Below are 54,467 nucleotides of genomic sequence, written 5' to 3'. Positions count from 1 at the left end.
GCAGCGGCAAGGAACTGGAAAACCGTGGCGACAACGGCGGCACCGGCTTTACCCGCACCCAGCCCAACCCGCAAAAAGACAAGGCCAATTCGTTGCTGGCCAAGGTCGTGCTGAACCCGACCGCTTCGCAAAAACACGTCATCACTTTCGAGCACGTCGACAAGAAGAGTGATTACAACCTGCTGACCGCGCGTTCGGCCACGGTGCTGGACTCCTACTCGACCGGAAAGATGGACCGCGACCGGCTGACCTGGGATGCCAAATACAAGGTAGACACCGCGGTCACCGACAACATCCAGACGGTGCTCAGCTACCAGGATGCGAAGTCCAACGATTACACCTATGAGCGGCGTACGGCGTTGCCGCAGGAGCGCGTGCGTGACACGACCTACAGCGAGCGCACGCTGCAGGCCAGCATCCAGGCCGACAAGACCCTCCGCATGGGCGCGAACTCGGCGCAAAAGATCACTTACGGCCTGGACCACACCAGCGCGAAAATCGAAAACCTGCAGACCGGCCTGGTGCCGCCCGCCGGCGAAACCTTCCCGCTCAAACGCTTCCCCGACACCACCGAAACCGCCACGGCTTTTTACGTGCAGGACGAGTTCATCCTGGGCGACTGGAGTGTGACGCCGGGCGTGCGCGCGGACAGCTTCAAGATCGACGCGGCGCAAGCCGGCTTCCCGGTGCCCGCTGTGTCGCTGTCAGGCTCGGCCGTGTCGCCCAAGGTCGGTGTCATCTACCGCGCCACGCCGCAGTGGAGTTTCTTCGGCAATTACGCCAGCGGTTTCCGCGCGCCCAATGCCGGCCAGGTCAATGGTTTTTTCCAGAACCTTGCCGGCGGCTACCGCACCGTGCCCAATCCCAACCTCAAGCCGGAGAAAAGCAGGAACGTCGAATTCGGCGTGCGCGGTCGCCTGGAGCAGCTGAGTTTCGACACCGCCGTGTTTTACGGCCGCTTCAAAGACCTGATCCAGGACGGCGCCATCGTGAGCGGCGCCTTCGGCAACCCGGGCAACCCCGCCGTCATCCAGTCGGTCAACATCGACAACGCGACCATCAGCGGTTTTGAGATCAAGGGCGACATGAACTGGGGCAAGGTCGGCGAGGGCAAGCTCAGCACGCCGTTCTCCTACGGCTACACCCGCGGCACCGTGAAGAACACCGGCAAACCGCTGGACACCATAGACCCGGCCAAGCTCAGCGTCGGCCTGAAGTATGAAACCGCGACCTGGGATGTGCGCCTGGACGCGAGCCACCATTCCGCCAAGAAGTTCGATGACATCAGCGCGCAGGCCATTGCCGCCTCGCCGCCGGCGGTGCCTGTGGCGACCACGCAATTCGCCGTGCCGTCCGCGACCACGCTAGACCTGACCGGCCAGTGGCGTTTCAGCAAAACCTTGCGCCTGAACGCCGGCCTCATCAACCTGACGAACAAAAAATACTGGAACTGGTCGGATGTCCGCGGTGTGGCGGCCAACTCCTCCTTCCGCGACGCCTACAGCCAGCCGGGCCGCTATTTCAATGTCTCGCTGGTGGCCGATTTCTGATTTTTCCGATTTCGTCCTGAACCTTTTTTGACAAACAGAGGAAAGCGGAAAGCATATGAGCCAGTTCTCCGACCACGGCGTCAACGACAGCGACACCGCTGCGGCCGACGCGCAGGGCCTGCCCTCGGCGGAAGCCCTGCTGGCCGGAACGCTGGCCCTGATGACCGGCCACGCACAGGCCTGCTGCGATGGGCAGCGCGCCTTGCTGGCCCAAAAAATCATCGCAAACCTTTTCATGCTGTCGCGCCACCCGGCAGCGCCACCGAACTTCAGGGCCATTGCCGCCAACCTGCACCCCTTGTGGGTGCGGGTGTTGCAACCGGGTCCTGAGCAGCCACAGCAGGGGCTTTTGCCTGCGGACCATTCTGATACCCATCGCGTGCTTTGGCACACAACCCCGGAGACCCTTCAATGAGCGCAGTCCTTCAAACCCAGACGCGGCCCGACGCCGCAAGCCAGGCAGATGCCGGCACTGCACCCCTGAACCCAGCCGCGCTGCGCGAGCGCTTCGCCGCCGCGCGCAGCAGCGGCAAGCGCGCCAAGGACGCCGCCGAGAGCATAAGCATCACCGAAGGCCAGGCCGTCGCCGCCCACGCGGGCGCGCACGAGCTTGCCCTCAAGGCCACGCCGCTCAAAGGCCCGTGGGTCGAGATACTTCAGGCGATGGAGCTGTGCGGGCCGGTCATGGCGCTTACGCGCAATGAATCCACCGTGCATGAAAAGACCGGCGTCTACCGCAATATCAGCGCTCAGGGCCATATGGGCCTGGCGCTGGGCGAAGAAATCGACCTGCGCATCTTCTTCAGCCGCTGGCATGCCGGCTTTTACGTTTTTGAGCCGGCCAACGACCCCAAGAACGCGGCTTCGGAAAGCCTGCAGTTTTTTGACGCGCACGGTGTGGCCGTGCACAAGGTGTTTGCGCGGCCCGAGACCGACCGCGAAGCCTTCAGGGACGTGGCCAACCAGTTCACCGACGCCGACAAGGCTTACGCCTTCACGCTCGCCAGCCCCAAGCCTGCGCCCAAGCCCGACGCGGACATCGACGCCGCCGCACTGGCCCAGGGCTGGAGCGAGATGAAGGACACGCATGAATTTTTCGGCCTGATCGGCAAGGCCGGCGCCGAGCGCCAGCAGGCCTTTCGCCTGGTCGAAGGCCGCTTCACGCAGAAGGCCGACCTGACGATAGTCCGCAAGCTGCTCGACGAAGCCTCCATGGACGGCACACCCATCATGGTGTTCGTCGGCAGCCTGGGCTGCATCCAGATCCACACCGGACCTGTCAAGCGCATCGAACCCATGGTCACCCCGACCGCGCAATGGATCAACGTGCTGGATGCGGGCTTCAATCTGCACCTGCGCGAAGACATGGTCAAGAGCGCCTGGATTGTCGAGAAGCCCACGACCGAAGGCTTGGTCACCTCGGTCGAGGTCTTCGACGGCGCGGGCGAACTGATGGCGATGTTTTTCGGCGCCCGCAAGCCCGGCCTTCCCGAACTGCAAGCCTGGCGCGACATCGTGGCGCGGCTGCCCAGGCTCAAGGAAGCCGCATGAGCGGTGGCGCAAGCGGTTTCGGCGCGGTGGAGATCAAGGCCTTTGTGCCTGCGAAAGACTTCGCGCTGTCCAAACGCTTTTATGAAGATCTGGGGTTTGAGATCCCATGGTCGGACGACACCCTGGCTTATATGCGCCTGGGTGACACGGCCTTCTTCCTGCAGAATTTTTACCTGGCCGAGCACGCCAGCAATTTCATGATGCACCTGATCGTGCAGGACGTCGAAAGCTGGTGGGCGCGGTTGCAGCAAGCGGGCATCGCAGCCCGCTACGGCGTGCGCACCGTCGCTCCGCAAGACCAGCCCTGGCGTCAGCGCGACTTCGTGCTCGGCGACCCGTCCGGCGTGCTCTGGCGCATCGCGCAGAACATCGCATGAAGACTTCCTTGAGCAAAACACACCCCCACAAGGCTTCCCATGACAGCAGCCCCTTCTCGACTCCGCCGGCGCGACGCCTTGCGGTATTTTTCACTGCCGGCGGTTTCCGCCGTCTCCAGCGTCTGCGGCCTGTCTGCGACTGCTGCGCAGGCGCAGGCCACGGCAGCGGTAGCGGCGAGGATGCCGCGCATCGTCTCGGTGAGCGGCGCGACCACGGAAATCGTCTACGCGCTGGGCGCTGAAAAGCAGCTGGTCGGCACCGACACCACCAGCCTCTTTCCGGCCGCAGCGTTGCAAACGCCCAAGGTCGGCTACATGCGCCAGCTTTCGGCGGAAGGCCTGCTGTCGCTCAAGCCCGATGCCATCATCGGCACGACGGAAGCCGGGCCCGGTGTGGTGATGGACCAGATCCGCAGCGCCGGCGTCAAGGTCGAACTGGTCGAGGCCGACCACAGCTGGGCCGAGGTTCAGCGCAAGGTCGCCGCTGTCGGTCGCGCGACATCGCGGGTCGCGCAGGCCGCCGCGCTGCAGGCCAAGCTTGACGCCCAATGGGCGGAAGTGCTGGCCGTGGTGGCCCGCAAAACCGGCCGCAAGCCCCGCGCCGTGTTCATCCTCACGCATTCGGGTTCGCCGCAGGTGGCCGGCGAGAAAACCGCCGCGCATGCGATGTTCACCTTCGCGGGCCTGGACAACGCCCTCATCACGCCCGGCGGCAGTTCAAATTTCAGCGGCTACCGCGCCATGACGCCCGAAGCCCTGGTGACATCCGCGCCCGACGTGATCGTCACCACCACGCAGGGCATTGAGGCCAGCGGCGGGCTGGAAAAATTCTGGCAGCGCCCCGGCCTGGAGCTCACGCCGGCCTACAAGCGCCGGGCGCTGGTGGCGCTGGACGCGCTTTACCTGATCGGCTTTGGCCCGCGCCTGCCGCAGGCCGTGGCCGAGCTGCACCAGGCCGGCCTGAAAGCCGCCGCATGAACGACCAGCCCATGAAAGCCGCCATGACCGAAGTCCTCTGCGCCCGCACGCCGGCCGTGTTGCATTGCGCAGACTTGCGCCGGGCACTGGCGTTTTACCGCGACTGCTGGGGTTTTGCCGCCCGGCACAGCGTGCCCGGCGTCATCGCCGTGCTCACACGTGAATCGGTGACGGTGCAGCTCTGGCAGCGCCGCGCCGACATGGCGCCGCAACACTTTGCCTGCCGCCTGCTGGTGGACAACATCGAACAGTGGCACATGGCCCTGCAATCGGCGCCCGGCCAGGCCCCGCATGCGCTGGTGGAGCAGGAGTGGGGCGCCGAATGGGGTATCAGCGACTGCGAAGGCAACCGGCTGCTGCTGGTGCAGTCGGCCCCGCATGCCGCCAGGCGCAGGGCTCGCGCATGAAAGCCGCCTTGCACGGTGACCACCGGCGCTGGCCGGCGGCGCTGGTGCTGGGCGCGGGCGTGCTGCTGCTGGCCCTGAGCTTTGTCATCGGCAGCGCGCGCGGCGCTTACGCCATCAGCCCGCTACAGCTCTGGAATGTGCTGCTCGACATGCTGGCGAGCAGCGGCCAGCCTTCACCCGAACATCTGGTCTTCATGAACATACGCCTGCCGCGCCTGCTGCTGGGCGTAGCCGCCGGTGCGGCGCTGGGCATGTCGGGCGCCTTGATGCAGGGCCTGTTCCGCAACCCGCTGGCCGACCCCGGCTTGATAGGCGTCAGCAGCGGCGCGGCGCTGGCCGCAGGCATGGCCATCGTGCTCGGCAGCATGTGGTTTCCCGAGATGCCGCGCACGCTGGGCAGCTGGACGCTGGTGCTCATGGCCTTCCTGGGCAGCCTGCTGGTGACGGTGCTGGTGTATGCGCTGTCGCAGCAGGACGGCGCGACACTGGTCGGCATCATGCTGCTGGCCGGCATTGCCGTCAATGCGCTGGCCGGCGCGGGCCTGGGCTACCTGACCTTTCTGGCCACCGACGAGCAGCTGCGCAACATCCAGTTCTGGCTGCTCGGCAGCCTGGGCGGCGCGCGCTGGAGCGCGGTGGCGCTGGTGTTTTCCATTGTGCTGGCCGCGCTGGGCGCGGGCCTGACGCTTGCCCGGCCGCTCAATGCCATCGCGCTGGGCGAGGCGCAGGCCGCGCTGCTGGGCGTGCCGGTCGAGCGCGTCAAGCGTTTTGCCGTGCTGGTGACGGCGCTGGCCGTGGGCGCGGTCACGGCCACCACCGGCATCATCGGTTTCATCGGCCTGGTGGCGCCGCACTGCGTGCGCCTGGTGGCCGGGCCCGACCACCGCATCGTGTTGCCCGGATCGGCCCTGCTAGGCGCGGCCCTGGTGCTGGCTGCCGACAGCGTGGCCCGCACGGTGGTCAAGCCCGCCGAGCTGCCGCTGGGCGTGCTGACGGCTTTTGTCGGCGTGCCCTTCTTTTTGCTGCTGCTGCGCCACTTCAAGAACCGGCTATGAACGCACGAAACATGCATGATTTTTCGCTCGTCGCCGGCCTGCTCGAAGTGGTGGGCGTGGGGGTGGAGGTCCCCGGCCGGTCGCTGCTGCGGGCTGCCTCGGCGCAATTCGCGGCCGGGCAGGTCACCGCCGTGCTGGGCCCCAACGGCGCGGGCAAGTCCACGTTGATGTCGGTGCTGACCGGCCAGCGCCAGCCCACGGACGGTGCTGTCTACCTGGCCGGCAAGGCGCTGGCCGCGTATGCGCCGCTTGAACTCGCCCGCGTGCGCGCCTCGGTGGCGCAGGAAACCCAGGTCGCTTTTGAATTCACCGTGCGCGAAGTGGTGGAGCTGGGCCGCTACCCGCACCGCAGCCAGCTGGGCAGGTCCGAAGCAGATATTCCCATGCAGGCCATGCAGGCCACCGCGGTCGAACACCTGCAGCACCGCGCGCTCAACACGCTCTCGGGCGGCGAGAAGGCACGTGTGCACCTGGCGCGCGCGCTGGCGCAGGTGTGGGAGCCCGCCGCCGGTCCGGCAAGCGCTCCGGCCGCACGCTGGCTGCTGCTGGACGAACCCACGGCCGCGCTCGATCTGCAGCACCAGCACCGCATGCTGCAACTGGTGCGCGCCTGGGCGACTGCCCAGGGCGTGGGCGTGGTGGCCGTGCTGCACGACCTGAACCTCGCATTGCGCTACAGCGACCGCTGCGTGGTGCTGCAGGGCGGCGAGGTGGTGGGCAGCGGCGTCACCGCCGAAGTGCTCACGCCTGCCTGCATTGAAAAAGTCTGGGGCGTAGTCGCGCACCCGGTCGCGCCGCAGGGCGGGGCGGCTGGGCCTTCTCAGTACCTGTTTGAGGCGCCGGTTTAAAACCTAGGTTGCCAGGGCGATCACGACAGCCGATTCGTCGACCAGAGCCTGCACCAGGGCCTTGGTCTTCAGGCCGCTGCTCGCAGACGCAAAACCCACGAGCTGCAAGCCGCCGTCAAGCTGCAGCGACACTTCATCGCCGCTGGCGCCTCGGCTGATGCGCACGGCCTGGCCCTTGAGGTTTTGAACGCCCGGCGGTGTGGCGCTTGGTGCACTCACAGTCACCGCCGTAGCCTTGCACAGTGCCAGCACCGCCTGTCCCTTTTGCAAGCCCAGCAGCTCGGCGCTGGCCTTGGTGATGCGTGAAACCAGCGCGGCACCGCCGGCCAGTTGCAGGTGCACGCGCGCCACCTGGCCTCGCACTTCGAGCTTGTCGACCCGGCAGGGCAACTGGTTGCGCATGCTGGTACGCACGCTCATGTTGGAGAGTGCGGGCAGGGCACGCGGCAGCAGCAGTTCGTTTGATTTGAAGGCGGCCAGCACCTGGCTGCGGGTGTCGCTCAAGAGTCCCGCCACCGCCAGCAGCTTCTGGCCTGCCGACGTGAGGGTGGCGCCGCCGCCGCCCGAGCCGCCCACGGCGCGCTCCACCAGCGCCACACCGGCCAGATTGGTCAATGTGTCTATGGCCTGCCAGGCCGCCTTGTAGCTGACCTTGGCCTGGCGCGCCGCCTGCGAGATCGAGCCGCTTTCGCCGACCAGGCGCAGGATGTCGATGCGCTTGTCGGCCGATTCGTGGCCGAAGGCGCTGGCGAAGGAGGGGGCGGGGGAGGATGAGTGCGCGGCTTTTTTCATGGAAGGCCTCGGGACAGGAAGCGCTATTCTAAAATAGAATAGCGAATGGGCCGGGATACCTTGGCCTCTTCATCCTTCATCACTGGAGCCTCCCCCATGTTCCCAACCATGTTGCGTTGGCTGCCCGCACTGTTCGCCTTGCTGGCCTCGGCCGCCGCGCTGGCCGACGAAGTCCAGGTCGCGGTGGCCGCCAACTTCATCGCGCCCATGAAGCTGATCGCCGCGGACTTTGAAAAAGACACGGGCCATAAGGCGGTGCTGACCTCCGGCGCCACCGGCAAGTTCTATGCGCAGATCAGCAACGGCGCGCCGTTTGAGGTGTTCCTCGCAGCGGACGACGAGACGCCCGCCAGGCTCGAAAAAGAAGGCGCGGCCGTTAATGGCAGCCGCTTCACCTATGCCACCGGCAAGCTGGTGCTCTGGTCGGCGCAACCCGGTGTGGTCGATGCTCAGGGCGAAGTCCTGAAGAAAGGCGGCTTCAAAAAGATCGCTATTGCCGCGCCCAAGCTCGCGCCTTATGGGGCGGCCGCCGTTGAGGCCATAAGCAAGCTGGGCCTGCAGGCCGCATTGGAGTCCAAGCTGGTGCAGGGCGAAAGCATTGGGCAAGCCTTCAGCTTTGTCTCGACCGGCAATGCCGAACTCGGTTTCATCGCGCTCTCGCAGGTCTATGAAGGCGGCAAGATCAAATCCGGTTCGGCCTGGATCGTTCCAGAGAGCCTGCACAGCCCGATCCGGCAGGACGCGGTGCTGCTGGCCAAGGCCAAAGACAGCAAGGCCGCCGCGCAACTGATGGCTTTCCTCAAAACGGACAAGGCCAGGGCGGTGATCCGCTTCTTCGGCTACGAGCCCTGAACTGCGCTGAATCATGTTGAGTGATGCGGATATTCAGGCGATAGCGCTGACGTTCAAGTTGGCGGGCATCACCACGGTGCTGCTGCTGGTGGTGAGTACACCGCTGGCCTGGTGGCTTGCACGCACGCGATCATGGTTGAAGGGCCCGATTGACGCTTTGATCGGGCTTCCGCTGGTGCTTCCTCCAGTGGTACTGGGCTTTTATCTGCTGGTGTTGATGGGACCTAACGGACCCGTTGGCCAACTCACCCAGTGGCTGGGCTGGGGAATTCTGCCCTTTAGTTTTTCCGGCCTCGTGGTTGGTTCTGTTTTTTACTCACTGCCTTTTGTCGTGAAACCGCTCGAAGGGGCATTCGAAGCCATGGGAAAACGGCCGCTTGAAGTCGCCGCCACTTTGCGGGCTTCACCGCTAGATACTTTTTTCAGCGTGGTCTTGCCTATGGCGCGGCCAGCTTACATGACGGCTACTGTCATGGGATTTGCGCATACGGTAGGCGAGTTCGGCATTGTGCTCATGTTGGGCGGCAATATTCCCGGCAAGACACGCGTAATGTCGGTGCAGATTTACGACCATGTCGAGGCGCTCGAATACACCCAGGCACATTGGCTGGCGGGCGGCTTGATGGTATTTTCATTTTTGGTGCTAGTGGCGCTGTACACATTGCAACCGAGCGGACAACGGCGCAAAGGGCAGGGCGCATGACGGCCGCCGACACAGGCATTGCCGCTTCGTTCCGCCGCGCCTTCACCGGTTTTTCGCTCGACGTGTCGCTGGCCATGCCGGGGCGCGGCGTGACGGCCATCTTCGGACCTTCGGGCTCCGGCAAGACCAGCCTGCTGCGTTGCATCGCCGGGCTGGAACGCGCCGGCAGCGGCTACCTCGCGGTCAATGGAGAGGTCTGGCAGGACGATGCCGCCGGCGTCTTTGTGCCGGTGCACCGGCGCTCGCTGGGCTATGTGTTCCAGGAGGCCAGCCTGTTTTCCCACCTGGACGTGCGCCGTAACCTCGACTTCGGCCTGCGCCGCGTGCCGGCCGTGCAGCGCCGCGTCTCGCTGGAGCAAGCCATTGAGCTGCTGGGCCTGCAAGCGCTGATGCGGCGTATGCCGGGCACGCTTTCGGGCGGCGAGCGCCAGCGCGTGGCGATCGCGCGGGCGCTGGCCACCAGCCCGCGCCTGCTGCTGATGGACGAACCCCTGGCCTCGCTGGATATTGCGCGCAAGGCCGAAATCCTGCCTTACCTGGAGCGCCTGCATGATGAGCTCGACATGCCCGTGCTCTACGTGAGCCATGCGCCCGACGAGGTCGCCCGGCTGGCTGACCACCTGGTGCTGCTGGATGCCGGCCGGGTCACGGCTTCGGGCCCCACGCGCGAACTGATGACGCGGCTGGACCTGCCGCTGGCGCATGGCGACGCCGCCGCCGCTGTGCTGGAGGCCGTGGTCAGCGCCGTCGAACCCGGCTGGCACATGAGCCATGCCGAGTTTTCCGGCGGCAGCATCAGCCTGCTCAACCTCAGCCTGCAGGTCGGCCAGCGCGTGCGCGTGCGCATCCAGGCGCGCGACGTGAGCCTCACGCTGGAGCGCCAGGCCGGCACCAGCGTGCAGAACATCTTTGCCGCCATCGTCACGGCGCTGTCCGCCGACAGCCCGGGCCAGGTGATGGTGGGTCTGGATGCCGGCGGCAGCGCGCTGCTGGCCCGCATCACCCAAAAGTCGGCCGACGCGCTGCAGTTGCAGCCCGGCAGCCGTGTATTCGCGCAGGTCAAGGGCGTGGCGGTGCTGGGCTGAGACGTTCCGCAAAGAAGGCCAGGATTTCATCGCGCGCAGCCACCGTGGGCTGTCCCGCCTCGTCGATCAGGTGGGCCGTCACCACGCTGTGAGGCGTGGGCACATGCGTGGAAAAGAAGGGCGGCACATCCGGGTTGGCGGCGCTGTCCGGCAGGACCCGGCCCACAAAGCGGTCGCCCAGGGCCTCCGCATAAGCCGCAAAGCGCTGGGCCCGGCAAAACTTGTCGCCCTCGAAGCGGTAGGCCAGCACCTTGAGCTTTTCCTTGTCGAGCCGCCGGCGCACCGCCTGGATGTCGGCGGGCGAAATTTCCAGCCCGGCCGGGTCGTTGAGCGGCAGCGAGGGCTGCGACAGCACCGGCGCCAGCACGGCAGGCTCCAGCATCATCGAGAGCGCGAAGTTGCCGGTCCAGCACATGCCGATGGCGCCCACACCGGGCCCGCCGCATTCCTGGTGTGCCAGCCTCGCCAGCGCCATCAGCCATTGCGTCACCGGGCTGGTCTGATTCGCGCGCAGCGCGCGGAACTCGGCGCTGACACAGGCGCGCTGGAAGACGGCCGCGCCTTCATCGGCCCCGGGCACCGCGCCGTCGCGACCGAACAGCGAGGGCATGTAGACGGTAAAGCCCGCGTCGCGCACCCAGCGGCTGAAACGCGCGACATGCGGGCTGATGCCGGGCATCTCGGTCATGACGATCACGGCCGGCCCCGAGCCGGCCACGTAGACTTTTTTGGCTACGCCTTCCAGCGTTATCTCGCGCCTCGTGAAGTCTTCGAGGGGATCGTCTTCTTTCATGCTGCGCTGTGCGGTGGCAGTGGTCATGACCGTGCTTTCAGAAGTGGGAAAGCCTGCATTGGACGCGGCCGGTGGTTAAACTGCGAGTGTCTGTTTAGACATCTTTAAGGCTTTTTCAGTCAATGACCGATTTCACCATCCTGGTGCTGCCCGGGGCTTTCGCGACCAGCGTGGCCGCCACGCTCGACGTACTGCAAGCGGCGGCCTCGTTGGCGCCGCGCCTGAAGCTGGCGCGCCCCGGCTGGCGCGTGCTGTCGCCGTCCGGCGGCGCCGTGGCCTTGAGCAGCGGCATGCGCGTGGACACCGCGGCCCTGCCGAAACGCTATCGCACCGATGCGGCGACCTGGATCATTCCAGGGCTGGGCCTGGACAACGCCGAAGCGGTCGCGACCGGGCTGGCGAGTGCGGATGCGCAGCGGGCCATCCAGGCTGTCGCGGCGCATGCGGCCCGGGGCGGGCATGTTGCGGCCTCTTGCTCGGCGGTGTTCCTGCTGCAAGCCGCCGGCCTGCTGGCCGGGCGGCGCGCCACCACTTCCTGGTGGATGGCGGCGGAGCTGCGCCGGCTGGAGCCGCGCTGCACCGTCGACGCCGACCGCATGGTGTGCGCCGACGGCCCGGTGAGCACGGCGGGCGCCGCCTTCGCGCAGACCGATTTGATGCTTCACCTGCTGCGCACGCAGTTCGGCGTAGGGCTGGCCGACGCGGTGGGGCGCGTCCTGCTGATAGACGGGCGGCAGGCGCAGGCGCCGTTTGTGGTGCCGGCCATGCTCTCCAACGGCAACGAACTCGTGGCCCGGCTGACGGCTCGCATCGAAGCGGCCTTGCCGTATCCGCCCAGCGTGGAGGCGCTGGCGGGCGAATTCGCCATGTCGCAGCGAACGCTGTCGCGACGGGTGCGTGAGGCCACGGGTCAAAGCACCATGGCGCTGCTGCAAAGCGTGCGGCTGCATCGCGCCCGGATGCTGATCGAATCCAGCCGTATGAGCATAGAGCGAGTGGCCGAACAGGTCGGCTACGAAGACGCCACCGCCCTGCGGCGCCTGATGCGCAAGTCGGCGGGCGCCAACCCCAGCCGCTACAGGCCGGCGGGTGTGCGGTCCTGAGGATGCGGGACAGCCGGGCTCTTCAAGCTGTCTGCTTGGGGAACGGGGCTTTAGCCGATGTGCTGCGGGAACTGCGTATCGACGCTGGTCTTTGCTCGATGTATGGTCACTCTTCACGTCCCTGCGACAGGCACGGGATGTGCATCACAAATTCCCCTATTCATTCAAGCAGGAGAACATCGACATGCGGTTTAATTTCAAAAGCACCATGCTGGCATCTGGCTTGTCCATCGGACTTGCGCTCGGCATCGCCGCTCCCCTTGCGCACGCGCAGGTGGACAAGGCAGTCTTCGAAAAAGCCGAAAGCTACAAAGGCGAGGCGCTGGCCTTGCTGGAGAAGCTGGTCAATATCGATTCTGGTTCGGGCTATGAAAAAGGCCTGGCCCAGGTGCGCGCGATTTCCGTCGATGAACTGAAAAAACTCGGCGCGCGCATCGAGACCTTCCAGGCAACGCCGGAGGGCGGCTTGAATGTAGTGGCCACACTGACGGGTACCGGCAAGGCCAGAATCCTCCTGATGGCGCACATGGACACGGTCTTCAAGGAAGGCACGGCGGCGGCCAAGCCTTTTTACATCAAGGGCAACCGTGCCTACGGCCCCGGTGTCATGGACAACAAGGGCGGCATCATCGCGGGCCTGTATGCGCTGAAGATCCTTCAGCAGCTCAATTTCAAGGACTACGCACAGATCACTTTTTTGCTCGACAACAACGAGGAAACCGGCTCAGCCATGACCACTGCGCTGATCGAAAAAGTGGCCAGGCAACACGACGTCACGCTCAACCTTGAGCCCGGCCGGCCTGCGGACGGGCTGGTGATCTGGCGCAAGGGCGGCGGCACCGCCACGGTGGAGGTCAAGGGCAAGTCGGCGCACGCCGGTGTCGCGCCCGACAGCGGCCGCAACGCGGCCATGGAGGTGGCGCACCAGGTCCTGCAACTGGGCAAGCTAGGCAACAAGGAAAAGCAGACCACCATCAATTTCACGGTGCTCAAGGCCGGGGACCGCACCAATGTGATTCCGGACGCCGCCAGCGCCAAGGCCGACGTGCGGGTGACCGTTCCCGAGGAGTTCGACCGGATCGAAAAGGATTTGGCGAGGGTGTCGGCCAACAAGCTGATCCCCGACACCGAGGTCAAGACAAGCCTGAGCCGCGGCCTGCCGCCCATGCCGCAAACCCCCAAACAGGACGTGCTGGCTGCCAAGGCCCAGGCGATCTACGGTGAAATCGGCCGCAAGCTGACGCTGGAAGGCAGTGGCGGCGCGGCCGACGCCAGCCTGTCGGCCGGGGTGGGCACACCCACGCTGGACGGGTTCGGCATTGTGGGCGGTGAAATCCATACGGAAAACGAGTACGCCGAGATCGACAGCATCGTCCCGCGCTTTTACCTGCTGGCGCGCATGCTGGTGGAGCTGACCAAGTAAGGCCGGCGGCCCGTCCGCTTCAGTATTCGAGCCTCTCGGGCCGGATTTCCTGCAGGATGGTGGTCGAAATCTCTTCGATCGACTTGGTGGTGGTGGAGAGCCAGCGTATGCCTTCGCGGCGCATCATGGCCTCGGCTTCGTGGATTTCGTCGCGGCAGTTTTCCAGGCTCGCGTATTTCGAGTTGGGCCGGCGTTCGTTGCGGATCTGCGCCAGGCGTTCGGGTGCGATGGTCAGGCCGAATATCTTCTTGCGGTGCGGCACCAGCGCCGGCGGCAGCTGGCGGCGCTCAAAATCTTCCGGGATCAGCGGGTAATTCGAGGCCTTGAGGCCGTACTGCATGGCCAGGTACAGCGAGGTCGGCGTCTTGCCGCTGCGGCTCACGCCCACGAGGATCACGTCCGAGTTTTCCAGGTCGCGGTTGCTCTGGCCGTCGTCGTGCGCCAGCGAGAAATTGATGGCCTCGATGCGGTCGTCGTATTCCTTGCTCTTGGAAGCGTCCGAAAACCGGCCCACGCGGTGGTTGGACTTGATGCCCAGCTCGCCCTCCAGCGGCGCCACGAACATGCCGAACATGTCCAGCAGCATGCCGTTGCAGTGGGTTTTGATGACGGCCAGGATTTCCATGTTGACCAGCGTGGTGAAGACGATGGGGCGTTTGCCCTCGACTTCAGCCGTGTGGTTGATCTGCCGTATCGCCTGGTGGGCCTTGTCCACGCTGTCGATAAAGGGCAGGCGGACGTGGCGCGGCTTGAATTCGAACTGCGCCAGGATGGCGTTACCAAAGGTTTCCGCAGTGATGCCGGTGCCGTCGGAGATAAAAAACACGGTGCGTTGGGACATGGTGGGCGTTTGGCTGATTGAAAGCTGGGTGAAAGGCTGACGCGGCACATCCGGCGGCTCGCCCCTACAATTGGGCCAATTATCCAGTTTGTCACGCCATGCCCCGCCACAACCCCCTCGAACAACAACAAGGTTGCCTGCCGCGCATGGTGAATTCCCCGGTTTTTAAACCTCCCGGAGTATTTTCATGTCCAATCTGTTTGAGGCGACCGCCCTGGTCGTACCGTTTGAAAACCTGAGGATGACAGACGTCGAGGCCGTTGGCGGCAAGAACGCCAGCCTCGGCGAGATGATCTCGCAACTGCCCACCGGACCCCAGGGCGTGCGGGTGCCCACCGGCTTCGCCACTACGGCGCATGCCTTCCGCGTGTTCCTGGCCCATGACGGGCTGGACAAAAAAATCAACGGGGTGCTGGACGCGCTCAACACCGACGACGTGCGCGCCCTGGCCGAGGCGGGCGCCAAAATCCGCGCGCTGGTCGAAGCCCAGCCTTTCCCGGCCGACCTCGAAAAAGCCGTGCGCGACAGCTTCGCCGCCCTGAGCGCCGGCAATGCGCAAGCAAGTTTCGCGGTGCGCTCCTCCGCCACGGCCGAGGATTTGCCCGACGCGTCCTTCGCGGGCCAACAGGAAACCTTCCTGAACGTGGTCGGCATCGAGGACGTGCTGCACAAGATGAAAGAGGTGTTCGCCTCGCTCTACAACGACCGCGCCATCAGCTACCGCGTGCACCAGGGCTTCGCCCATTCCGACGTAGCGCTGTCCGCCGGCATCCAGCGCATGGTGCGCAGCGACAAGGGCGCGGCCGGTGTGATGTTCACCATAGACACGGAAAGCGGCTTTGAGGACGTGGTCTTCATCACCTCCAGCTACGGCCTGGGCGAAACCGTGGTGCAGGGCGCCGTCAATCCCGACGAGTTCTACGTGCACAAGCCCATGCTCAAGGCCGGCAAGCGCGCCGTGATCCGCCGCAACCTGGGCAGCAAGCTGCTGCAGATGGAATTCACCACACCGGAAGAGAAAAAATCCGGCGGCAAGCTGGTCAAGACCACCGACGTGCCGACCGAGCTGCGCAACCGCTATTCGCTGAGCGACGAGGACGTCGAGCAACTGGCCCGCTACGCGCTCATCATCGAGGCGCATTACGGCCGCCCCATGGACATCGAATGGGGCAAGGACGGCACCGACGGCCAACTCTACATCCTGCAGGCGCGCCCCGAGACGGTGAAGAGCCAGGCCAAGGGCAAGGCCGAGCAACGCTACACGCTCAAGGGCACCGGCACGGTATTGGCCGAGGGCAGGGCGATCGGCCAGAAAATCGGCACCGGCCCGGTCCGCATCGTGCACGACATCAAGGACATGGACCAGGTGCAGGCCGGTGACATCCTGGTCACCGACATGACCGACCCGAACTGGGAGCCGGTGATGAAGCGCGCCAGCGCCATCGTCACCAACCGCGGCGGCCGCACCTGCCACGCGGCCATCATCGCGCGCGAGCTCGGCATCCCGGCCGTGGTCGGCTGCGGCGACGCGACCGAAACGCTCAAGGACGGCATGCTGGTGACGGTGAGCTGCGCCGAGGGCGACACCGGCAACATCTATGACGGCCTGCTCGAAACCGAGGTGACCGAGGTGCAGCGCGGCGCGATGCCGCCCATAGACCTCAAGATCATGATGAACGTCGGCAACCCGCAACTGGCCTTCGACTTTTGCCAGGTTCCCAACCACGGCGTGGGCCTGGCGCGGCTGGAATTCATCATCAACAACAACATCGGCGTGCACCCCAAGGCGATCCTGGAGTACCCCAACATCGACGCCGACCTCAAAAAAGCCGTGGAGAGCGTGGCCCGCGGCCATGCCTCGCCGCGCGCCTTTTACGTCGACAAGGTGGCTGAAGGCATTGCCACGATTGGCGCGGCCTTCTGGCCCAAGCCGGTGATCGTGCGCCTGTCGGACTTCAAGTCCAACGAGTACCGCAAGCTGATAGGCGGCTCGCGCTACGAGCCCGAGGAAGAAAACCCGATGCTGGGTTTCCGCGGCGCGGCGCGCTACCTGAGCCCGGATTTCGCCGAGGCTTTCGCGATGGAATGCGAAGCGCTCAAGCGCGTGCGCAACGACATGGGCCTGACCAACGTCGAGGTGATGGTGCCCTTTGTGCGCACCCTTGGCCAAGCCAAGGCCGTGACGGAACTGCTGGCCAAACACGGCCTCAAGCGCGGCGAACAGGGCCTGAAAATCATCATGATGTGCGAGGTGCCGAGCAACGCGGTGCTGGCCGACCAGTTCCTCGAATTTTTCGACGGCTTCTCCATAGGCTCCAACGACCTGACCCAGCTCACGCTGGGCCTGGATCGTGACTCGGGCCTGGACATCCTGGCCAAGGACTTTGACGAGCGCGACCCAGCCGTCAAGGCGCTGCTGGGCCAGGCCATTGCCGCTTGCAAGCGCGCCAACAAATACGTCGGCATCTGCGGCCAGGGGCCCAGCGACCATCCCGACTTTGCCTTGTGGCTCAAGGAACAGGGCATAGGCTCGATTTCGCTGAACCCCGACACGGTGATAAGCACCTGGAAGCAACTGGCCAGCTAGGCAGGCCCCTCGCGGGCTGACCGAGGGAAAACCCCCGGAGGCCGGCGCCGCTCGCGGCAAGTAATTGGCGGTGCCTCCGATCACAATCGGAAGCACCGCTTTTCCTTGTCTGCCATCAGCCATGTTCGCCGCCGCCACCACCGCCAAACTGCTTGCTGAAATTGCGCTGCTCGCGCTGGCCGGCCAATGGGTGGTGGGATTGCTGGCCGGCGCGGGACGCGACAGCAATCCTTTTTACCGCCTGCTGCAACTGCTGGGCCGGCCCTGGGTGAGGGCGGCGCGCTGGATATCGCCGCCCGTGGTGCTGGAGCGCCACCTGCCGCTGGTGGCCTTCCTGGTGCTGGCGATGCTCTGGCTTGCAGCCGCCGTCGCGAAAATCCGCATCTGCCTGGAAATCGGGGTGGCGCTGTGCAAATAGCTTTGCCGCTCGCGTTGTCCCTGCACTATCACCTCCTGAAAGCGCAGGCCCTGCTAATGCTTGCGGCCGGCAAGCGCGCGGCCGCCATACCGAAGTTCGCCCAGATGCTGCGCCTGCGGCCAGCCGATCCCTACGCCTTGGCCAGCCGTGGCCATGTGGAGGCGCAACTGGATCTCACGCAGGAGGCGATTGCCAGCCTGCGGCAGCTCACCAGCGCCTGGCCGCTACAGGCCTCGGGCTGGTTCAACCTCGGCTATGTGTTGCAACAGGCCGGCCGCCATGAAGAAGCCGGCCCGGCCTTCGAACGCGCGCTGGCGCTGGACCCGCGCTTGGACCAAGCCTGGTACGGCCTGGCGCTGGTCCATATCCATCAGCGGCGTTGGCAGCAGGCCGCCGAGGCGCTGCAGAACAACACAGCGCTGCAGCCGCTGGGCCCCTACGGCTGGTACCGGCTCGCGCAGGTCTGGCTTGCGCTGGGCGAGGCAGGCAAGGCGCGCAAGGTCATAGCCCATCTGCGGCGCTTTGAACCTCGCGTTGCCGCGCAACTGGAGCGCGAGAACGCCGCGGCGCTGCGGGCGGGCAGGGAGCCCTCGACCGAGGCCGATCATGCAGCCGGCTGACAGCCACCGCCGCTACTGGCGCAAAAACCTGGTGGTGACGGCCGTGCTGCTGCTGGTCTGGTTCAGCGTGACTTTCGGGGTGAGCTATTTCGCGCGCGCGCTGAATTTCCGGTTTTTCGGCTGGCCTTTCAGCTTCTGGATGGGCGCGCAGGGCGCACTGCTGGTGTACTGCCTGATCATCGGCTTTTACGCCTGGTACATGAACCGGCTCGACATCGAGCACGACGTGGCGGACGGGGACTAGATGGCCGGCTTCTTCGGTTCGCGCGACGGGGTTTTGCTCTCCAGCCAGCAGTTCAAGGCGCAGCTCAACCGCGTCTACCGCTGGTACACCGTGGGTCTGGTGGCGTTCGTGCTCATCCTCGCGGGCCTGGAGCGCATGGGCCTGCCGCGCCTGTGGATAGGCACGGCCTTCCTGCTGGCCACGATTGGCTTGTACGCGGGCATAGGCATCATGAGCCGCACCACCGATGCGGGCGAATACTATGTGGCGGGCAGGCGCGTGCCGGCGGTCTACAACGGCATGGCCACGGGCGCCGACTGGATGTCGGCCGCGTCCTTCATCGGCCTGGCGGGAACGCTCTACCTCACGGGCTACAACGGCCTGGCCTTCATCATGGGCTGGACCGGCGGCTACTGCCTGGTTGCGCTGGTGCTGGCACCTTATCTGCGCAAGTTCGGCCAGTTCACCATTCCGGACTTCCTGGGGGAGCGTTATGGCGGCAAGCTGCCGCGCCTCATTGGCGTGGCCGCTGCCATCCTGTGCTCCTTCACCTATCTGGTCGCGCAGATTTATGGCGTGGGCCTGATCACCTCCTACCTGACCGGCATCGCCTTCGAGTTGGGCATCTTTCTGGGCCTGGGCGGCATCCTGGTGTGTTCCTTCCTGGGCGGCATGCGCGCCGTCACCTGGACACAGGTGGCCCAGTACATCATCCTGGTGGTGGCCTACCTGATCCCGGTGGTGTGGCTGTCGGTCAAGCAGACCGGCGTTCCGGTGCCGCAACTGATCTACGGTTTTCAGCTCGAAAAGGTCAGCGCCAAGGAAAAAGAGCTGGCCGCGGACCCCAAGGAGCTGCAGGTGCGCGAGCTGTTCAGGCAGCGCGCGGAGGCGCTGTCCGGCAAGCTGGACCATCCGGCCGAATCGCTGGCCGCCGACAAACTGGCCGCCGCCAAACGCATGGAGCAGCTCAAAGGCGGTAACGCCTCGGTGGCCGAAATCAGCTCGGCGGCCAAGGCCCTGGCCACCATGCCGAGGGACGAGGCAGCGGCCGTCAAGGCCTGGACGGTCGCCAGGGCGGCAGCCGAGGCCAAGACCCAGCCGCTTAACGGCATGCCCGCCCATGCGGCTCAGTTCTCGGGCGACCCCGATGGCACGCCCAAGGAGCAGGAAAGCTACGACACGTCCCGCCGCAACTTCCTGGCGCTRGTGTTCTGCCTCATGGTGGGTACGGCCGCCTTGCCGCACATCCTGATGCGTTATTACACGGTGCCCAGCGTGCGCGAGGCGCGGCAGTCGGTCACCTGGTCGCTGTTTTTCATCTTCTTGCTGTACTTCACCGCGCCGGCCCTGGCCGTGCTGGTGAAGTATGAAATCTTCACGGTGCTGGTCGGCACGCGGTTTGACCAGCTTCCGTCCTGGGTCAGCGCCTGGAGCCGGGTCGACCCGGGCCTGCTGTCGGTGGCCGACATCAACCGCGACAACATCCTGCAGCTCAATGAAATGACCATAGGCGGCGACATCATCGTGCTGCTCACGCCCGAGCTGGCGGGGCTGCCTTATGTGATCTCCGGCCTGGTGGCGGCCGGCGGGCTGGCCGCGGCGCTGTCGACCGCCGACGGCCTGCTGCTGACGATCGCCAATGCGCTGGGCCATGACCTCTATTACAAGATGATCGATCCCAACGCCTCCACCGTGAGCCGGGTCACGGTGTCCAAGATCCTGCTGCTCATCGTGGCCTTGCTGGCGGCCTATGTGGCGGCGCAAAAGCCGGCGGACATCCTGTTCCTGGTGTCGGCGGCGTTTTCCTTCGCCGCCGCCTCCTTCTTTCCGGCGCTCAGCCTGGGAATCTTCTGGAAGCGCGCCAACGGCATAGGGGCGGTCCTGGGCATGGTTTCCGGCTTGGGCGTGACCTCCTATTACATGTTCACCAACCAGCCCTGGCTACGCGCCACCTTCGGCATCACCTCGCCGGTGCAGCTGTGGTGGGGCATAGACCCGATTTCAGCCGGGCTTTTCGGCGTCCCGGTGGGTTTTGCGGTGATCGTGCTGGTCAGCCTGGCCACCCGGCCCCCCAGCCAGAAAATCCAGGAATTGGTCGAATACATCCGCTACCCGGACCTAAAACGCCTCTAGAAATAGAGCCCCCACGCTCCCCACTGCGTGTGGTTCGCTGCCCCCCGAGGGGGCGCTGCGCCTGCGGCCCGGCAAAGCCGGTTCCGCGGCCCCTGCTGGTAGGGGGTCAAAACACGCTATAATGATGGGCTTCGCCTTGCTGCACCCTTAACGACGCTGGGGCAGCTTCAATCAACCACAAGGAGAGTTTATGCGTCACTATGAGATCGTCTTGCTGATCCATCCGGATCAAAGCGAGCAAGTCCCAGCCATGCTGGAACGTTACAAGGGCATGATCACCGCCGGCGGTGGAAAAGTGCACCGTGTTGAAGATTGGGGCCGCCGCCAGCTGGTGTACCTGATCCAGAAACTCGCAAAAGCCCACTACCTCTGCATCAACATCGAAGCCAGCCAGGCTGTGATGGAAGAAATTGAACACGCGTTCAAGTTCAACGATGCCGTGCTGCGCCACCTGACCGTGGTCAAGAAAAAGGCCGAAACCGGCCCATCCCTCATGATGCGCAACGTCGAGAGGGAAGAAGCCCGTAAAGCCCAACAGCAGGAGTATGCGGCGTAATTGCCACCATGCTGTTGAACGCCTCGCTGCCGCGCAGCTGCCATTGAGCAAAAGCCCGCAGTGAACCACGTTGAACTGACCGCTTGTATCGCCGAGGCAAGTCCTCTTCGCTACACGCCCGCTGGAATCCCCGCCGCCAATTTCGTTCTCGAACACGAGTCCGAAGTCGTCGAAGCCGGAGTCACCAGGCAGGTCAAGTTGACGGTCAGGGCGGTTGCCTTCGGAACGCTGGCTGAGCAATCAGCCAAATCTCCGCTAGGCCAGCCCTTCAGGTTCACCGGTTTCCTCATCAATGCGCGCACCAGCAAAGGCGTTGTTTTCCACATTCAAGCTCTGCACAAGGTAGAGCAAGTACCGAACCCCATTTAAGGAGTCCATCATGGCCGGACCAAAACGTTTCAACAAAGACAAGCGCCCCAAGCGCAATACCCAATCCCTGCTGTTCAAGCGCAAGCGCTTTTGCCGCTTTACCGCCGCCGGCGTTGAAGAAATCGACTACAAGGACATCGACACCTTGCGCGATTTCGTCGCCGAAAACGGAAAAATCATCCCCGCACGCCTGACCGGCACGCGCGCGATTTTCCAGCGCCAGATCAACACCGCCGTCAAGCGCGCTCGCTTCCTCGCGATGCTGCCTTACAGCGACCAGCACCGTACCCTGTAAGGAGCGCGACCATGCAAATCATTCTGCTCGACAAAGTCGTGAACCTCGGTAACCTCGGCGAAATCGTCAAGGTCAAAGACGGCTACGCACGCAACTTCCTGATCCCTTCGGGCCGCGCACGCCGCGCCACCGAAGCCAACAAGGCCGAATTCGAAGCCAAGCGCGTCGAACTCGAAAAGGCTGCGGCCGCCAAGCTGGCCGAGATGCAAGCCCAGGGCGAAAAGCTCGGCGGCACCACCGTCAAGCTCACGCAAAAAGCCGGTGTTGACGGTCGCCTGTTCGGTTCCGTCACCAACCACGACATTTCGGCTGAGCTGACCAAGCAGGGCTTCCCTGTCCTGAAGTCGCAGATCCGTATGCCTAACGGCCCGCTGAAGATCGTTGGCGACCACGCCGTGACCGTGGCCCTGCACACTGACGTGGCTGTGGACATCACCGTCACTGTGTACGGCGAAACCGCTTAAGCGTTTTCTCCCTCACTTAAAAAGCCGCTCGCCGAGCGGCTTTTTTCATGGCCGGTCGCCGGCGCCGGCTGTGCACATCTTCCCGCCGTATTTCCACCCGATTTCCCCTGGTTATCCACAGCCTTATCCCGCGGTGTTTTGCGCTCCCGGCGTACCATTCACCCTCTCCCAAGGAAACCCATGTCCGCCGTACTTTCCACCTATGACGATCCCGGCTACAGCCCCGATCGCCAGATCGCCCAGCTGCGCATCCCGCCGCATTCCATCGAGGGCGAATCCAGTGTCCTGGGCGGCTTGCTGCTCGACAACGGTGCCTGGGACCGGGTGGGAGACCTGCTGGTTGACGAGGATTTCTACCGTTCGGAACACAAGCTGATTTATGGCGCCATAGGCGCGCTGATCAACGCCACCAAGCCGGCCGACATCATCACCGTCTACGAATACCTGCAGAACCAGGGCAAGGCCGACGAGGTAGGGGGCCTGAGCTATTTGAATTCACTCGCGCAGTACGTGCCCAGCGCCAGCAACATCCGCCGTTATGCGGAAATCGTGCGCGAGCGCTCCATCCTGCGCAAGCTGGTCTCGGCTTCCGACGAAATTGCCACCAACGCCTTCAACCCGCAGGGCAAGGACGTCGCCACCATCCTCGACGAAGCCGAGCAAAAGATCTTCAAGATCGGCGAGCAGGGTTCGCGCATGAAGGAAGGCTTCCAGAGCATGGACACGCTGGTCGTGAGCCTGCTGGACCGCGTGACCGAGATGGCCGAAAACCCGCAGGACGTCACCGGCGTGCCCACGGGTTTTCGGGACCTCGACCAGATGACCTCCGGTTTCCAGGCCGGCGACCTGGTCATCCTGGCGGCGCGTCCTTCCATGGGCAAGACCGCGCTGGCCATCAACATCGCCGAGCACGTCGCGCTCAACGAGGGCTTGCCGGTGGCCGTGTTTTCCATGGAAATGGGTGCCTCCCAGCTTGCCGTGCGTATCGTCGGTTCCATAGGCCGCATCGACCAGACCCATTTGCGTACCGGCGGCCTGACCGACGAAGAATGGCCGCGCCTGACCGAAGCGATTGAAAAGCTGCGCACCGTCTCACTGCACATCGATGAAACACCGGGCCTCACCGTAAGCGAGCTGCGCGCCAACGCCCGGCGGCTGGCACGGCAGTGCGGCAAGCTCGGCCTTATCGTGGTCGACTATTTGCAGCTCATGAGCGTCTCCGGCGGCATGGCCGACGAGAACCGCGCCACCGCCGTCGGTGAAATCTCGCGAGGCCTGAAAATGCTGGCCAAGGAATTGCAATGCCCGGTGATTGCCCTCTCGCAGCTTAGCCGCGGCGTCGAGTCGCGCACCGACAAGCGCCCCATGATGAGCGACCTGCGCGAATCCGGCGCCATCGAGCAGGACGCCGACATCATCATGTTCATCTACCGCGACGAGTACTACACCAAAGAGGCTTGCAAGGAGCCCGGCGTCGCCGAGGTCATCATCAGCAAGCAGCGTAACGGCCCCACGGGCACGGTGAAGTTGGCCTTCATCAACCGCATCACCAAATTCGAAAGCCTGGCGCATGGAGCGTCGGGAGATTTCTAACGTCTGCTGACGGCCGTCAAGGCGCAACACCCGCTTCAGCGGGCGTGCGCTTTTTTTTGCGTATGACCGTTACCGGCCCGGCGGAATGCATCGGTGCCGGTGTCGGTGCCGGGGCTTGCATGGGTCTGGCCGCAGACAAGTGCTCGGCGCTGCCAATGGCGGCATCCACGTCGGCATGGTTCAAGCGCTGGACCACGGAACCGTTGACCTGCAGATAACAGCCGTCGCGCGTGATGGCCAGAAAGCCGAACTCCATTCCGCGGTGGACCGTCCCGATCACGCGGTAGTAGTCAACCGGTGGAATCGCCCAGGGTGCCCTCAGGATTTTGTGCAGGCGAACCGTGAGGCGTTCATTCATGCCGCTTCCTCTCTGGACGGCATGCTGGATGGCACCAGGCCCATCGGTCGCGGCGGCTGACGCCCGCGATACCTTTCTCGGTCGCTATTTTCTGCATCGTTCTCCCCTTCAGATTTTGATCTCGCTCGGTGCGCCTGTGCGGCCTGTGCGGTCTATGTGCCGCTGCTCTTGCTGCGCTCATCGCGTTGCTTGCTGAACGCTTGTGAAGACGTTGAAAGGTATTCGAGTTCATCAAGCAAGTTCGCGCGAATTGTCTGCTCGCGGTAAATGTTTGTCGGATTTCCTGAAGCTCCCCCCTTTCGACCTGTTCTTTGCCGCCAAGACTGGCTAGCATCCGCCGGGACGGCAAAGCGTGATCAACGTTCGTCTGGATGCAAAGCTTGTTTCGTCCTGTCGTTTCACCGGCACCCGAACCGTCACTTGAAGTGTGAAGTTGTTAACCAACCTATAAGGAAAATTCTTATGACTACCACCTCGAACAACGCGGAAGCCCATGCCTTGCCGCGTAGCCTGACATCCAATTTCAAAGGGGACGTGCACTCACTCAACCAGAAGGTCGTGGAAGGCCGCATTCTTGAGACCGCCATTGCCCAGCTCGCTGGCCGCCCGGGGTTCAACCCGGCAGCTATCAGCATCGTGTTCGGCCTGAAGTGGTAACTGCCGGCTAGCCGTAGCGGGGTGCGCGAGCCCGTCTCGCGTGCCCCGTCCAGGCCCCGGCTCCATCCTTGCTTCCACCATGTTTCGCTCGGCCATCGTCAAGCTGACCGCGGTATGTGACATCGATTGCACCTACTGCTACATGTTCAACCAGGCGGACCAGACCTTCAAGCGCATGCCGGCCCGCATGCCGCTGCACACCGCCTTGCGCCTGCTGGACCGCATCTGCGACTACTATCCACCGGGCGAGCCCGAACCCTTCTCTATCGTCTTGCATGGCGGTGAGCCCATGCTCTGGCCAGATGCCAGCTTTGCCGCGCTGCTTTCAGCGGTCGAGCGGCGCCGCGACCAGGGGTGGCATCTCGATGTCGCTGTGCAGACCAACCTGGTGCAGCCGGTCAACCCGGAATTGCTCGCGCTGTTTCGCGAGCACCGGGTGTCGCTCGGCGTCAGCCTCGACGGTCCGCGCGAGGTGAACGATGCCGCGCGCGTTGACAAGCTCGGCCGTGGCACTTATGAGCGCGTCATGGCCAACGTCAATCGCATGCTGGATGACGGTGACGGCGCCCTGATCGGTGGTTTCCTTTCGGTGGCCAACCCTTCGTTGTCGCCGCCCGAATTCCTCGCTTGGGTGCGCAGCCTGCCGGTTCCAAAGGTCGATGTGTTGTGGCCCATCGAATTCAATTGGCGGAACCCGCCCTGGCCGCTGGGCGCTTCGCGCGCTTATGCCGCCGAGCCGCGCTACGGCGCCTGGTTTGCGGATCTGTTCCGCGCCTGGTGGGCACTGGATGATCCGGGCCTCACCATACGGCTCTTCAACAATCTGCTGCACGTCGCGCTGGGAGGGCAGGGTCATATCGATGCCCTGGTGAACGATAGCTACAACATGTTCGTCGTCAATACCGACGGCAGCTACGAATACCCCGACTACCTGCGCGTGGCGGGCGACGGCTCGGCCGGCACGCCCTTTCATATTGATACGGACGGCATTGCCGTGCTGGCCGGCGATCCGCTGTTCGCCCGGCTGCTCAACCTGCGCGCCGAACTTCCCGCGAAATGTGGAGGCTGCCGCCACCGCCGGGTCTGCGGGGGTGGTTTCCTGCCCGGCCGCAGCGACGCCAGCGACGGCATCTCGTCGCGCGAATCCGTGCTGTGCGCGGACCAGATGCATTTTTTTGACACTGCCCTCGGCCTCATCGAATCCTCACTTCAACAGCGAGATACCCATGTCCACAGTGACCCAGCAAATGCCGCCGCAGGCCTCCAGGCCTGAGCTGCAGTCCGCCGATTTCGTCGAACTCGCCCTGATGCCGGACGCCGTCATCACGGCCGAACTGGTCGGCGCTTCGGCATTCGACCGCCTGGATGACTTCCGGGCCCTGGCCGACATCGTGCGGACTTCGCCGGCGCTGGCTGCGCACCGCGAACGTTGGGAACAGGCTGCGGTCGACCTCGAAGCGCTGTTGGTGCATGAACGCATCGCCATCGGATCGTCGCCTCTGTATCGCCGTTGGCTGCACGCGACGGGGCGTGCGCTGATCGAGGGCGCACCGCCGGCGGCCCTCGAGCCGCTGCTCGCGGCGGTCGCCAATTACGTGCCGGGCTTTACCGAAACGTCGCCGCGCGCCAGGGTGTTGATGGCGCGCGATGGCCGCATAGAAACCTGGGATTGCGCCAGCAGCGTCGAGCTGCCGGCCGGCTATCCGGACGGCGGCTGGCAATGCAGGCGCAAAGGGGCATGGGTGCAACTGAGCCGCCCGAGCTCGGGCGTCCAGACGCTGAGCTCATGTCTTGTCCCGACGGAGGCGGTGCTGCCGCGATCCAACATCGTGGTCCGCAACGACTTGCCGGGCCTGCGGGTGTCGCTCGACGAGACACGCACACCCGAGCGCGGCAGTGCCGTGCGCGAGCAGGAAATCGACGCGCGGGAGCGTTCCTACCCGCAGGGCCGCCATCGTCCCGTCGTCGAAGCAGCGCAAGCCCTGCTGTCGGTCTGGCCTGAGGAGTACGAGGACTGGCGCTGCATGATGCGTGTCGTGGTGCCGCGCATGCCGCCGCCAGGCTGGCAGATGGAGGGATTCACGATCTCATCCATGCAGGGCGCCGCATGGATCCATCCGTCCAGCATCCTGCGCACCCTCGAGAGCCTGGTGCATGAGCACAGCCACGTCAAGCTGCGCTACGTCGAGGAGGCCGTTCCGCTGCTGCAAGCCGGACAGACACGCGCGCGCTTTCGTGTCGGCTGGCGTACCGACCCTCGCCCTGTGGTTGGCATCTTCGAGGGAGTGTATGTGCACCTGCACTGCGTCATGGCGCTGGTCCGTTACCTGGAGGGCAACGGCCTTGATGCTGCGGAGCGGTGCGAAGCCGCCGCCCGCCTGAACGAGTTGCGAGCCCAGGCGCGCGAGGGATTTGAGCTCTTGCGCGGGCACGCGCACTTCACCGAGGCAGGGCAGGGCTTTCTGCGCTGGGCCGAGGCTGCCTTGCGCGACACCTGACCGGCCGGCCCTCGGGGCTTGGGGCTCAAAGCCGAATCAGAGGGAAGGCCTGCTCAGCGCACGCACTCAAAGCCGTATTGACCTTCGGCTGGCTTGGTGATCAGCCGGGCATGCTGGCCGGCGCGCTTCTGGCACTGGGTTTCGGCGATCTCCGAGGCGTCCGCGAGCTGCGAAGGGCGGCCTTTGACGATGATCAGTTTTTCGGTATTGCTGAGCAGCTCGGCGGCGCAACCGGAGAGCAGGGCGGCGGCAAGCAACACAAGAGACAACAGGTACGGGTTTTTCATGAAAATTTCCTTGATGGGAATAATGTAATCGGTGCTCCCGGTATGCCATGCTATGCGTTGGCGCGATGCGTGCCTGGATAATGCATACCAAACAAGAAGGAGGGGCCACGATGTTGCGTTTGACCTTGCTGGTTGTCGGCGTTCTGGGGGCGGGTTTGTACAACCTGGCATGGGCCGGTGAAAACCTGCGTACGTTTTCATCCGAGTTGTTGGCTTTTGAAAGCCGGCAGGTGTTGCTGCCGGAGCCGCCAGTCAAGTATTCGGATCCTGAAAACGGCGCGAATTTGCGCAAGCTGCTGGATCCCGCCCGGGCATCAGGCATTGTCGACGAATACCTCGATGGGTTGGCAAAAAACACCGCTGAGCCCGAAGTCCCCAAACTGATACAGCCCTTGTTGGCGCGCTACGAAAAAGCGTTCGCCGCCAATCCTCGCGCCTATGAGGAAGAGTATCTGGACGCGCTCAACTGGAGTGTGCTGGTTGTTGAGCGCGGCGCTCGAACGACCGCCCAGACATCCCTGCCAGCGTCCACTGGTTCCACGGAAGAACAGGCGGCGATGCAGAAGCTGATCGAGAGCCTCAAGGGCTTGACGAACACCATGTTGGGACTTCTGGCCCAAAGCATTCGGGACAAAGTCACCAAGGGCATGTTCAGCCCTGCGGGGGCAAAACGCGCGCTGGAGATGGCCGACCGGCTTAACCCGCCGGTTAAAGGTGTTGCCATTGCCGCGACTGAGGCCCCGGCCCAGGTGCGCACGCGGAATGTCGCGAGCGGCGAAGAGGTTTATCGCGCGCTGTGCGTGGCCTGCCATGCCAGCGGCATCGCCGGTTCGCCAAAACAGGGCGACGTCGCCGCCTGGGCGCCACGTATCCGGTCGGGTTTTGCTTCCATGCTTCAGTCCACTCTCAAGGGCAAGGGTGTCATGCCTTCCCAGGCGGGCGGTGACTTTCAGGAACTGGAACTGGCCAGGGCGGTGGCCTATCTGGCGAACACCGCAGGGGGTAAATTCGCGGAGCCGCCTCTGCCGGCCGGGCACCCCGGTACCGTCAGTTTCAAGCTCGTTCCGCCGAGGGCCGCCATTATCCGACCCCCCACGGTTCCGTATTACGCGATGAACGCGAGCCAGAAAATGGGGTTGGGTGAGCGCACCTACCAGGCCAACTGCGCCGCCTGCCATCAGGCCAATGGCCGTGGAGCCGGGCCCATTCCAGACCTGGGCAATGCCTCTGCGCTCGCCAAAAACGACAGCGCCATCGGAATCATGGTGAATGGCTCAAAAACCGGCGGCATGCCCAGCTGGACTACGCTGCCTAACGAAGAAATCGCCGAGGTCATTAACTACGTGCGTTTCAAATTCACCAGCCATCTGGTTGAATTCGTGACGCCTGAAGAGGTTCAAGCCCGTCGCAGGTAGAAGGGTGATCAGCCTTCAACGAGAGAGGGCACGCTTGAAGCTGATGAGCGAATGGCTCTACGGTAGCCCGAGGGCCTTGTACACCCGAAGCGCCCCGTAGGCATCATTGGCCGCGTAGACGATTTGCGCTTCCGTGAGCCGTTCATTGGCCCAGTTGGAGGTCGCCGCTTTTTTGGATTTGAGGAAGCGCTTGTTGAACACCACGGCCACGGCGCCGCGCACGCCCATGTCCTTGCGGTAACCGCGTTCACGGAAGACCACGTTCAGGTCCAGCACGCCTTGCAGGTCCACGCCCAGCTTGCGGATGATGCGGCGCTGGTCGTCGCCCAGGCCGAAGCCGGCTTTGATCACGGCGGGTGAGCTGAGCACCAGGCCGACGGCGCGGCGGCATTCGGCGTCTTCGAGCTGAAAGATCCAGGCCTTGTCCAGAGCCGAGAGCTGCACGATGTGCGGGCCTTCGGAGGCTTCGTTTTTGGCGAAGGTGGGTTTGGATTCGGTATCAAAGCCCAGCACAGTGGCGCCCGTGAGATCCTTGAGCGCCTGGGCTGCCCGGGCGGGCGTGGAGACCACCTCTATCTGTTCCAGGCCCAGCCGCTCGAAGGGCTCCAGCAGGGCGATGGCTTCCTTGTCGGGGGTGGGATAGCGCTCGGTCATAGGGTTCCATGCAAAAGGGAAGTCGGCAACGGGAAAAGGAAGATGCAAAAAAACCGCGGTGGCGGGCTCCAGAGCTTACAGTCCAGGGTAGCGCATTACACCGGATCGCCCGCACTACCGACATCATGGCAGCAGCACAAAGCATCACCACCGAGCATTACAAGCTCTTTCCGTCGCCGCGCAACCGGCACCGCACGATTTTCCTGCACCAGGTGTTTGTGCCGCATTCTTTCATGCTCATCGACCTGGAAAGCTATCGCTTCAAGGGCAAGTACAGCCTGTTCGGCGCCTGTCGGCTGGCGGACATGCGCATGGGCCAGCTGGTCACGCTGGAGCTGCCCGAGGACGAGGCCACCTTCAACGCGAAATTCGTGCCGGACTGAGCCACATTGGGTCCTGGCGAATGCCGCTTACGCCGCGCAGCATTTCCTGTTGGAATAAATTTCCGGGTATTCTGACACGGCCCCGGGGGGAGCCGCTCGCCCGCTTGATGTAGATCAACAGCGTCGCCGGCGGCCGCCCCTATAGTCAAACTGGCGGCTCGGTTCCGGTGGGTCGTCCCGGCAGTTACCGGGACGGCCGCCCGGCAGGTGCTGCCGCTAACCAGGGGCAGATCCATGACCACTCATCACGCCACCCTTCACGGCGAGCAATCGTCGGCATCGCCAGCCGCTGCGGGGCCCACCGACCTGGCCCTGCCGCTGGCCGGGTTCTCACAATGCCACTTCAGCATTGCCTCGCAGTTGCAGGCCTTCGCGGAGCTGCCGGGCCTGCTGGCGGCCCAGGCGCAGGCCCACACCATCGCCACCCGCACCTTGAGCCTCTTCAAATACGCCGTGGCCGGGCACCATGCCGACGAGGAGGGCGAGCTGTTTCCCGCCGTGTTGCGCAATGCCGTCAAGGGGGAGGAAGCGATCCGGGTCCAGACCCTGGTGATGCGCCTGACCGCCGATCACCGCCGCATCGATGCACTCTGGAAGTCACTGGAGCCCGCGGTGAGGGCGGTGGCAAACAACCGGCCCGCCGAACTGGACCTGGTGGCCGTCGAAGCCCTGGTGCAGGCCTACCTCGCCCATGCGCGCTATGAGGAAGAGTTCTTTCTTCCGCTGGCCGAAGAAATCCTGGGGCGCAACGACAAACGCATGGCGGCCCTGGGCCTGTCGCTTCACCTCAGGCATGCATCCATGGTGTGATCCAAACGGTGAAAGGCCCTGGGCGCCCGGCTGGTTTCGGTGTTCTCAGCCCTGCAGCTGCCGCGCCAGCAGCACCGCCACGTGGATCGCCTCGCGCTGCGCGCCGTCCTTGATCTGGTGGCGGCAACTGGTGCCGTCGGCCACCACGATCGCGTCGGGCTGTTTGCGCACCGCAGGCAGCAGGCTCAGCTCGGCCATCTGCATCGACACATCGTAGTGCGCAGCTTCATAACCAAAGCTGCCGGCCATGCCGCAGCAGCTGGATTCAATCAGCTCAGGCTTGGCGCCCGGAATCAGCTTGAGCACGTCCAGAATGGGGCTCACCGCGCCGAAGGCTTTCTGGTGGCAGTGGCCGTGCAACAGAATAGGCTGGGCTGAAGGCTTGAGCCGGCCCTTGAGCATCTCGAGCTTGCCGTCGGCCGCCTCGCGCGCCAAAAACTCTTCCAGCAGCAGTGCATGGCGGCTGATGGCCTGCGCCGCCTCGCCCAGGCCCATCACCAGCATCTCGTCGCGCAGCGTCAGCAGGCAGGAAGGCTCCAGGCCGACGATGGCGATGCCTTGCTCGGCGAAGGGTAGCAGGGCGCCCACCACCTCGCGCGCCTTGGCCTTGGCCCTGTCCACCATGCCGCCGGCCAGGTAGGTGCGGCCGCAGCACAGGCTTTTACCGTCGGGCGTGGTCTTGGCGGCGACATGCACCGTGTAGCCGGCGGCCTGCAGCACCTTGAGCGCGGCCAGCGCGTTTTCGGATTCGAAATAGCCGTTGAAGGTGTCCACGAACAGCACCACGGGCCGCGTGGCGGCCAGCACTTCTTCGCGGGTGGCGGTGTGGATGCGGCCGTGCGGCGCGGCGCCGGGCTCGCCCGAGGCGTCGAGCTGCTTCCAGAAGGTATTGCCGCTCCACTGCGGCAGGGTGCGGCGCGCCGAGAGGCCCAGCAGCTTTTCGCTCAACGCGGCCATGCCCGGAATCTTGTCGCGCAGGTTGAGCAGCGGTGCGCAGCGGCTGGCCCAGTGCGCATAGTCGGGCAGGTGGGCGACCAGCCGGTCTTTCAGCGTGTAACCGTGCCTGGCCTTGTAGTGGTGCAAAAACTCCACCTTCATCTTGGCCATGTCCACGCCGGTGGGGCAGTCGCGCTTGCAGCCCTTGCAGCCCACGCACAAATCCATGGCTTCCTGCACGGCTTCGCTGGTGAAAGCGTCTTCCGCCTTCAGGCCGTCCAACTGCCCGCTCAGCGCCAGGCGCAGCGTATTGGCGCGCCCCCGCGTCAGGTGTTTTTCGTCGCGTGTGGCGCGGTAGCTGGGGCACATGGTGCCGGCATCGAACTTTCGGCAGTGGCCGTTGTTGTTGCACATCTCCACGGCCTTGGCAAAACCCTGGGCCGGGTCGCCGCCCGTGCCCGGCTCGCTGGTCTGCTCGGTCACCGGGTCGTTCTGCACGTTCCAGGCGCTCCAGTCGAGCGCGGTCTTGATCGGGATGACCTTGTAGCTGGGCGGGAAACGCATCAGCCGCGCGTCGTCCATCTTCGGCGGATTGATGATGCGGTTCGGGCTCAGCAGATTGATCGGGTCGAGGTAGTTCTTGATCTGCGCAAAAGCGTCGTTGATCTTCGGTCCGAACTGCCATTCGATCCACTCGCCGCGGCACAGGCCGTCGCCGTGCTCGCCGCTGTAGGCGCCCTTGTAATGGCGCACCAGGGCCGAGGCCTCTTCGGCAATCGCGCGCATCTTGGCGCCGCCCTCGCGCCGCATGTCCAGGATGGGCCGCACGTGCAGCGTGCCGACCGAGGCGTGGGCATACCAGGTGCCCTTGCTGCCGTATTTGCGGAAGACCTGCGTCAGCGCGTCGGTGTATTCGGCCAGGTGCTCCAGCGGCACGGCACAGTCTTCGATGAAGCTGACCGGCTTGCCGTCGCCCTTGAGGCTCATCATGATGTTCAGGCCCGCCTTGCGCACTTCCCAGAGGTTTTTCTGCGGTGCGTCCTCGATCATCTCGACCACCGAACCGGGCAGGCCCAGGTCGCCCATCAGCTCGACCAGCTGGCGCATCTTGGGCACCAGTTCGGACTTGGACTTGCCCGAAAACTCCACCAGCAAGATCGCGTCGGGCCGGCCGATGAGGGCGGTGCGCACCGTCGGCGCGAAGGCCGGGTTCTGCAGCGAGAGCTCGATCATGGTGCGGTCCACCAGCTCGACCGCGCTCAGCGTGCCATCGCCGCCCAGCTGCACGATGTGCTGGGCCGTGTCCATCGCCTTGTAGAAGGTCGGGAAGTTCACCACGCCCAGCACCTTGGTGCGCGGCAGCTCGGCCAGCCGCAGTGTCAGCGACTTCGTCAGCGCCAGCGTGCCTTCGCTGCCCACCAGCAGGTGGGCCAGGTTGACCGAGCCGTCCTGTGTGTAGGGCTTCTCGTTCTGGTTGTTGAAGATGTCCAGGTTGTAGCCGGCCACCCGGCGCAGTACCTTGGGCCAGTGCGCTTCGAGCTCGGGCCGCAGCTGGTCGGACAGCGCCTTGACGTAATCGCCGAGTTCGCGCGCGGCGCTGCCTGCCTTGTCGTAGCGCCCCAGTTCCAGCAGGCTGCCGTCGGATCGCCAGGCGGTCGCGCCCAGCACGTTGTGCACCATGTTGCCGTAGGCGATGCTGCGGCTGCCGCAGGAGTTGTTGCCCGCCATGCCGCCCAGCGTGGCCTGCGCGCTGGTCGACACGTCCACCGGGTACCAGAGGCCGTGCTGCTTGAGCGAGGCGTTCAGGTGATCCAGCACGATGCCGGGCTGGACTTCGGCCGTGCGTTCGCCCAGGTCCACGTCCAGGATGTTGCGCAGGTGTTTGGCATGGTCTATGACCAGGCCCGCGCCCACGGTCTGCCCGCACTGGCTGGTGCCGCCGCCGCGCGGGACGATGGGCACCTGCAGGTCGCGGCAGATGTCCAGGGCGGTTTTCACGTCGGCATCGGTGCGCGGCACGAACACGCCCACCGGCGTCAGCTGGTAGATGGACGCGTCGGTGGCGTAGCGGCCCCGGTCCGCCGGCGAGAACAGCACCTCGCCCTGGGTTTCGGCGGCCAGCCGCGCGGCCAGCCGGCCGGCGACCTCATTGCTGACGCGGGCCACGTCGTCATAAGCCTGGGCCGCGGCCTCGCGGCTGATCTTGAGGGGGAGGGGGGCGTTCATCGCGGCGTTTCGCCTTTTTTCTGTGTGGGGCTGTGGGGAGGGATGGGCGGTCCGGGCGCCAGGCCCGGCTACGGCTCAGGCCTTGGCGCTTTCCGCCACGGCGGTACGCAGCTGCTGCACCACGACATCGCGCTTGTTGGCCAGGTGGTCCAGCAGCACGCGGCGCATGGCCGCCGCGTCACGCGCCTCCAGGGCCTCAATCATCTGTTCGTGTTCTTTCACGGCCGCTTTCCATTTTTCCTCGTCCTGGTTGGAGCGAAAGCGCAGTGCCTGCAGGCGCGCATTGACCTGCGCGTAGGTGCTGGCCAGCACCGGGTTCTTGGCCGCGGCGTTGATGGCGTTGTGGATCGCGGCGTTGAGCCGGTAGTAATTGGGCAGGTCGCGGCGCGTGTAGGCGGCCAGCATTTCGAAATGCATGGCCTTGATCTCCGCCAGTTCGGCCGCGGTGATGCGTTCGGCCGCCAGTTCGCCCGACTGTGCTTCCAGCCCGGCCATCACCTCGAAGGTGTTGAGTACGTCGGCTTCCGTCAGCTCCACCGCGATCGCGCCGCGGTTCGGCAGCAGCTCCACCAGGCCTTCGGCGGCCAGCATCTTGATGGCCTCGCGCAGCGGCGTGCGCGAGACGTTGAGCACCTCGCTGAGTTCGCGCTCATTGAGCTTGGCGCCCGGCAGGATGCGGTTTTCCACCAGCATCTGGCGCAGCCGGTGCGCGACCTGTTCGTGCAGTGCCGCACGCGGGATGGGGATGATTTCAGCAACCATGTGGAAATTTTGTATGCAAAAAATACCCCTGTCAAATCAATTTGTAGTCTTATGGTGACTTGACAAATGAATTTTGTATGCAAAAAATAGGGGCTTACTTCAGGAGCAGACCGCCATGTTGACGCTTGACTTTCACCCCACGGGACGTCATTTCTTGCAGATTCCCGGCCCCTCGCCGGTGCCTGACCGCATCCTGCGGGCCATGAGCCTGCCCACCATTGACCACCGCGGCCCTGAATTCGCCGCACTGGGCCTGAAAGTGCTGGCAGACATCAAGAAGATCTTCCAGACCAAACAGCCCGTCATCATTTACCCGGCCTCCGGCACCGGCGCCTGGGAAGCGGCCCTGTCCAACACCCTGAACCCCGGCGACCACGTGCTGATGTACGAAACCGGCCATTTCGCCGCGCTGTGGCAAAAGCTGGCGGCGCGCCTGGGCCTGAAGACCGAAGTCATCAGCTACCCCGGCGCCGACGTCTGGCGCCATGGCGTGCAGGCCGCGCTGATTGAAGAGCGCCTGAAGGCCGACACCCAGCACAGCATCAAGGCCGTCTGCGTGGTGCACAACGAAACCTCCACCGGCGTCACCAGCAATATCGCCGCCGTGCGCAAGGCCATGGACGCCGCCAAACACCCGGCGCTGCTGCTGGTCGACACAATTTCCGGTCTCGCTTCCGCCGACTACCGCCATGACGAGTGGGGCGTCGACGTCAGCATCAGCGGCTCGCAAAAAGGCCTGATGCTGCCGCCCGGCATCAGCTTCAATGCCGTCTCCGCCAAGGCCATCGAGGCCAGCAAGAAGGCCACGCTGCCCAAGGCCTTCTGGGCCTGGGACGAGATCATCGAGATGAACAAGACCGGCTACTGGCCGTCCACTCCCAACACCAACCTGCTGTACGCGCTCAGCGAAGCCTGCGACATGCTGCTCGAGCACGGCCTGGAAACGGTATTTGCACGGCACCAGCGCTGGGCCGTCGGCGTGCGCGCGGCGGTCAAGGCCTGGGGCCTGCAGATCCAGTGCGCCGACCCGGCCGTCTATTCGCCGGTGCTCACCGGCGTGATGACGCCCGAGGGCGTGGACRCCGACGCGGTGCGAAAGATCATTTACGAACGCTTTGACTGCTCGCTCGGCACCGGCCTCGGCAAGGTCAAGGGCAAGATGTTCCGCATCGGCCACCTCGGCGACTGCAACGACCTCACGCTGATGGCCGCGCTGAGCGGCTGTGAAATGGGCCTGAAACTTGCGGGTGTCAAACTCGCGGGTTCTGGCGTGCAAGCCGCCATGGACCATTTTTCCAGCCATGCGGCCGTGGTGCCGCAGCGTAAGGCGGCCTGACAAGGTCTGACCAGATTTGACAAAAACCTGAAAAAGACGCTTGCCAACAACGCCAATATTTACGTCACGTTAACCCGCCAAACTGTCACCGAGCTTTTTACATTACCGATCAGGAAGGGAAACCATGCAACGCAGAACCTTTATCAGCGCGACGGCGGCCACGGCCGCCATGGTGGCATCGCCCATGCTCAGGGCGCAAACCCTGCCGTCCGGGCCGGTCCGCATCGTTGTGGGTTTTCCGCCCGGCGGCGGCACCGACGCGCTGGCGCGCGTGGTCGGGCAAAAGCTCTCCACCATGTGGAACATCTCGGTGGTGATTGAAAACAAGGGCGGTGCCGCCGGCGTAATCGCAGCCGACTACGTGGCCAAGCAGCCCGGCGACGGCAACACCCTGCTCATGGCCCACATCAACAGCCACGCGCTGGCGCCGGCGCTGGGCCTCAAGCTGGGCTACAACCCCGAGCGCGACTACGTGCCCATCAGCATGGTCGGTGTTACGCCCAACATGCTGATCTGCAACGCCGACCAGCCCGCCAAGACCGTCAAGGACCTGGTCGCGCTGTGCAAGGCCAAGCCCGGCCAGATCAGCTTCGCCTCGGCCGGCGGCGGCTCGGCCCAGCACTTCGCGCTGGAGATGTTCAAGCTGCAGGCGAAAATTTTCGCGCTGCACATTCCCTACCGCGGCTCCGGCCCGGCCCTGGTCGACCTGATCGGCGGGCAGGTCAACTATTGCTTTGAAACCATGACCTCGGCCACGCCCCACGTCAAGAGCGGCAAGGCCATCGCGCTGGCGCAGACGCGCCTGAAGCGCGCCAAGGGCCACCCCAATGTGCCCACGATGGCGGAATCGGGCTTTCCGGGCTTTGAGGCGACGGTGTGGTACGGCCTCATGGGCCCGTCCAAGATGCCGCCGGCCATGGTGCAGCGCATGAACGAGGACGTCAACAAGGTGCTGGCCATGCCCGACGTACAGGAAAAAATGGACCAGTACGGCGCCGAAGACGGCGGCGGCAGCACCGAAAAATTCGCGGCCTTCATCAAGATGGAGCAGAAAAAATGGGCGCAGGTGGCGGAGCAAGCCAAGGTCAAGATTGACGCCTGACATCGCGCCCAATGGGGTGGAACCGGCCTCGCGCCGGTTTTTTTATGGACAACAAGTTTTTCAACAACAAGGGTAGGGATCGTTTCATGACAGTTGTGAATTTTTCAAGGGCCGGCCGTCTGCTGGCCGTTTTTTTCCTGTGCGCCGCCAGCGTGGGCGCCTCGGCCGACATCATCCTGGGCCACTCGGGCGACCTCTCGGGCACCAGCGCCGCGCTCACCACCGACTACGTGCGCGGCATGAACGCCTACTTTGACGACGTCAACAAAAAGGGCGGCATACGCGGCGAGAAGATCAAGCTCGTCAGCCTGGACGACGGCTTTAACCCCGACAAGACCGCCGACAACACCAAGGCGCTGATCGAGCAGAACGCCGTGGCCCTGGTGGGTTTTCGCGGCACCGCCAACATGCTGAAAATCGTGCCCATCGTCCAGGGCGCCGGCATCGCCCAGATCGGCAACACCAGCGGCGCCAAGTCGCTGCGCGACCCTTTTGTGCCCAACCTGTTCCATGTGCGCGCCAGCACCACCGACGAGATCGAGGCCGCCGTCAACCACGCCTGGACCATAGGCATCAACAAGATCGCCGTCGCCTACCAGGACGACGCCTTCGGCAAGGAAGGCCTGGAGGCCCTCAATGCCGCCATGCAAAAGCGCAATGCCGCGCCCGTCGCCGTGGCACCCGTGCCGCGCGGCACGGTGGACGTGGCCAAGGCGGTGGACCTGATTGCCGCCGCCCAGCCTCAGGCCGTGATCCTTATCGCCCAGGCCAAACCGAATGCCGCTTTCATCAGGGCCTACAAGGCCAAGGGCGCGAGCGCGCAGTTCATGGTGCTCAGCGTGTCCTCCGGCCTGCATGCCGAACTCAAGGAGTCTGCCGCCGGCACCATCGCCTCCCAGGTCGTGCCTTACCCCTTCACAGAACTTGGCAACGCCGCCGTGAAGGAATACCAGACCGTGATCTCGGGAACTGCCGACAAGAAGTTCAGCTACAACAGCATGGAGGGTTTCCTCAATGCCAAGCTGGTGGTGCGCGCGCTGCAGAAGACGCCGGCACCCGTCACACGCGCCAAGCTCATCAGCACGCTGGAATCCTTCACCAACGAAGACCTGGGCGGCTTCGCGGTGACCTACAGCAAGCAGAGCAACCTGGGCTCACGCTTTGTCAATCTGACGATGATCCGAGCCGACGGCACCTTCGCACGTTAAGGCACAGCGGGCTCAAGCCGAAGGCGGCGGCGTCTTCGGTTCGTAATCGCACCAGGGCGCCACCGCGCATTGCCAGCACAGCGGCTTGCGCGCGATGCACACATAGCGCCCGTGCAGGATCAGCCAATGGTGCGCGTCGACCAGGTAGTCGGTGGGCACGCGCTTGAGCAGGTTCATCTCGACTTCGAGCGGGTTTTTGCCGGGCGCCAGGCCGGTGCGGTTGCTCACGCGGAAGATGTGCGTGTCCACCGCCATCACCGCCTCGCCGAAGGCCGAGTTCAGCACCACATTGGCCGTCTTGCGGCCCACGCCGGGCAGGGCCTCCAGCGCCTCGCGTGTGCGCGGCACCTGGCCGCCGTGCTGCTTCACCAATATCTCGCAGGTCGCCAGCAGGTTTTTGGCCTTGGTGCGGTACAGGCCGATGGTGCGGATGTAAGACTCCAGCCCCTCGAGTCCCAGGTCGAGGATGGCCTGCGGCGTATTCGCCACCGGGTAGAGCTTGCGCGTGGCCTTGTTCACGCCCACGTCGGTCGCCTGCGCGCTCAGCAGCACGGCGGCCAGTAGCTCGAACACGCTGGTGTATTCAAGCTCCGTCACCGGCATCGGGTTGGCGGCCTTGAGGGTGGCAAAGAACGGGGCGATGTCTTCTTTTTTCATGCACCGGAGTGTATCGGTGCAGGCCGGCAGGCGCCGTCGGGGCCGTTGGCAGCGGTCTCAGGCCGCCATGCGCGGCACGTCCCACATCGAGCTCGGCGGCTCGCCGGCGCGCTGGAGCTGCGCCTGCACCACCTGCCAGATGGCATTGCAGTCATCGGGCCTGGCGGTGCCCGCGGCCAGATAGGCCAGGTGCGCCGCCTGGGCCTCGGCCTGCATGCGCTCGTGGGTTTCAGCATTCGGGGCGATGCCCAGCAAGGCCGGCGTGGCCGGCAGGCCCTCGCAGGCCGCGGTCATGCGGCCCATCAGCGCGTCGTCGAATTTGGGGGCGCCGCTGAACAGCATCACAAAATGCGGCCAGTCCGGCAGGAAGGCGCGGCGCAGCCCGTGGGTCAGGCCGTTGCGCGCCACCGCGATCATGCGGCAGGGATGGCCGCTTTCCATGAATTCCACGTATTCGCTGCTGCCGTCCATGTCCTGTTCGCCCGCGAAGCGCCGCTTGGCCACGGTCCCGCCGGTGCGCTGCGCCAGCCAGCCGACCATGGCGAAGGCCTCGTTGCCGCCGGCCGCGCAAATGCCGACCCGGTGGAAAGCTTCGGGGTCGGCCAGGCCTTGCGCCTGCGGCAACTGCATGGGCGCCGACAGGCGCCGCAGCACGGAGGAGGGCCCGTACTGCACGCCTTTTTCGAACTGCTCGCGCAGCGCCACCACGCGGCGGCCGAACTGCACGGCCGACTCGGTGGCCTGCGACATCACCATGGACCAGGGCGTGGGCAGGATGCGCCGGCCTCGGCTCAGGTGCAGGGTATGCGGCGAGTGGTGGCGCGGGTCTTCGGCCATGCGCTGCAGCAGGGCGCGCAGCGCCGGCGACGGGCCTTCCGCCCAGTGGATGAACCAGCCGCTCTGGTATTGCAGGATCGCGTGGATGCCGTCCACCGCGTTGTGGCGCAGGGAGTGCGCGCGGATGTCCTCCATCTGCGCGTAGATGCCTTCCTTCATGTGGCAGATGCTGGCTGTCACCACACGCTCGACTTCCGCTTGTCCAGGACTCGCCGCATAGGGCGCGATGCTGTTCACCATGAGGCCATCCTGCCCCATAAGCAAAATCCGCGTCAATCCCCGCCCCTAAAGGGTGCAGGTGAATAGTGGCAAAAATGCCGCGCTAACAGGGCTGCAACATTTTCTTGCAACTCGGCGGCGGCCATGCGTGCATGATGCGGCGCCGCTGGGAGACACACCCATGGATGCGACCGGCGCGGGTCATTACGGGGGTAGGCCCGGCCTGAACTGCTTTAGCATCGCAGCCATGAAAGCTCACACTCTTTTACGCCTGCTGGCCGCCTCGCTGGCCGCCACATTGCTTGTCAGCTGCGCCGCCGCACCCGGCAACGCGCCGCGCCCCAAACTGGTGGTGTTCCTGGTCGTCGACGGCCTGCCGCAGCGCCAGGTGCTGGACTACCGGGACCAGCTCGCGCCCGACGGCTTCGCGCGCTTCCTGGACCGCGGCGCCTGGTTCGCCAACGCGCACTACGGCCATGCATTCACTGTCACCGCGGCCGGCCACGCCACCATGCTGACCGGCGCCTACCCGCAGCGCACCGGCATCATCGGCAACGACTGGCGCGACCCGCTCACGGCCGAACCGGTGTACTGCACCGGCGACACCTCTGCCACCTACATAGGCCACAAGACCAACGCGCTCGACGGCACCAGCCCGAAAAACCTCAAGGCCGAAACCGTCGGTGACGTGCTGCGCCGTGTCGACAGCCGCTCCAAGGTCATCGGCATCTCCGGCAAGGACCGCGGCGCCATCCTGCCGGCCGGCAAGACCGGCATCGCCTATATGTATATGGGCGCGACAGGGCAGTTCGCCTCCAGCACCCACTACATGGCCGCGCACCCGGCCTGGGTCGACAGCTACAACGCCGCCAAGCCGGCCGACCGCTATTTCAAGACTGAATGGAAAGCCTTGCTGCCCGAAGCCGCCTACGCGCGTTCGCTGCCTGACCAGCAGCCCTGGTACGGCCCCGCGGGCGGCGGCCTGCCGGCCATGTTCGGCGCGAAGGAAGACGCGGCGCCCGGCCCGCGCTTTTACAACTCGCTGCTGCGCGGCCCGTTTGTTGATGCCATGTCGCTGGACTTCGCGCGGGCCGCCATCGCCGGCGAGCAACTCGGCCAGGACGACATCCCCGACATCCTCTCGGTCAGCCTATCCGGCCACGACTACGTGAACCACGCCTTCAGCGCCGAGTCGCGCCTCTCGCACGACCATTTTCTGCAGCTGGACCGCCTGCTGCAGGCCTTCTTCCTGGACCTGGACGCGCGCATCGGCAAGGACAACTACATCGCCGTGCTCACCGCCGACCACGGCTTCATGCCCGCGCCCGAATACAACGCCAGCCAGGGCCGCGAGTCCGGCCGCATCAACGGCAGCCAGGTGCTGGGCCGCATCAACGCCGGGCTGGAAAAACGTTTCGGCGAAGGCACATGGGCCGCGGGCTTCTCGGGCTCCAGCGTGCTGCTCAACAAACAGCTCATCGCGCAAAAGCGGGCCGATGCCGACGCCGTGGCCGAGGAAACCCGCGCGCTGCTGCTGGCCGAGCCCGGCTTCGCCGCGGCCTATACCCGGCGCGAGCTGCTAAGCGGCAGCCGCGCCGGCGCGCCTTTCTTCGAGCAGATCCGCAAATCCTGGCACCCCGATGTCTCGGGCGAAGTGCAGTATTCGCCCAGGCCCGGCTGGATGTTCGGCAACACGGTTGCCACGCACGGCTCACCCCATCCCTATGACACCCAGGTGCCCATCCTGGTCTACGGCCCTGCCTGGGTCAAACCCGGCCGCATCGATGCGCGTGTGGAAGTGGTCGACATCGCGCCCACGCTGTCGCGCGTGCTGCGCATCGCGCCGCCCTCGTCGGCCGAAGGCAAGCTGCTGCCGCTGCCAGGTTTGTAAAAGCCGCTTTTAAAGGGCAGGGCGCTCAGCCGCTCTTTTTCGCGGCGCGTTTGCGCGCCGGCGCCATGCCGTCACCCGACTGGCGTATGGCGGCGATCAACTGCGTCGTGAAGTCCAGCACCAGCGGCGCCAGCGTCTGGCCGTGCAGCGACAGCACCTGCAGCACGCGCTGGCTCAGTTGCGGCTCGGCAAAGGGCACGGCGACCAGCTGGCCCTGGCGTATCAGGTGGGCGGCCGTCAGGTAGCCCGACAGCATGATGTCGCCGCTGCGCACGCTGGGCAGCAGGGCCGACGAAAAATTGCTGACCACCGAGGTTTGGTACTCCAGGCCCTGGATGCTGGCCACCATGTCGAAGAGCTGGCGGCCCGTCATGCCCTTGGCGCTGATGCCCAGCGGGTATTTCACGACATCCGCCGCCGTCACCACGCGGGCCCGCGCCAGCGGGTGCGTGGGCAGCATCAGGGCATAGATGGGCGCGGTGGCCGCATGCCGCACCGTCACGCCTTTTTCCGGCGCCACGCTGTACTTGAGCGCCACGTCGGTCTCGCCCTGCAGCAGCAGTCGGCTCACCGCTTCGGGCGAGCCCACGCTCAGCTCGATCAGTGCTTCGGGGTGGCTGAGGCGAAAGCCGGTCATGACTTCCGGCATGAAACCCGTCGCGAAGCCCTCGGTGCAGGCCACGCGCAAGCGCCGCGCGCTGAAGCCCGCCAGGCCGCGCACCTGCTCCATCACGCGTTCGGCGTCGTCGCTGCCCGCACGCACATGGGCCATCAGGCGTTCGCCCGCGTCCGTGGGCACCATGCCGCGCGCCCTGCGCTCGAACAGCGCGCAGCCCAGCTGGTCTTCCAGCTTGCCGACCTGGCGGCTCACGGCCGAAGCCGCCACGTGCAGCTGCGCCGCGGCCTGGCTGACCGAACCGGTGCGGGCCACCTCGAGGAAGTAGCGGATCTGCGTGCTGAAAAAAGAGGTTTTCATGCGAAGGCGCCTGGCAGGTGAAAGCCATGGTTTGCCGAAAAGGCAATGGTTTGTTGCGATATCTCTCATTGTAGTAAGCCCTGATTCTTCCTACATTTGGTTTCATGCCGCGCTCCACGCCGCGCGGTTCCTATAAAAACGGTGAAACATGCTGAGATCAGATTGCCTTGATGCCGCCGCGGCCTGGTTTGACGACGGCCATTTTTTCGACGTCTTGCAAAGGCGCGTCGCGCTGCGCACCGAAAGCGACAGCGGCAAACCCAACCCCGCGCTGGCTGACTACCTGCGTGGCGAGATGACCGACTCGCTGCGCGCGCTCGGCTTTTCCTGCAGCGTCATGCCCAATCCGGTCGAGGGTGCCGGCCCTTTCCTGGTCGCGCGGCGCGTGGAAGATGCGGCGCTGCCCACCGTGCTGACTTACGGCCACGGCGACGTGGTCAGTGGCCAGGAAGGGCGCTGGCGCGAAGGGCTGCAGCCCTGGGAACTGGTTCGCGAGGGCGATCGCTGGTACGGCCGCGGCACCGCCGACAACAAGGGCCAGCACACCGTCAACCTCGGCGCGCTGGCCAGCGTGATCAAGGCGCGCGGCGGCCGCCTCGGCTACAACGCCACGCTGCTGCTCGAGATGGGCGAGGAGGCCGCCTCGCCCGGCCTGCACGCCTTTTGCGAAAGCCAGCGCGCGCAGCTCAAGGCCGACCTGCTGATCGCCTGCGACGGCCCGCGCGTGCATGCCGACAAACCCACGCTGTTCCTGGGTTCGCGCGGCGCGGTCAATTTCAGCTTGCGCCTGCGCGCGCGCGACAAGGCCTACCACTCGGGCAACTGGGGCGGCGCCTTGCTCAACCCGGCCAGCGTGCTGGCCGGCGCCGTGGCCTCGCTGGTCGATGCGCGCGGGCGCATCCAGGTGGCGGCCCTCAAGCCGCGCGTGCTGCCCCCGTCGGTGCGCCGCGCGCTGGCCGGTGTGGCCATAGGCGGCGGTGCGGACGACCCGCTGCCCGACGCCGGCTGGGGCGAGCCCGGCCTCAGCGCGGCCGAACGCCTGATGGGCTGGAACACGATCGAAGTGCTGGCGCTGGGCGCCGGCTCGCCGCAGCGCCCCGTCAACGCGATTCCCGCCGAGGCCGTCGCCCATTGCCAGCTGCGCTTTGTGGTCGGCACGCCCTACCAGGACCTCGCCGCCATCCTGCGCAAGCACCTGGACCGCTACGGCTTCAACCGCGTCGAGATCGAGATCACGCTCACCGGCGCGGCCACGCGCCTGGACCTGGACCACCCCTGGGTGGGCTGGGCGCAGCGCTCCATCGCGCAGAGCAGTGGCAAGCCGGTCGTCACGCTGCCCAACCTGGCCGGTTCCTTGCCCAACGACGTGTTCGCCGACCTGCTGGGCCTGCCCACGCTGTGGGTGCCGCACTCCTACCCGGCCTGCGCGCAGCACGCGCCCGACGAACACCTGCTGGCGCCGGTGGCCCGCGAAGGCCTGCGCATCATGGCCGGCCTCTACTGGGACCTGGGCGAGCCCGCCGGGCTGCCCTGGCATGCCGCGCCGGCCACTGCCTGAGTTTGTCTTGTGATTGCCACCCCACCGGAGATGCCCATGCCTTCCGATTCATGCCGCTCGCTGCTTCACGCGGTCTTGATAGCCGCCGCCTGCTTCACCTTCGTGCTTCCGGGCCTGGCGCAAGCGCAGGCCTGGCCTGCCAAACCGATACGAATGGTGGTTCCCTTTCCGCCCGGCGGCGGCACCGACGTCGCGGCCCGCATCATCGGCGAGCGGCTCAGCGCCCGCCTGGGCCAGCCCGTGGTCATCGACAACAAGCCCGGCGCCGCCACGGCCATTGGCGTGGGCATGGTGATCGCGGCCGAGCCCGACGGCTACACGCTGCTGTTCTCGGGCTCCACCAGCTACACCGTCAACCCCGCGGTGCGCAGCAAGCTGGGCTACGACCCCTTCAAGCAGCTCTCGCCCATCGCCATGGTCGCGCGCACGCCGCTGGTCCTGGTGACCTCGGCCACCGGGCCCTACAAAACCCTCAAGGACGTGCTGACCAAAGCCAAGGCCGAGCCGGGCGCCGTGACCTATGCCACCTTCGGCGCCGGCTCGGCGCCGCACCTGGCCGGCGAGATGCTGGCCAACGCCGCCGGCGTGAAGTTCTCCGCCATTCCCTATAAAGGCAGCGCCGAGGCCGACATCGGCGTGGTGCGCGCGGACGTCAGCATGGGCATAGACACCCTGGCGGCCGTGAATCCCCTGGTGCAGTCCGGCAAGTTGCGCGCCCTCGCGGTCATCAGCGAAAAGCGCTCCGCCCAGATTCCCGGCGTGCCCGCTTACGGCGAGCTGCAGCTATCGCCGGCGCTGCTGGACGGCTGGTATGCGGTCGCCGCGCCGGCTGGCATTTCACCTGCCGTGCGTGACCAGCTGCTGCAGGCGCTGACGGCCATCATCGCCGAGCCCGCGGTGGGAAAGAGGCTGCAGCAGCAGTCCCTGGAGCCGGCCTTCCTGGGGCCGCAGGCGCTGCGTGATGTGATGGATTCCGAGATCACGCGCTACCGCGCGACGGTGGCACGCTCCGGCATTCGCCTCGATTGAGGCCGGGCATGGTCGTCACCGTTATGTATGAGGTGATGGGTGCCGCGCACCGTGGCGCAGGCCCTATAGCACCTTGACCGGCACGCACAGCCAGCAGCTGAAGTTTCCTGTTTTCGGGTCCATCACAAAGTCTTCTTCATACAGCTCCAGCGCCGGTTTGTTGTCCGGCTGGTATCCGCTTTGCGGCAGCCACTCGGCGAACATGTGCGTCCAGGCTTCGTGCACCTCGTTGCCCGGCTTGCCGGTGAAGCGGCCGCAGGCATAGCGCCCGCCGCCAAAGTTTTGCACGCCTATCTCGCCTTGCGGCTTGAAGGCCTCATCCACCTCGATGCAGGCGTCGTAGCGGCACTTGTCGGCTGGCGTGATCTCGGGGTTGTCCTGGCTGATGCCGTACATCTTGGGGCGCGGGTTCATGTAGCCGTGCTGGCCGCACCAGGCGACAAAGCGCTGCCACAGCTGCGCCACCTGGTCGCCGTACGGCCCGGTGTTGCGCATATAAGCCAGGCGCATGGGGGGGAGGGTTTTGAGTTCAATATGCATGGCAAGGGTTCTTTCGGATGAAGGTACCGGCCCGGTGGGCCAGAGGGTTCTATCTTTAAACAACGCCATGATGGAGTCTTGATTCGGCTTGTGATTGCCTTGATGAATCTTGCTAAGTTCAATCTGCCGGCGCGTCGCCCACTCGCGCCAGCCCTCCCGTCGCCACGCTGTGGGTGTCATTCCGAAATGGCTGCGAAAGGCACGGCTGAAAACCTCGGCTGACGCAAAGCCGGTGTCGAGCGCGATTTGCAGCGCGGTCTGCGGCGTAAAAATCAGGCGCTGGGCCGCGGCCTCCAACCGCAGCCGGCGTACGCAGTCGGCCAGGGTTTCGCCCGTTACCGCCTGAAACACGCGGTGAAAGTGCCAGGGCGAGAAGTAAGCCACGTCAGCCAGGGCCTGCAAATCCAGCGTGCCGGCCAGGTTGGCACTGATGTGGTCCACCACGCGGTTGATGCGGGCAATGTAGGCCTGGCGCGCCGCCTGCAGGGGAGCGGTCTCCATCATGGCAGTTCGGCCACAAACTTTTCAGCCTGCGCCAGCATGCCGCGGCGTATGGCGGAAAACACCGGCTCGGGAAAGTCCGGCGGTAGCTGTTCGGCCGCACGTTCCAGCGCGTGCGGCACTTGCAGCACCAGCGCCACCATCTGGTCGAAGGCGCCGGGCACGCCGCTTTGCCGCGCCAGCGCCTCCCAGTGGCGGGTGCGGATTTCGTGCAGGTGGTAGTGCGTATTCTTGTTGCGCAAGGCCATGGCCAGTTTGGCGCGGCGCGGGCTCACCTGGTTGGGCCCGTTGCCGATGATGGGCCAGGCCGACAGCACGTCGTACAGCGGCGTCATGCGAAAGCTGCCGCCGCGCTCCAGGAAGATGGAGAAGTTTTTAGCATGGCCGTCGGTGGCCCCCATGATCCAGAAGGCCAGCTGGACCTGCGCGAAATGCAAAAGATCGGCATCGGCATTGCTGCCTCCCCGCAGCAGGTCCAGGCCCGCGCGTATGCCGGGGCCGCCGTCGCTTTCATACTTGAGGTCGCCGGGCGTCCCGGTGGCCTGGCAGAAATCCTCTTGTGGCAGTCGCGCGATCCATGCGCCACCGTCCATCCATCGCCTGTCGAAGCGCTCTACGATCAGCACTTTTCGGTTGCCGAAGCGGCCCATTTGTGTGGGCGCGACCTCAAACCCCAATTCGCCCAGCAGGGTGGCGCAGAGCCATTCGTTCTCCACGGAGTCCGTCATGTCGGCGCGCATATTGCCCACCAGGCCCAAGGGCAGCTTGAAGATGTGCGTGGTAGGCGTAGAGCCCGACGGCAGGTGCCAACGCTGGCCTATGCGCAGCAGTGCTGTTTTTTCCTGCTCACCGGCAATCGAGATCCGGAAGTCATCCGCCAGCGAGGCGCCTTCCGCGCCGTCCCCGGTTACCTCGCCCAGCAGCGTCTCCACCTGGTTGTCGCTCAGCGGCGTGCTGTCGATGCGATCGTGCGGCGGTGGCTGCAGGCCTTGCGGCATCAGCTGAAGCGCGCCCACGCAATCACGGCCCACGGCGGCCAGCAGGTCGGCCGCGCGAATGGAAGAGGTCCCGAAACGCCGCCGCAGCCGTTCACGGATGCGGCCGCTGTCGGGCAGCAGGTTGTCGAAGTAATGCTCGACCTTGGCGCCCATCACGTCGCCGCCGCCGGCCGGCACGGGGAGCGATACCGACAACGGACGCGCCTGGGGCGAGCGCAGCCAACTCTCATCGTAGCGAAAGCCCGGGGTGCCGGTGCGCGTCCAGAACCACAGGCCCACGTGCTGGCCGTTCATCCACACATCAAGATCAGCGAATGCCATGGGCCACCTTTTGAAACTGTCTCGTCATGATTTTGATCAAGCGCTTTCCCGGCTACCAATCGGCCGTGGGGCTGTTCGCGGTGGGGGCGGTTGGTGTGTCGGTCTCGGCATACCGTCGCAAGTCCGCCAGCAGCACTCGTGCATCCAGCGCATGCAACACCTGGAGCAGCTGGTCGAGACTCACCGCGCCGGGATTTTTTTCAATATCGGCCATGCGGACCTGCTTGACGCCTATGCGCTGACCCAGCGCGGTCTGCGTCAGCCCGCGTGCTTTTCGCAGCGATTTCAAATGCACTGACAGCTGTGCTGATGTCTGAACGGGAAAGGTTTGAAGCGTGTTCATTGATACCACCTTTGAGTGATATTTGCACAATATCGTTTTTATACAATATTGTCAATATATCGTTCAAGGGCGATCAGATGGCCCGACTTGTACTGCCCCGCCGGCACCGCGTTTTGCGAGGCCTGGCCTGTTAACAGTCCCTAGGCCGCTTTACGAATCGTGCCCTGCGCCGCGGCGCATAAGGTGCGCTCTTCCCCGCGCAGCACAAAGATGTCGCAGCGGCACACGGCCTGCGTCTTGCCGCTGCCCACCACCGTGGCCACGGCCAGCAGACGGTCGGCATCTTTGGCCGGCCGCAGGTAATTGATCTTGAACTCGGCCGTTACCGAATCGCCCAGCACCGATCCGCCCGCGAACGTCAGCGCGTTGTCCGCCAGGTAAGACAATACGCCGCCGTGCACAAAACCGTGCTGCTGCAGCAAGGCGGGCACCACAGGCACCGAGAGTTCCGCGCTGCCGGGGGCAAAGGCATCGAGCCGCGCCTCGAGCAGCGCGCTGAAGGGCTGCTTTGCCAGCACCTCGCGGCCGAAGGGCAACAGATCCATGGGCGAGTCAGCGGGCATGCTGCCCCCGCGCAAACGGCGGCGCCGGCCGCCTGCCGCCCGAAGCCAGCCGGCGCAGCAGGCGCACGCGCACCGTCCAGGGCACGGGCCGTGGCTCCAGGCCCAGCGAGAGCTGCGCCTGCGACAGCACGTCTTCCACGCAGACATCGTGCAGCGGCGCTATCACCAGCGGCCAGTAGAGCAGGGCGGGGCCGCGCGCCCGCATCTCGATGCGGTGCTCCAGCACGCAATGCGCGGGCGTGGCGTCCAGCACTTCAAAGCCGTGCCAGCCCTCAAATCCCGCGGGCGCCGTCAGGCGAAAGCGCACCGACTGGCCCGGCACATACGCCTCCACCGTATAACGAATCGGCCCATGGCCGCCGACCGCGCCCACGGCCAGCGGCCTGTCGAACTTCATGCGCGGCCAGGCCCGCCCCGGCCACAGCGCGTCGGCCGGCGAGCCCAGTGAATCAAGCAGTGCGCCCACCCGTTCCGGGCTCGCATGCAAAAGGCGTTGATGAACGTTGACAACTTTCATACAGGGACTCCTTGTTGAAGGTGAAGAGGATGAAGAAGATGAAGAAGATGAAGGCTTCAGGGCGCCACGGCCATCCAGGCCGCGTGTTCCAGCGCGGCCCGTACCTTGGGCGCGACCGCCGGCGCCGGCTGGCTGGCCCAGCGTTGCGTCAGCGACATCGCCGGCGAAAACACCAGCGCCATCCACAGGTGAAACGGTATGGCCCGCATCTCGCCGGCCTCCATGCGCTGCTCCATCCAGGCCTTCAGTGCGCCATAAGCGTGCTCATTGGCCGCATTGATCTCGGCGCCGTCCGTCACACCGCCGCCGCGCCGCAGCGCGTGCAGCAGCCGCGCCTGCTCCGGGTGTTGCAGCACCCACTGGATATAGGCGCGCAGCAGGCCCTTGACCCCGGCCTGCGCCGAGGCCTTGCCGGCAATCGGCGCCGCCAGCGCCGTATGGAAGTCGCGCAGCGTGTGCGCATACAGCGCGTCGGCCAGCAGCGCCTTGGTCGGGAAGTGGTGGTACAGGCTGCCGTTGCTCACGCCCGCCTCCTGGCGCACCATGTCCATCGAGGCGGCTGTGAAGCCCTGGGCCAGGAACACCTTGGTGGCAGCCTCAAGCAGTCGGTCACGGGTCGGGGCAGGCGTGGAAGGTGAGGAGGAGGGGATGTCGGCGTCGCTCATGACTGGAGTATTACTCTAGACCAATACTCTGTCAACCACCCCAAAAGACGTCCTCCAGGCGCCTCTAAACCGCCAGATAGCGCACAACCCCCGCCCAAATTGGCGACAATGCAGCCCAGAAAGCGAGAAACCGAACATGCCCCTGCACTTTGCCGACCGCCTCAACAACGTTGAAACCTCCGCCATCCGCGAATTGTTCAAACTGCTGGGCAAGCCCGGCATCGTCAGCTTTGCCGGCGGCTTCCCTGACCCCGCCATGTTCGACGTGGCCGGCATCCAGGAGGCCAGCAACAAGGCCCTCACTGAAGAACCCGGCGGCGCGCTGCAATACGGCGCCACCGAAGGCTACGGCCCGCTGCGCGAACAGCTCAGCGCCTTCATGGCCACCAAGGGCGCCAAAGACGTCGCCCCCGACAACCTCATCGTCACCACCGGCAGCCAGCAGGCGCTCGACCTGCTCGGCAAGACCATGATCTCCCCCGGCGACAAGGTCATCGTCGAAGGCCCCACCTTCCTCGCCACCATCCAGTGCTTCCGCCTCTACGGCGCAGAACTCATCAGCGCGCCTATCGACGCCCACGGCGTCAAGACCGACGAGCTTGAGCAACTGATCGCCCAGCACAAACCCAAGTTCGTCTACCTGATCCCCACCTTCGGCAACCCCAGCGGCGCGCTGCTGAGCCTGGAGCGCCGCAAGAAGGTGCTCGAGATGGCCGTCAAGCACCAGACCCTCATCGTCGAGGACGATCCCTACGGTGACCTGTTTTTCGGCGAAGCGCCGCCGCCCTCGCTACTGGGCCTCAGCGCCAGCGTGCCTGGCAGCCGCGAACTGCTTGCCCACTGCGGCTCCCTCAGCAAGGTGCTGAGCCCCGGCCTGCGCGTGGGCTGGATGGTCGCCCCCGCCGAACTGCTGGCCAAGGCCACCATGTGCAAGCAATTCAGCGACGCCCACACCAGCACCTTCGCCCAGGCCACCGCCGCCCAGTACCTCAAGGCCGGCCGCATGCCCGAGACCCTCAAGCGCGTGCGCAAGGTCTACGGCGAACGCGCCACCGCCATGGGCAATGCCCTCAAACGCGAACTCGGCGACGCGATTGAATTCACCCAGCCGCAAGGCGGCCTGTTCTTCTGGGCCCGCCTCACCGGCGCGAACGGCAAAAGCCAGGACGCCGGCGAGTTCGCGAAGAAGGCCATCGAACAGCTCGTGGCCTTTGTGCCCGGCGCGCCGTTCTACGCGGCCAACCCCGACCTTGCGACCTTGCGTCTGAGCTTCGCCACGGCCGATGTGGCGAAGATTGAAGAGGGTGTGGGACGGCTGGGCAAGGCCTTATAAAAAGACAGAGCGCTGCGTCTGCGCTATTCAACGGGGGAGAGCGATGTGCAAAATTTTCCTTGGCTTAGGCTTGGGTTTCCTGCACGCAATGGCAGCTGCCGAGCCGCAGTGCACCTTGCGGGTATTTCAGGACAACGTCGAAATCGTTTCGTCGAAGGAGGCTGTGCCGGTTTTTAAGCTGCTTCCCGCTCCCTTTCGGGTTGAGCTGACGCCCGCTGAATGCCGTCCGGGAATCAACCTGGCCTTGAAAACTCAAATCACCTACCTGACAAAAACATCAAAGGTATTTTCAGGTGCGGGCTACTACATGGCAGGCGCGCCAAGTGCCAGTCTTCTTGACCTGGGGGGAACGCGCAACCCGCGCTCCGACATCGATGAAGAAATAACGATGGGGACAGATGCAACCGTGTGGGCGCGAGCCGAGTACGACAAGGCCTGCCGGGATTTGAAGGGCTGCCCTACGGTGGCAAAACCGTATCAATCCGTCTGGCCCTTTGTAGACCCTGTCACCGGTGCGAATCGCAATTACGCGGAGTTCAATTACGCCCAAGGAAAGAATCCTCTGTCTACGATTGCCGGACGTAAGCTCTATGTTGTGGCCTATACCCCCTGGAAGACTTTCAAATCCGGTCCTGAAGAATGGCGCTCTCCCAGTTTCTATCTCTTCGATGTACACCCCTTCTCGCTGGAGTTTTCGCGCTGAGTAAGTTGATGAGGTGATGAGGCGGGGCGCGCAAACCAGGGACAAGATCCAGTCCCAGGTTGGTGCGCTTAAAAGTAACCGCCGTGCTTCATCGATTGGTCGTTTTTTTGTGCCCGTTAACCTGGATATCCACAATGCCCAAAACCCTCAAACAACAAACGGCCTGGCTGGCGGCAACGGCGCTGGCTTTCTCACTCTTTGCCGCTCCTCCCGCCTTCAGCCAGTCAGCAGCAGGCACGTCCCCGCAGGCCGCGGCCAGCCCTGAGGATGCCGCGCTGGAGCAGCAGTTGATGGCCGGCGCCCAATTGCTGCAGCTTCGCCAGCCCGATCGCGCGATTGCCGAGCACTTCGACAAAATCATCGCCGCCTATGAGCTGCGCTACAAGGACCAGAAAGCCAAGCCCTACACCGGCCGCTGGCAGGTGGAAAAGCTGATGTACATGCTGCAGGCGGCCAACGCCAAGGAAGAACCCAAGCAGGGTGCGATCATCGTGCCGCAGGTCTGGTCCGACGCCTGGTACCTCAAGGCCTATGCCTTGATTGAACTCAAACGCCCGGTTGAAGCACGCAGCGCGCTCGAGGCCGCCCTGGCCCTGGCGCCGCGGAACTCCCAGTACCTGGGCGAGCTCGGCACCGTCTACCTCGGCCAACGCAATTGGCCCCAGGCCCTGAAAATCTTTGAGCAGGCCGAAGCCGCCGCCAAAGAGTTTTCCCCGCCCGAGGTCAAGAACAAGGAACTGTCCCGCGCCTGGCGCGGCATCGCTTATGTCTATGTCGAGCAAGGCCGCTGGGACGATGCCGAAAAGGTCTACCTGCAGTGCCTGGAGCTCGACAAGAACGACAGGCGCGCGCAAAACGAACTGAACTACGTCCGCACCCAGCGCCCCACGCCGCAGCGCGCGCCCGCCGTCGCCACGCCCTGAAGAAGTTGTGCCGGCCGCCTACGGCCTTTCACACACCATCAACAACGCCGTCCCATCCGGCGTCAACACTTCACCCACCGCGCGAAACCCGGCTTTTTCATAACAGCGGATCGCGCGCGCATTGCGCGGGTCCGGGTCGGTCTGGATGCGGGTGACTTGCGGGTCGGCAAACAGCTTCGCCACCCAGGCCTTCACCATCGCCGTGCCCAGGCCCTTGCCCAGCAGCGCGGCGTCGGCGATCGACTGGTCTATGCCGCGCACGCCCGGGTCGGTTTCCGCTTCCCACCAGCCGCCGCCCGAACCCATGGCCACATAGGACTGGATGTAGCCCAAGGGCTCACCGTCCAGCAGCGCGATATGCGGCTGCACCTGGGCCGGGTCGCTGATCCAGGCGCCATAGTCGGCTTGTACCTCAGCGAGCGTAGGCGCCGGCCCCCACCACTCGATCCAGTGCGGGCGCGCCATCCAGCCGTGCAGCATGGGTAGGTCGGTAGTTTGCAAAGGCCGGAAGCTGAAGCGCCCAACCGTTACGGCCCCCGGTGCAGGTGTATCGCCCATGCTCATTCGTGCGACCAGACCGCCAACTCATAGCCGTCCACATCCTGGAAATGAAAACGCCGTCCGCCCGGAAACGCAAAAATCTCCCGCTTGATGCGCCCCCCGGCCGCCAGCACGCTGTCGCGCGCCGCTTCTAGCTTGTTTGCATGCAGCACTACCAGCGGGCCGCCGGCCGCCGAGGGCGCCGCCTGCGTCGTGAAGCCGCCCTTCATCGCGCCGTCAGAGAACTCGGTGTACTGCGGGCCGTAGTCGGTAAAGGTCCAGCCAAAGGCCTTGCCGTAAAAGGCCTTGGCTTTGGCGATGTCGCTAACGTTGAGCTCCAGGTAATTGATGCGGCAGTTCTCGGGCGTGGTCGACTTAGCGGGCGTGGCGGGCATGGTGTCTCCAGGGAATTTGGGCCAATCGCCATTTTGCACAGGCAGCAGGGGCACATACCCCTTGCCCGCACGCTTCGCAGGTGTTTGCCTACAATCAAACACAGCGTGGGTGTCTTGCCTGCGGCAACCAGATTCGGGCCCCTTCGCTTCATGACTTCAGCCGCTGCGCCTGGCGCCACCCGCTCCTCCACTTCATCTGGTTCGTCCCTCTCTCCCGCCACCCGCCGCTCCATCCTGCTGCTCTCGTGCGCCACCTTCTCCAGCATGGTGGCCCAGCGCATCTGCGACGCCATGCTGCCCGAGCTCTCGCGCGTCTTCGCCGTCAGCCTCGCGCAGGCCGCGCAAGTCGTCTCGGTGTTTGCCGTCACCTACGGCATCTCGCAATTGTTTTACGGGCCGCTGGGCGACAGGCTGGGCAAATTCCGTATCGTGACCTTTGCCGCGTTGGGCTGCAGCGTCGGCAGCCTGGTCGCCGTGTTCGCCACCAGCCTCGACGTGCTGCTGCTCGCCCGCATCATGATGGCCCTGGGCGCCGCCGCGCTGATCCCGCTCGCCATGGCCTGGGTCGGCGACGCCGTGCCGCCCCATGAGCTGCAGGAGATGCTCACACGCACGGGGCTGGGCAGCACCCTGGGCATTGTCTGCGGCCAGCTACTGGGCGGGCTGCTGACCGATGCGCTCGGCTGGCGCTGGGCTTTTGCCTTCCTGGT

The 54,467-nt window shown here is 65.0% G+C and carries 58 protein-coding genes (2 of these 58 only partly in view); 39 read left to right on the top strand and 19 right to left on the bottom strand.

Annotation, left to right across the window (positions count from 1 at the left end; genetic code table 11):
- The 8 genes in view from AC1D0O_RS13845 to AC1D0O_RS13810 are tightly spaced (at most 55 nt apart) and all read left to right on the top strand, a layout consistent with a single transcriptional unit that may run on beyond the window.
- Positions 1-1,550, top strand: the 3' portion of a protein-coding gene (locus AC1D0O_RS13845) for a TonB-dependent hemoglobin/transferrin/lactoferrin family receptor (RefSeq protein WP_477654088.1). Its footprint begins 715 nt before the window's first position; 1,550 of the gene's 2,265 nt are visible here — the last part of the coding sequence; its start codon lies off the left edge, out of view; the stop codon is at positions 1,548-1,550.
- A gap of 55 nt (positions 1,551-1,605) precedes the next feature.
- Entirely contained in the window at positions 1,606-1,965 is a 360-nt protein-coding gene (locus AC1D0O_RS13840; protein ID WP_477654087.1) for a hypothetical protein, read from the top strand.
- Positions 1,962-3,101 (top strand): hemin-degrading factor, encoded by a 1,140-nt coding sequence (locus AC1D0O_RS13835; RefSeq protein WP_477654086.1) that lies wholly within the window; start codon positions 1,962-1,964, stop codon positions 3,099-3,101. Before AC1D0O_RS13840 ends, AC1D0O_RS13835 begins: the two co-directional genes overlap by 4 nt.
- Positions 3,098-3,478, top strand: coding sequence for a VOC family protein (locus AC1D0O_RS13830; protein ID WP_477654085.1), 381 nt, complete (start codon positions 3,098-3,100; stop codon positions 3,476-3,478). The genes AC1D0O_RS13835 and AC1D0O_RS13830 overlap by 4 nt, the downstream gene beginning before the upstream one ends.
- Before the next feature lie 39 nt (positions 3,479-3,517).
- Positions 3,518-4,456: a heme/hemin ABC transporter substrate-binding protein gene (locus AC1D0O_RS13825; protein ID WP_477654084.1), complete on the top strand. Its 939-nt coding sequence runs from the start codon at positions 3,518-3,520 to the stop codon at positions 4,454-4,456.
- On the top strand, positions 4,453-4,863 hold the full coding sequence (locus AC1D0O_RS13820) for a VOC family protein (RefSeq protein WP_477654083.1): 411 nt from the start codon (positions 4,453-4,455) through the stop codon (positions 4,861-4,863). Before AC1D0O_RS13825 ends, AC1D0O_RS13820 begins: the two co-directional genes overlap by 4 nt.
- Positions 4,860-5,918 (top strand): FecCD family ABC transporter permease, encoded by a 1,059-nt coding sequence (locus tag AC1D0O_RS13815; protein ID WP_477654082.1) that lies wholly within the window; start codon positions 4,860-4,862, stop codon positions 5,916-5,918. The genes AC1D0O_RS13820 and AC1D0O_RS13815 overlap by 4 nt, the downstream gene beginning before the upstream one ends.
- The gene (locus AC1D0O_RS13810; protein WP_477654081.1) at positions 5,915-6,766 is read left to right on the top strand and encodes a heme ABC transporter ATP-binding protein; all 852 of its coding nucleotides are present in this window, start codon (positions 5,915-5,917) and stop codon (positions 6,764-6,766) included. Before AC1D0O_RS13815 ends, AC1D0O_RS13810 begins: the two co-directional genes overlap by 4 nt.
- A 3-nt stretch (positions 6,767-6,769) precedes the next feature.
- Here the strand turns inward: AC1D0O_RS13810 and AC1D0O_RS13805 are convergent, their stop codons facing one another.
- Positions 6,770-7,558, bottom strand: a complete 789-nt coding sequence (locus AC1D0O_RS13805; RefSeq protein ID WP_477654080.1) for a TOBE domain-containing protein — start codon at positions 7,556-7,558, stop codon at positions 6,770-6,772.
- A gap of 96 nt (positions 7,559-7,654) precedes the next feature.
- Here AC1D0O_RS13805 and modA point away from each other — a divergent pair, with 96 nt between their 5' ends.
- Genes modA through modC form a run of 3 tightly spaced genes read left to right on the top strand, consistent with a single transcriptional unit; the run spans position 7,655 to position 10,198 of the window.
- Positions 7,655-8,410 carry a molybdate ABC transporter substrate-binding protein gene (gene modA, locus AC1D0O_RS13800; RefSeq protein ID WP_477654079.1) on the top strand — a complete coding sequence of 252 codons (756 nt, stop codon included), beginning with the start codon at positions 7,655-7,657 and terminating at the stop codon, positions 8,408-8,410.
- A 10-nt stretch (positions 8,411-8,420) separates the two neighbouring features.
- A complete protein-coding gene (gene modB / locus AC1D0O_RS13795) occupies positions 8,421-9,113 on the top strand; it encodes a molybdate ABC transporter permease subunit (RefSeq protein ID WP_477654274.1) in 693 nt (230 codons plus the stop codon).
- On the top strand, positions 9,110-10,198 hold the full coding sequence (gene modC / locus AC1D0O_RS13790) for a molybdenum ABC transporter ATP-binding protein (RefSeq protein WP_477654078.1): 1,089 nt from the start codon (positions 9,110-9,112) through the stop codon (positions 10,196-10,198). Before modB ends, modC begins: the two co-directional genes overlap by 4 nt.
- On the opposite strand, the gene AC1D0O_RS13785 is transcribed toward modC, so the two are convergent.
- The gene (locus tag AC1D0O_RS13785) at positions 10,173-11,018 is read right to left on the bottom strand and encodes a dienelactone hydrolase family protein (RefSeq protein ID WP_477654077.1); all 846 of its coding nucleotides are present in this window, start codon (positions 11,016-11,018) and stop codon (positions 10,173-10,175) included. The genes modC and AC1D0O_RS13785 overlap by 26 nt on opposite strands.
- A gap of 95 nt (positions 11,019-11,113) precedes the next feature.
- Between AC1D0O_RS13785 and AC1D0O_RS13780 the strand changes: the two genes are divergently transcribed.
- Both AC1D0O_RS13780 and AC1D0O_RS13775 read left to right on the top strand, forming a co-directional pair.
- The gene (locus tag AC1D0O_RS13780) at positions 11,114-12,094 is read left to right on the top strand and encodes a GlxA family transcriptional regulator (protein WP_477654076.1); all 981 of its coding nucleotides are present in this window, start codon (positions 11,114-11,116) and stop codon (positions 12,092-12,094) included.
- Between the two features lie 208 nt (positions 12,095-12,302).
- Positions 12,303-13,517 carry a M20/M25/M40 family metallo-hydrolase gene (locus AC1D0O_RS13775; protein ID WP_477654273.1) on the top strand — a complete coding sequence of 405 codons (1,215 nt, stop codon included), beginning with the start codon at positions 12,303-12,305 and terminating at the stop codon, positions 13,515-13,517.
- 19 nt (positions 13,518-13,536) lie between these two features.
- On the opposite strand, the gene ppsR is transcribed toward AC1D0O_RS13775, so the two are convergent.
- On the bottom strand, positions 13,537-14,358 hold the full coding sequence (ppsR, locus tag AC1D0O_RS13770) for a posphoenolpyruvate synthetase regulatory kinase/phosphorylase PpsR (protein ID WP_477654075.1): 822 nt from the start codon (positions 14,356-14,358) through the stop codon (positions 13,537-13,539).
- A gap of 187 nt (positions 14,359-14,545) precedes the next feature.
- Between ppsR and ppsA the strand changes: the two genes are divergently transcribed.
- The 10 genes from ppsA (at position 14,546) to dnaB (ending at position 23,616) form a co-directional block, all read left to right on the top strand.
- Entirely contained in the window at positions 14,546-16,945 is a 2,400-nt protein-coding gene (gene ppsA, locus AC1D0O_RS13765) for a phosphoenolpyruvate synthase (protein ID WP_477654074.1), read from the top strand.
- A 121-nt stretch (positions 16,946-17,066) separates the two neighbouring features.
- A complete protein-coding gene (locus AC1D0O_RS13760) occupies positions 17,067-17,363 on the top strand; it encodes a hypothetical protein (protein ID WP_477654073.1) in 297 nt (98 codons plus the stop codon).
- Complete coding sequence (locus tag AC1D0O_RS13755; protein ID WP_477654072.1) at positions 17,354-17,983, top strand: tetratricopeptide repeat protein; 630 nt, start codon at positions 17,354-17,356, stop codon at positions 17,981-17,983. The genes AC1D0O_RS13760 and AC1D0O_RS13755 overlap by 10 nt, the downstream gene beginning before the upstream one ends.
- Positions 17,970-18,227 carry a DUF4212 domain-containing protein gene (locus AC1D0O_RS13750; protein ID WP_477654071.1) on the top strand — a complete coding sequence of 86 codons (258 nt, stop codon included), beginning with the start codon at positions 17,970-17,972 and terminating at the stop codon, positions 18,225-18,227. The genes AC1D0O_RS13755 and AC1D0O_RS13750 overlap by 14 nt, the downstream gene beginning before the upstream one ends.
- Positions 18,228-20,339, top strand: a complete 2,112-nt coding sequence (locus AC1D0O_RS13745) for a sodium:solute symporter family protein (RefSeq protein ID WP_477654070.1) — start codon at positions 18,228-18,230, stop codon at positions 20,337-20,339.
- A 190-nt stretch (positions 20,340-20,529) separates the two neighbouring features.
- Positions 20,530-20,895: a 30S ribosomal protein S6 gene (gene rpsF / locus AC1D0O_RS13740; RefSeq protein ID WP_007871089.1), complete on the top strand. Its 366-nt coding sequence runs from the start codon at positions 20,530-20,532 to the stop codon at positions 20,893-20,895.
- Positions 20,896-20,955: 60 nt separating this feature from the next.
- Entirely contained in the window at positions 20,956-21,264 is a 309-nt protein-coding gene (gene priB / locus AC1D0O_RS13735) for a primosomal replication protein N (protein WP_436155045.1), read from the top strand.
- Between the two features lie 10 nt (positions 21,265-21,274).
- Positions 21,275-21,559, top strand: a complete 285-nt coding sequence (rpsR, locus tag AC1D0O_RS13730; RefSeq protein WP_007871078.1) for a 30S ribosomal protein S18 — start codon at positions 21,275-21,277, stop codon at positions 21,557-21,559.
- A gap of 11 nt (positions 21,560-21,570) precedes the next feature.
- A complete protein-coding gene (gene rplI / locus AC1D0O_RS13725) occupies positions 21,571-22,023 on the top strand; it encodes a 50S ribosomal protein L9 (RefSeq protein ID WP_477654069.1) in 453 nt (150 codons plus the stop codon).
- A gap of 180 nt (positions 22,024-22,203) precedes the next feature.
- A complete protein-coding gene (gene dnaB, locus AC1D0O_RS13720) occupies positions 22,204-23,616 on the top strand; it encodes a replicative DNA helicase (protein WP_477654068.1) in 1,413 nt (470 codons plus the stop codon).
- Between the two features lie 16 nt (positions 23,617-23,632).
- Here the strand turns inward: dnaB and AC1D0O_RS13715 are convergent, their stop codons facing one another.
- Entirely contained in the window at positions 23,633-23,974 is a 342-nt protein-coding gene (locus AC1D0O_RS13715; protein WP_477654067.1) for a hypothetical protein, read from the bottom strand.
- Positions 23,975-24,436: 462 nt separating this feature from the next.
- Between AC1D0O_RS13715 and AC1D0O_RS13710 the strand changes: the two genes are divergently transcribed.
- The 3 genes from AC1D0O_RS13710 (at position 24,437) to AC1D0O_RS13700 (ending at position 27,129) form a co-directional block, all read left to right on the top strand.
- Positions 24,437-24,631, top strand: coding sequence for a hypothetical protein (locus tag AC1D0O_RS13710; protein WP_477654066.1), 195 nt, complete (start codon positions 24,437-24,439; stop codon positions 24,629-24,631).
- Positions 24,632-24,710: 79 nt separating this feature from the next.
- Positions 24,711-25,904 (top strand): radical SAM protein, encoded by a 1,194-nt coding sequence (locus AC1D0O_RS13705; RefSeq protein ID WP_477654065.1) that lies wholly within the window; start codon positions 24,711-24,713, stop codon positions 25,902-25,904.
- Complete coding sequence (locus tag AC1D0O_RS13700; RefSeq protein WP_477654064.1) at positions 25,858-27,129, top strand: aKG-HExxH-type peptide beta-hydroxylase; 1,272 nt, start codon at positions 25,858-25,860, stop codon at positions 27,127-27,129. The genes AC1D0O_RS13705 and AC1D0O_RS13700 overlap by 47 nt, the downstream gene beginning before the upstream one ends.
- A 53-nt stretch (positions 27,130-27,182) precedes the next feature.
- On the opposite strand, the gene AC1D0O_RS13695 is transcribed toward AC1D0O_RS13700, so the two are convergent.
- The gene (locus AC1D0O_RS13695; RefSeq protein ID WP_477654063.1) at positions 27,183-27,416 is read right to left on the bottom strand and encodes a hypothetical protein; all 234 of its coding nucleotides are present in this window, start codon (positions 27,414-27,416) and stop codon (positions 27,183-27,185) included.
- A 110-nt stretch (positions 27,417-27,526) separates the two neighbouring features.
- Between AC1D0O_RS13695 and AC1D0O_RS13690 the strand changes: the two genes are divergently transcribed.
- Entirely contained in the window at positions 27,527-28,831 is a 1,305-nt protein-coding gene (locus AC1D0O_RS13690; RefSeq protein ID WP_477654062.1) for a c-type cytochrome, read from the top strand.
- A gap of 57 nt (positions 28,832-28,888) precedes the next feature.
- Here the strand turns inward: AC1D0O_RS13690 and AC1D0O_RS13685 are convergent, their stop codons facing one another.
- Positions 28,889-29,485: a 3'-5' exonuclease gene (locus AC1D0O_RS13685; protein ID WP_477654061.1), complete on the bottom strand. Its 597-nt coding sequence runs from the start codon at positions 29,483-29,485 to the stop codon at positions 28,889-28,891.
- A gap of 125 nt (positions 29,486-29,610) precedes the next feature.
- Here AC1D0O_RS13685 and AC1D0O_RS13680 point away from each other — a divergent pair, with 125 nt between their 5' ends.
- Both AC1D0O_RS13680 and AC1D0O_RS13675 read left to right on the top strand, forming a co-directional pair.
- A complete protein-coding gene (locus tag AC1D0O_RS13680) occupies positions 29,611-29,868 on the top strand; it encodes a hypothetical protein (RefSeq protein WP_477654060.1) in 258 nt (85 codons plus the stop codon).
- Positions 29,869-30,102: 234 nt separating this feature from the next.
- The gene (locus tag AC1D0O_RS13675) at positions 30,103-30,678 is read left to right on the top strand and encodes a hemerythrin domain-containing protein (RefSeq protein ID WP_477654059.1); all 576 of its coding nucleotides are present in this window, start codon (positions 30,103-30,105) and stop codon (positions 30,676-30,678) included.
- Between the two features lie 45 nt (positions 30,679-30,723).
- Here the strand turns inward: AC1D0O_RS13675 and AC1D0O_RS13670 are convergent, their stop codons facing one another.
- Together AC1D0O_RS13670 and AC1D0O_RS13665 are read right to left on the bottom strand one after the other, a co-directional pair.
- Complete coding sequence (locus tag AC1D0O_RS13670) at positions 30,724-33,840, bottom strand: FAD-binding and (Fe-S)-binding domain-containing protein (RefSeq protein WP_477654058.1); 3,117 nt, start codon at positions 33,838-33,840, stop codon at positions 30,724-30,726.
- Positions 33,841-33,915: 75 nt separating this feature from the next.
- A complete protein-coding gene (locus tag AC1D0O_RS13665; RefSeq protein WP_477654057.1) occupies positions 33,916-34,602 on the bottom strand; it encodes a GntR family transcriptional regulator in 687 nt (228 codons plus the stop codon).
- A gap of 115 nt (positions 34,603-34,717) precedes the next feature.
- Here AC1D0O_RS13665 and AC1D0O_RS13660 point away from each other — a divergent pair, with 115 nt between their 5' ends.
- The 3 genes from AC1D0O_RS13660 to AC1D0O_RS13650 all read left to right on the top strand — a co-directional run bounded on the left by AC1D0O_RS13660 (position 34,718) and on the right by AC1D0O_RS13650 (position 38,248).
- On the top strand, positions 34,718-35,938 hold the full coding sequence (locus AC1D0O_RS13660; protein WP_477654056.1) for a pyridoxal-phosphate-dependent aminotransferase family protein: 1,221 nt from the start codon (positions 34,718-34,720) through the stop codon (positions 35,936-35,938).
- Positions 35,939-36,062: 124 nt separating this feature from the next.
- The gene (locus AC1D0O_RS13655) at positions 36,063-37,040 is read left to right on the top strand and encodes a Bug family tripartite tricarboxylate transporter substrate binding protein (RefSeq protein WP_477654055.1); all 978 of its coding nucleotides are present in this window, start codon (positions 36,063-36,065) and stop codon (positions 37,038-37,040) included.
- A gap of 86 nt (positions 37,041-37,126) precedes the next feature.
- A complete protein-coding gene (locus tag AC1D0O_RS13650; protein WP_477654054.1) occupies positions 37,127-38,248 on the top strand; it encodes an ABC transporter substrate-binding protein in 1,122 nt (373 codons plus the stop codon).
- A gap of 12 nt (positions 38,249-38,260) precedes the next feature.
- On the opposite strand, the gene nth is transcribed toward AC1D0O_RS13650, so the two are convergent.
- Both nth and AC1D0O_RS13640 read right to left on the bottom strand, forming a co-directional pair.
- Complete coding sequence (gene nth / locus AC1D0O_RS13645; protein WP_477654053.1) at positions 38,261-38,905, bottom strand: endonuclease III; 645 nt, start codon at positions 38,903-38,905, stop codon at positions 38,261-38,263.
- A 57-nt stretch (positions 38,906-38,962) separates the two neighbouring features.
- Positions 38,963-39,982: a BLUF domain-containing protein gene (locus tag AC1D0O_RS13640; RefSeq protein WP_477654052.1), complete on the bottom strand. Its 1,020-nt coding sequence runs from the start codon at positions 39,980-39,982 to the stop codon at positions 38,963-38,965.
- Positions 39,983-40,208: 226 nt separating this feature from the next.
- Between AC1D0O_RS13640 and AC1D0O_RS13635 the strand changes: the two genes are divergently transcribed.
- Positions 40,209-41,852 carry an alkaline phosphatase family protein gene (locus AC1D0O_RS13635; RefSeq protein WP_477654051.1) on the top strand — a complete coding sequence of 548 codons (1,644 nt, stop codon included), beginning with the start codon at positions 40,209-40,211 and terminating at the stop codon, positions 41,850-41,852.
- A 25-nt stretch (positions 41,853-41,877) separates the two neighbouring features.
- On the opposite strand, the gene AC1D0O_RS13630 is transcribed toward AC1D0O_RS13635, so the two are convergent.
- Entirely contained in the window at positions 41,878-42,828 is a 951-nt protein-coding gene (locus tag AC1D0O_RS13630; protein WP_477654050.1) for a LysR family transcriptional regulator, read from the bottom strand.
- Positions 42,829-42,976: 148 nt separating this feature from the next.
- Here AC1D0O_RS13630 and AC1D0O_RS13625 point away from each other — a divergent pair, with 148 nt between their 5' ends.
- Both AC1D0O_RS13625 and AC1D0O_RS13620 read left to right on the top strand, forming a co-directional pair.
- Positions 42,977-44,386, top strand: a complete 1,410-nt coding sequence (locus tag AC1D0O_RS13625; protein WP_477654049.1) for a M20 family metallopeptidase — start codon at positions 42,977-42,979, stop codon at positions 44,384-44,386.
- A 36-nt stretch (positions 44,387-44,422) separates the two neighbouring features.
- Positions 44,423-45,415: a Bug family tripartite tricarboxylate transporter substrate binding protein gene (locus tag AC1D0O_RS13620; protein ID WP_477654048.1), complete on the top strand. Its 993-nt coding sequence runs from the start codon at positions 44,423-44,425 to the stop codon at positions 45,413-45,415.
- Positions 45,416-45,478: 63 nt separating this feature from the next.
- Here AC1D0O_RS13620 and AC1D0O_RS13615 read toward each other — a convergent pair whose 3' ends face one another.
- From AC1D0O_RS13615 to AC1D0O_RS13590, 6 genes are all read right to left on the bottom strand, one after another.
- Positions 45,479-46,459 carry an AraC family transcriptional regulator gene (locus AC1D0O_RS13615; protein WP_477654047.1) on the bottom strand — a complete coding sequence of 327 codons (981 nt, stop codon included), beginning with the start codon at positions 46,457-46,459 and terminating at the stop codon, positions 45,479-45,481.
- Positions 46,456-47,775 carry a type II toxin-antitoxin system HipA family toxin gene (locus tag AC1D0O_RS13610; RefSeq protein WP_477654046.1) on the bottom strand — a complete coding sequence of 440 codons (1,320 nt, stop codon included), beginning with the start codon at positions 47,773-47,775 and terminating at the stop codon, positions 46,456-46,458. The genes AC1D0O_RS13615 and AC1D0O_RS13610 overlap by 4 nt, the downstream gene beginning before the upstream one ends.
- Positions 47,776-47,827: 52 nt before the next feature.
- Positions 47,828-48,118 (bottom strand): helix-turn-helix domain-containing protein, encoded by a 291-nt coding sequence (locus AC1D0O_RS13605; RefSeq protein WP_477654045.1) that lies wholly within the window; start codon positions 48,116-48,118, stop codon positions 47,828-47,830.
- Between the two features lie 140 nt (positions 48,119-48,258).
- Complete coding sequence (locus AC1D0O_RS13600) at positions 48,259-48,663, bottom strand: PaaI family thioesterase (RefSeq protein WP_477654044.1); 405 nt, start codon at positions 48,661-48,663, stop codon at positions 48,259-48,261.
- A gap of 7 nt (positions 48,664-48,670) precedes the next feature.
- Complete coding sequence (locus AC1D0O_RS13595; RefSeq protein WP_477654043.1) at positions 48,671-49,198, bottom strand: SRPBCC family protein; 528 nt, start codon at positions 49,196-49,198, stop codon at positions 48,671-48,673.
- 56 nt (positions 49,199-49,254) lie between these two features.
- On the bottom strand, positions 49,255-49,863 hold the full coding sequence (locus tag AC1D0O_RS13590) for a TetR/AcrR family transcriptional regulator (protein WP_477654042.1): 609 nt from the start codon (positions 49,861-49,863) through the stop codon (positions 49,255-49,257).
- A 142-nt stretch (positions 49,864-50,005) separates the two neighbouring features.
- Here AC1D0O_RS13590 and AC1D0O_RS13585 point away from each other — a divergent pair, with 142 nt between their 5' ends.
- From AC1D0O_RS13585 to AC1D0O_RS13575, 3 genes are all read left to right on the top strand, one after another.
- Complete coding sequence (locus AC1D0O_RS13585) at positions 50,006-51,196, top strand: aminotransferase-like domain-containing protein (protein ID WP_477654272.1); 1,191 nt, start codon at positions 50,006-50,008, stop codon at positions 51,194-51,196.
- Between the two features lie 43 nt (positions 51,197-51,239).
- Positions 51,240-51,899, top strand: coding sequence for a hypothetical protein (locus AC1D0O_RS13580; protein ID WP_477654041.1), 660 nt, complete (start codon positions 51,240-51,242; stop codon positions 51,897-51,899).
- 134 nt (positions 51,900-52,033) lie between these two features.
- Positions 52,034-52,822 carry a tetratricopeptide repeat protein gene (locus AC1D0O_RS13575; protein ID WP_477654040.1) on the top strand — a complete coding sequence of 263 codons (789 nt, stop codon included), beginning with the start codon at positions 52,034-52,036 and terminating at the stop codon, positions 52,820-52,822.
- A gap of 18 nt (positions 52,823-52,840) precedes the next feature.
- Here the strand turns inward: AC1D0O_RS13575 and AC1D0O_RS13570 are convergent, their stop codons facing one another.
- The gene (locus tag AC1D0O_RS13570; RefSeq protein WP_477654039.1) at positions 52,841-53,380 is read right to left on the bottom strand and encodes a GNAT family N-acetyltransferase; all 540 of its coding nucleotides are present in this window, start codon (positions 53,378-53,380) and stop codon (positions 52,841-52,843) included.
- A gap of 2 nt (positions 53,381-53,382) precedes the next feature.
- Entirely contained in the window at positions 53,383-53,757 is a 375-nt protein-coding gene (locus AC1D0O_RS13565; protein WP_477654038.1) for a VOC family protein, read from the bottom strand.
- Between the two features lie 150 nt (positions 53,758-53,907).
- Between AC1D0O_RS13565 and AC1D0O_RS13560 the strand changes: the two genes are divergently transcribed.
- Positions 53,908-54,467 carry the beginning of an MFS transporter gene (locus tag AC1D0O_RS13560; protein WP_477654037.1) on the top strand. The gene runs 592 nt beyond the window's last position, so only the first 560 of its 1,152 coding nucleotides appear in the window; its start codon is at positions 53,908-53,910; the stop codon falls past the right edge of the window.

It is taken from the genome of Polaromonas sp. P1_F2 (assembly GCF_056405735.1).
This window is presented reverse-complemented; position numbering and strand designations above follow the sequence as displayed.

Coding starts and splice junctions, on each gene's coding strand:
- AC1D0O_RS13595 (WP_477654043.1), bottom strand. CDS start 49,198: ATGAAAGTTGTCAACGTTCATCAACGCCTTTTGCATGCGAGCCCGGAA.
- AC1D0O_RS13835 (WP_477654086.1), top strand. CDS start 1,962: ATGAGCGCAGTCCTTCAAACCCAGACGCGGCCCGACGCCGCAAGCCAG.
- AC1D0O_RS13680 (WP_477654060.1), top strand. CDS start 29,611: ATGGCAGCAGCACAAAGCATCACCACCGAGCATTACAAGCTCTTTCCG.
- AC1D0O_RS13610 (WP_477654046.1), bottom strand. CDS start 47,775: ATGGCATTCGCTGATCTTGATGTGTGGATGAACGGCCAGCACGTGGGC.
- AC1D0O_RS13620 (WP_477654048.1), top strand. CDS start 44,423: ATGCCTTCCGATTCATGCCGCTCGCTGCTTCACGCGGTCTTGATAGCC.
- AC1D0O_RS13830 (WP_477654085.1), top strand. CDS start 3,098: ATGAGCGGTGGCGCAAGCGGTTTCGGCGCGGTGGAGATCAAGGCCTTT.
- AC1D0O_RS13785 (WP_477654077.1), bottom strand. CDS start 11,018: ATGACCACTGCCACCGCACAGCGCAGCATGAAAGAAGACGATCCCCTC.
- ppsR (WP_477654075.1), bottom strand. CDS start 14,358: ATGTCCCAACGCACCGTGTTTTTTATCTCCGACGGCACCGGCATCACT.
- modC (WP_477654078.1), top strand. CDS start 9,110: ATGACGGCCGCCGACACAGGCATTGCCGCTTCGTTCCGCCGCGCCTTC.
- AC1D0O_RS13810 (WP_477654081.1), top strand. CDS start 5,915: ATGAACGCACGAAACATGCATGATTTTTCGCTCGTCGCCGGCCTGCTC.
- AC1D0O_RS13650 (WP_477654054.1), top strand. CDS start 37,127: ATGACAGTTGTGAATTTTTCAAGGGCCGGCCGTCTGCTGGCCGTTTTT.
- AC1D0O_RS13775 (WP_477654273.1), top strand. CDS start 12,303: ATGCTGGCATCTGGCTTGTCCATCGGACTTGCGCTCGGCATCGCCGCT.
- AC1D0O_RS13615 (WP_477654047.1), bottom strand. CDS start 46,459: ATGATGGAGACCGCTCCCCTGCAGGCGGCGCGCCAGGCCTACATTGCC.
- AC1D0O_RS13695 (WP_477654063.1), bottom strand. CDS start 27,416: ATGAAAAACCCGTACCTGTTGTCTCTTGTGTTGCTTGCCGCCGCCCTG.
- AC1D0O_RS13565 (WP_477654038.1), bottom strand. CDS start 53,757: ATGCCCGCCACGCCCGCTAAGTCGACCACGCCCGAGAACTGCCGCATC.
- dnaB (WP_477654068.1), top strand. CDS start 22,204: ATGTCCGCCGTACTTTCCACCTATGACGATCCCGGCTACAGCCCCGAT.
- AC1D0O_RS13600 (WP_477654044.1), bottom strand. CDS start 48,663: ATGGATCTGTTGCCCTTCGGCCGCGAGGTGCTGGCAAAGCAGCCCTTC.
- AC1D0O_RS13590 (WP_477654042.1), bottom strand. CDS start 49,863: ATGAGCGACGCCGACATCCCCTCCTCCTCACCTTCCACGCCTGCCCCG.
- rpsR (WP_007871078.1), top strand. CDS start 21,275: ATGGCCGGACCAAAACGTTTCAACAAAGACAAGCGCCCCAAGCGCAAT.
- AC1D0O_RS13655 (WP_477654055.1), top strand. CDS start 36,063: ATGCAACGCAGAACCTTTATCAGCGCGACGGCGGCCACGGCCGCCATG.
- AC1D0O_RS13635 (WP_477654051.1), top strand. CDS start 40,209: ATGAAAGCTCACACTCTTTTACGCCTGCTGGCCGCCTCGCTGGCCGCC.
- AC1D0O_RS13820 (WP_477654083.1), top strand. CDS start 4,453: ATGAACGACCAGCCCATGAAAGCCGCCATGACCGAAGTCCTCTGCGCC.
- AC1D0O_RS13760 (WP_477654073.1), top strand. CDS start 17,067: ATGTTCGCCGCCGCCACCACCGCCAAACTGCTTGCTGAAATTGCGCTG.
- AC1D0O_RS13685 (WP_477654061.1), bottom strand. CDS start 29,485: ATGACCGAGCGCTATCCCACCCCCGACAAGGAAGCCATCGCCCTGCTG.
- AC1D0O_RS13640 (WP_477654052.1), bottom strand. CDS start 39,982: ATGGTGAACAGCATCGCGCCCTATGCGGCGAGTCCTGGACAAGCGGAA.
- nth (WP_477654053.1), bottom strand. CDS start 38,905: ATGAAAAAAGAAGACATCGCCCCGTTCTTTGCCACCCTCAAGGCCGCC.
- AC1D0O_RS13750 (WP_477654071.1), top strand. CDS start 17,970: ATGCAGCCGGCTGACAGCCACCGCCGCTACTGGCGCAAAAACCTGGTG.
- AC1D0O_RS13625 (WP_477654049.1), top strand. CDS start 42,977: ATGCTGAGATCAGATTGCCTTGATGCCGCCGCGGCCTGGTTTGACGAC.
- ppsA (WP_477654074.1), top strand. CDS start 14,546: ATGTCCAATCTGTTTGAGGCGACCGCCCTGGTCGTACCGTTTGAAAAC.
- rpsF (WP_007871089.1), top strand. CDS start 20,530: ATGCGTCACTATGAGATCGTCTTGCTGATCCATCCGGATCAAAGCGAG.
- AC1D0O_RS13715 (WP_477654067.1), bottom strand. CDS start 23,974: ATGAATGAACGCCTCACGGTTCGCCTGCACAAAATCCTGAGGGCACCC.
- AC1D0O_RS13570 (WP_477654039.1), bottom strand. CDS start 53,380: ATGGGCGATACACCTGCACCGGGGGCCGTAACGGTTGGGCGCTTCAGC.
- AC1D0O_RS13825 (WP_477654084.1), top strand. CDS start 3,518: ATGACAGCAGCCCCTTCTCGACTCCGCCGGCGCGACGCCTTGCGGTAT.
- AC1D0O_RS13815 (WP_477654082.1), top strand. CDS start 4,860: ATGAAAGCCGCCTTGCACGGTGACCACCGGCGCTGGCCGGCGGCGCTG.
- AC1D0O_RS13705 (WP_477654065.1), top strand. CDS start 24,711: ATGTTTCGCTCGGCCATCGTCAAGCTGACCGCGGTATGTGACATCGAT.
- AC1D0O_RS13630 (WP_477654050.1), bottom strand. CDS start 42,828: ATGAAAACCTCTTTTTTCAGCACGCAGATCCGCTACTTCCTCGAGGTG.
- AC1D0O_RS13575 (WP_477654040.1), top strand. CDS start 52,034: ATGCCCAAAACCCTCAAACAACAAACGGCCTGGCTGGCGGCAACGGCG.
- AC1D0O_RS13580 (WP_477654041.1), top strand. CDS start 51,240: ATGTGCAAAATTTTCCTTGGCTTAGGCTTGGGTTTCCTGCACGCAATG.
- AC1D0O_RS13605 (WP_477654045.1), bottom strand. CDS start 48,118: ATGAACACGCTTCAAACCTTTCCCGTTCAGACATCAGCACAGCTGTCA.
- AC1D0O_RS13690 (WP_477654062.1), top strand. CDS start 27,527: ATGTTGCGTTTGACCTTGCTGGTTGTCGGCGTTCTGGGGGCGGGTTTG.
- AC1D0O_RS13710 (WP_477654066.1), top strand. CDS start 24,437: ATGACTACCACCTCGAACAACGCGGAAGCCCATGCCTTGCCGCGTAGC.
- AC1D0O_RS13780 (WP_477654076.1), top strand. CDS start 11,114: ATGACCGATTTCACCATCCTGGTGCTGCCCGGGGCTTTCGCGACCAGC.
- modA (WP_477654079.1), top strand. CDS start 7,655: ATGTTCCCAACCATGTTGCGTTGGCTGCCCGCACTGTTCGCCTTGCTG.
- AC1D0O_RS13675 (WP_477654059.1), top strand. CDS start 30,103: ATGACCACTCATCACGCCACCCTTCACGGCGAGCAATCGTCGGCATCG.
- AC1D0O_RS13665 (WP_477654057.1), bottom strand. CDS start 34,602: ATGGTTGCTGAAATCATCCCCATCCCGCGTGCGGCACTGCACGAACAG.
- AC1D0O_RS13670 (WP_477654058.1), bottom strand. CDS start 33,840: ATGAACGCCCCCCTCCCCCTCAAGATCAGCCGCGAGGCCGCGGCCCAG.
- AC1D0O_RS13840 (WP_477654087.1), top strand. CDS start 1,606: ATGAGCCAGTTCTCCGACCACGGCGTCAACGACAGCGACACCGCTGCG.
- AC1D0O_RS13805 (WP_477654080.1), bottom strand. CDS start 7,558: ATGAAAAAAGCCGCGCACTCATCCTCCCCCGCCCCCTCCTTCGCCAGC.
- AC1D0O_RS13700 (WP_477654064.1), top strand. CDS start 25,858: ATGTCCACAGTGACCCAGCAAATGCCGCCGCAGGCCTCCAGGCCTGAG.
- rplI (WP_477654069.1), top strand. CDS start 21,571: ATGCAAATCATTCTGCTCGACAAAGTCGTGAACCTCGGTAACCTCGGC.